The following is a 57671-nucleotide window of genomic DNA, read 5'->3' as shown; positions in this document are numbered from 1 at the left end:
CGTTGGGGCGCTCCTGGTCCAGCAGCGCGGCGCCGTGGCCGGCGGTGATGGCGTCGTCGTACGTGCGGAAGGCCTCCTCGCGCTCCTTCACCACGCCCTGCACCTTGCGGCCGTTGCACTCCATGGAGAAGGCGGTGAGCGTCCCATCCGAGGGCAGCGGGAAGATGTAGACGGCCTCCACCGGGCGGCGCTCGGCGTTGAGGTAGCGCTGGCGGACGCGCACCCGCGCGTGCCCGCCGAGAAGCTCACCCGTCACCTCCACGCCCTGAAGGGGAACCTGCGCGCCCTCGCGCGTGAACAGCCCGCACTTCTCGTGGCCTGCATGCTCGGTCTTCATTTGGCTCTACCTTTCTTCCGACTGCTCGATGAGGGCGCGCACGCGGTCCGCGAGCGCGCGGGTCTTTTCGTCCGCCGAGTCCGCCAGGTGCAGCTCCAGCCCCGGCGCCAGCTCCCACCGGCGATAGCCTGCCACCGCCGTCTGCCTGCTCGCCGGCATGGGGCCCGGCGTGGACAACTGGGAGGTCTTGATCGGTTCCGGCGCCGCGGGAGGCGGGGGCAGGGAGGCGGGGGGCAGCGCGGCCTCCGCCAGCTTGCGCAGCTCCTCGGGGCTCAGGCGCTCCAGCTCCCCCTGGATGGCGTCCAGCGGCAGGAAGCGGGCCTGAAGCACACGGATGGCCTTGAGGCGCAGCAGGTGCTCCTCGCCATACACCGTGTCCGGTCCTTTGAAGGGTGGGGCGGAGAGCAGCCCCCGCTGGACGTAGTAGCGCACCGTGCGCGGCGACACGCCCACCGCGGCGGCGAGCTCCGCCAGCTTCCACTCGGTCTGTGTCTTGGTCGGGCTCACGAACATGACAATAAGACTCGACACTTTAACTGTCAAGAAGACAGTTGGTGGGAATTTGCCACTGGCGGGTTGGCTTGCGGTGGAGGTCGAGGTGGGAGAGAAGGAGCCATGGACTCGAGCACGGTTGGGCTGGACCTCTCCTCCATCCGGGTCATCGGCGCGGCGGTGACGCCGGCGGTGATGGTGTCCGGGTGCGGCATTCTGGCGACGGGGTTGGACAACCAGGTGGCGCGGATGACGGCGCGCATGCGGGACATGATGCGCGAGTGGCGCTCGCTGCCGGAGGGCCACCCGTGGCGGAGCATGCTGCGGGAGGAGGTGGCCATCCTCGACCGACGGCATGGGCTGCTGGCGATGGCGCTGATGCTGGACTACGCGGCGATGCTGTCGTTCGTGCTGACGTCGCTGCTGTACCTGGTGCAGCGGCGCTTCTCGGTCCCCGAGGTGGCGCCGGTGCTGACTTTCCTCTTGGGGGTGGTGCTGCTCGGCTGCGTCTCCGTCTATGCGATGGCCTCGCTGCGCTGGGGCCGGCGGGCCATCGCGCTGGAGAAGCGGGAGCTCTTCGAGGTGCGCCCGGCTCCTCCCGGCGGCGGGCTGGGGTGAGGGGGCCTGATCCCCGAGTCGCTCACCGTCCCACGCCGAGCGACCGCAAGAGCTCCAGGGGAATGGGGATGATGGTCTGGTTGCCGCTGCTGGTCATCTCCACCAGGGTCTGCAGGTAGCGCAGCTGGAGGGTGGAGGGGTTGCGGCTGAGCACGTCGGCGGCCTGGGCGAGCTTCTCGGCGGCCTGGTGCTCGCCCTCGGCGGCGATGACCTTGGCGCGGCGCTCGCGCTCGGCCTCGGCCTGGCGGGCGATGGCGCGCTGCATCTCCGTCGGCAGGTCGACGTTCTTCACCTCCACGTTGGAGACCTTGATGCCCCAGGGGTCGGTGTGGGCGTCGAGCACCTTCTGGATGTCGCGGTTGACGCGGTCGCGCTGGGAGAGCAGCTCGTCGAGCTCCACCTGACCGAGGATGGCGCGCAGGGTGGTCTGCGCCAGCTGGCTGGTGGCGTAGAGGTAGTCCTCCACCTGGAGCACGGCCTTGTCGGCTTGGATGACGCGGAAGTAGACGACGGCGCTCACCTTCACGCTGACGTTGTCCCGGGTGATGACGTCCTGCGCGGGCACGTCCCGGGCGACGGTGCGCATATCGATGATGACCATGCGCTCGACGAAGGGGATGAGCCAGCGGAAGCCGGCGCGCTTGAGGCCCACGTAGCGGCCGAGCCGGAAGACGACGCCGGCCTGGTACTCGTTGACGATGCGCACCCCCGAGATGAAGAGGATGAAGAGCAGGCCCAGGGGGATGAGCAGGCCGAAGGCTCCCAGCAAGTCACTCATGGCTTCACCTCGTCGACGTACAGGGTCAGACCCTCCACGCGGCGCACCACCACGGAGGCGCCTCGGGGGATGGGCTGGGGGGAGACGGCCTTCCAGCGCTCGCCATGGACGAACACCTCGCCGCCTTCGGTGGTGAGGGGGCCGAGCGCGGTGCCCTGCTCGCCCAGGAGCCCCACGTCTCCGGCGCGCTGGGGCAGGGTGCGCGCCTGGGCGCCGCGGAAGGCGATGAACACGGCGAAGCCGGCGACCACCAGGGAGGTGGGGAGCACGAGCCGCAGCGGCACCTCGACGCGGGCGGAGGGGTCGATGAACCAGTCCGGATCGAACCGGTCCACGAGCAGCACGCCGCCCAGGACGAGCAGCAGGGCTCCTGCGGCGCCGAGCAGGCCGCTGGTGACGAACAGCTCGGCGATGAGCAGCGCGGCGCCGAGGAAGAGCAGGACGATGGCGCCCGCGCGCACGGGCAGCGCGGAGGAGGCCAGCAGCGCGAGGACGAGGGCCACCAGTCCCACGAGGCCGGGGGCGAAGAGGCCCGGGTGCGTCAGCTCCACCACGAGGCCCAGGGTGGCCAGCAGGAAGAGCAGGTAGACGACGGCGGGGTGGGCGAGCGCGTGGAGCACCCGCTGGGAGGTGCTCGGCGCCAGCTCCACCACCTGGGCGTCACGGGTGGTGAGCTTCTCGGGGCCATCCACGGTCTCGACGCTCCGACCGTCGGCCCAGGCGAGGAACGCCTCTTCGGTGGCGGCCACATGCTCTACGACGCGCAGCTCCACGGCGCGGTCGGCGGGTACGCTGGCGCTCTCGCGCACGGCGGTGGCGGCCCATTCGGCGTTGCGGCCGCGCTGACGGGCGATGCTCTCGGCGAAGGCGATGGTGTCGTTCTCCACCTTGCGGGCCATCTCCTTGCCGCCGGCCTGCTCGGGGTCCTCCCCGCCGGGACCGACGACAGGGTGGGCCGCGCCGATGTTGGTGCCAGGGGCCATGGCGGCCACGTGGGAGGCGAGGGTGAGGAAGACGCCCGCGCTCCCGGCCCGAGCCCCCGAGGGACCCACCCACACCAGTACGGGCACGCGCGAGGCGAGGAAGGCGCGGACGATGGCGCGGGTGGACTCCAGCGAGCCCCCGGGCGTGTCCAGCCGGACGAGGAGCGCGGCGTGTCCGGCCTCCTCCGCGCGGCGCACGCACTCGGCCAGGTAGGCGCCAGAGCCGGCATCCACTACTCCTTCGAGCGTGCAGCGGGACACGACAGGAGAGGCGGGGGGAGCCGCGGCAAGCCCTCCGGTGCCCAGCAGCACCAGGGTCAGCAGGAGCACGAAGACCCTTCGACAGAGGGCCAGGGAGGGAGGGCCGCGCCCAGGGAGCCGAAGCCCTGTGGCCCGGGCGCTCATGGGGCGGCGCTCGGCTGGGAGGTCAGGGCCAGGCTTCGGGGCTCGAGGGGCTTCTCGTGGGCCAGCGCGTCCAGCAACCGCAGGTGGTCGCGCAGCATGCGGGTCACGAGGAAGTGCTGGCGCACGTGTTCCCGGCCCCGCTCTCCGAGGTGGTGGGCTTCATCTGGACGCTGCAGCAGGTGCAGCACTGCCTTGGCGCACTCCTCCACGCCGTCCACGAGGAGGCCGCCAGTGCCCTCGGGCATCTGCAGGGGAATGCCGCCCGCGCGCCCGGCGACGACGGGGGTGCCCTTCCACAGCGCCTCGGAGACGACGAGGCCAAAGCCCTCACGGATGGACTTCTGGATGACGACGTTGGACAGGGACTGGAAGGCGTTGACCTCGATGTTCCCCACGCCCACGAGGTTGGTGAAGATGTGGATGAGGTTGTCACCGGCGGTGGCGTCGCGGATCTCCCGGTAGATGTCCCAGCCCTCGGGGTCATCCAGCGCGAGCGAGCCCACCAGGGCCAGTTGCAATTCCGGGACATGCGCCCGCACGCGGCGGTAGGCGGCGATGACGCCGAGCGGGTCCTTCCAGGGGTCGAAGCGGCTGATCTGGGTGACGAGGGGGCGGCTCAGGCGCACGCCGGTCCACTCCAGGACGTGGCGCGCGAGGTCCTCGGGGAGCGGGAGGTTCTTGGGGCTGAGCGGATCGATGGCCGGCGGATGGATGCTGACCCGGCTCAGGGGGAAGTGGGGCGGGATGAACTCCGCCATGGTGAAGATGGCGGCGTCATAGGCGGGCAGGAAGGGGCGGATGAACTCCCAGGCCTCGGGGTTGGGGTGCGAGGTGTCGATGTGGCAGCGCCAGAGCCACCGTGCGCCCCGGCGGCCCCGGAGCATGGGCAGGGCGGCGGGCTGCGGGTCATGCACGGTGATGAAGTCGTAGTCGTCCGAGAGGTGGGAGGCGTTGAGCTGGGAGTGGGCGAGGTAGGTGGCCTTGTCCGACTCGGAGAACCCGCCCGGCGCGCCCTGGAGGGCATTGTGGAGGCGCTTGGTGATTTGAAAGAAGGCATCGTCGCCGCGGATGATCTGCCACTCGGCCACCAGCCCCAGGTCGTTGAGCAGGGGGACGCCCGAGCGGAGGATCTCCGAGACGCCGCCGCCGTAGGGGGTGGCATTGAGGTGGAGGCAGCGCGCGCCGCGCAGGCGCTCGGCGAGATGGAGGATCTCATCGAGCTGCTCATCGGGAGCGATACCGCGGTAGGCGGAGAGCGAGCGCTTGCCAATATCGACGAGGTCCAGCATGGGTCCCTCCAAGGAGGCGGCCAGGAAGAAGGTGTCCATGGAGCGGCGCGGCTTCACCTGGGGTGGAGCGCAAGCCGGGAGGGGAGCCCGAGGGGCGGAGGCCTGGTGGGGCGGGCGCTCATCCAATGGAGAACGGAAGCTCCCCTGGCGCGTTGCCATGCTGGGGGGCGCTCCCTAGGGTCGACGGGAACCCAGTGGGAGGAGCTATGCGCCGCGTTGTACTTGCAGCAGCCGTGCTGGCCGCCGTCGCCTTTGCTTGTCGGACGACGCAGCCGGAGGGGACGGAGAACCAGATGCCCATCGACAGCGTGGGCACGGAGCCCGTGCAGACGGTGCCCGCCGAGCCGCCGGGGCCCGCGGGGCCGCTCACCGCGCCGATGGACGCGGGGACGGGAGGGTAGGAATCTCCCGAGGGTGAAGACGACCCTCTATGTAGCGAAGCGCATCCGGACCTTGGATGCGGCACGGCCGGTGGCCCAGGCCCTGGCGGTGCGAGGCGACACGGTGCTGGCGGTGGGCTCCCGCGAGGAGGTACGCGCGGTGGCCGGCCCCGGGGTTCGCGAGGTGGACCTGGGCGCCGCCACCGTGGTGCCGGGGTTGGTGGACGCCCACGCCCATATCAGCGGGCTGGGGCGTACGCTGACGACGGCGCGGCTGGAGGGCGCTGCCTCGCTGGAGGAGGCGGTGCATCGGCTGGCGGAAGCGCCGCGCACCAGCTTCCAGGGCGACTGGCTCCTGGGCAAGGGGTGGGACCAGAACGCGTGGCCGACGCGGGCGTTCCCCGGCCGGAAGGAGCTGGACGCGCGTTTCCCCACCACGCCGGTGTGCCTCATGCGGGTGGACCACCACGCGTATTGGGTGAACGGCGAGGCGCTGCGGCGCGCGGGGATTGGCCGGGACACGCCAGACCCGGCGGGCGGGCGCATCGTCCGGGACGCGGCGGGGGAAGCCACGGGCGTGCTCATCGACAACGCGATGGACCTGGTGACGGCGGCGGTGCCCGAGCCCACACAGGCACAGCTCGAGGCGCGGCTGCGGGCGGCGCTGGAGCGCTGTGCCCAGGTGGGGCTGACGGGGGTCCACGACGCGGGAATGGAACTGGCGGCCTTCCGGAAGTTGCGGGAGTGGGAGGAGGCAGGGCACCTGCCGCTGCGCGTGTACGCGATGGCGGCGGGCCAGGGCGAGGAGCGGCACGCGTACCTGGAGCAGGGCCCCTACGAGGGGCGGATGCTGGGGATGAAGTCGGTGAAGCTGCTGGCGGACGGGGCCTTGGGCTCCCGTGGGGCGGCGCTGCACGAGCCCTACAGCGACGAGGCCGGGCAGTACGGGCTGTTGCTGCTGTCGCCCGAGGAGCTGGAGGCGCGGGCGCGGGCCTTCATGCGGAGAGGGTTCCAGGTGTGCATCCACGCCATCGGGGATCGGGCGAACACGCTGGTGCTGGACGTACTGCTCCAGTGCGCGGAGGAGACGGGGACGCGCCACCTGCGCCACCGGGTGGAGCACGCGCAGATCCTCCGGAAGGAGGACATCCGCCGGCTGGGGGCGGCGGGGCTGGTAGCGAGCGTGCAGCCCACGCACGCGACGAGCGACATGGGCTGGGCGGAGGCGCGGCTGGGCCGGGAGCGACTGGAGGGCGCCTATGCGTGGCGCAGCCTGAAGGAGGCGGGAGCACAGCTGGCGCTGGGCAGCGACTTCCCCATCGAGAACCCGGACGTGCTGGCGGGGCTGTACGCGGCGCGCACGCGGCAGGACGCGGCGGGCCGGCCCGAGGGAGGCTGGATGCCCCACGAGCGGCTCACGGCCGAGGAGGCGCTGGAGGGCTTCACGGTGGGGCCGGCGTGGGCTTCCTTTAAAGAGGACCGGCGCGGCCGGCTGGCGCCGGGCATGGACGCGGACTTCGTGGCGCTGTCGGTGGATCCGGTGGAGGGCCCGGCGGCGGAGCTGGTGGACGCGCGGGTGGTGGCCACGGTGGTGGCGGGCGCCGAGGTCTTCCGGTCCTGAGGTGCGCCGGACTCAGCGTGTGAAGAGGCTGGAGCGAGCAGCCTCGGCGATGGCGACGACGGCGGGGTGGCGCAGGCGGCGCTCGACGGTGATGGCGTAGAAGCAGGATTCGATCTCCTCGGTGCGACCGAGGAGGGAGACCTCGAACTGGCGGACGACCTCGTCCTCGATGACGGAGGGCATGGCGAAGACGCCGAGCCCGCGCTGGCCGAAGGCCTTGATGAGGGCGCTGTCGTCGAAGTCCCCGACGACGTTGGGGCGGATCTCCTGGGCCTCGAACCAGAGGTCGAGCGCGTGCCGGACGGAGCTGGACTCGGAAGGAAGGAGCATGGGGGCTCCATCCAGGGAGCGGGGGAAGTCCTTCTTGAGGTGCTGGAAGGAGGAGGAGGCGAAGAAGGACACGCCACACTTGCCGAGCAGGTGGTTGAAGGCGCGCACGCTGACGGGCTCGGAGCCGGGGGCATCGGCGAGGACGACGTCGAGCTCATGGAGGGCGAGCGAGGCCAGGAGCTGGGGCAGGGGGCCCTCGCGACACACCAGGCGCAGGGGACCGACATCGAGGGCGGGTTGGAGCAGGCGTTCGGCGACGATTTTGGGGACGACGTCGGCGATGCCGACCTGGAGTCGGAGCTGCTGGCCGGGGGGGAGGCCGCCGACGACGTTCTTGAGCTCATTGCCGAGGCGGAAGATCTCATCGGCGTAGCGCATGACGGTGCGGCCGACGTCGGTGAGGACGAGCTTGCGGCCCTGACGCTCGAAGAGCTTGTGGCCGAGCGACTCCTCGAGGAGCTTGATCTGACTGCTGATGGTGGGCTGGGCGAGGTGGAGCTCTTCGCCGGCCTTGGCGATGGTGCCCGCGCGGGCAACGGTCCAGAAATAGAGGAGATGGTGGTAGTTGAGCCAGCTCACGCGGACCTCAGGTAAGGGCAGGTAGCCTCTTCGATTCACAAAAAAACAAAGGATTTTCCGTACAATTGGATGACCCAGTAGGAGCGCCATCGGTCACGGGATGGAGGCGTAAATGGCCTGGAGGGAAGGTCGGCTGGTGGGCGGGCGTGAGCAGGTGGGGCTCAGAACGCGCTTGACGGGAGGGGGGAGTCCCCGTAAATCGGCGCTGTCTCGCAGCGGCAACGCCCAGGTAGCTCAGTCGGTAGAGCAGGGGACTGAAAATCCCCGTGTCGGTGGTTCGATTCCGCCCCTGGGCACAGAAAACTGTAGAGATTTCAGGGCGTTGGACTTCGGTCTGACGCCCTTCTTTTTTGCCCGCAGTGCGCCACGGGCAAAATACGGGCAACCTCCCGCACGTTTCCCCATGAGGGAGGTCGCGAGCTGATGGGCGAGTCCAAGGGCAAGAGCCAGGACTACGTGGAGACGTGGGAAGGCGGCTTCGTCCGCACGGATGCGAAGGGCCGGAAGGTCTACGTCATCCGGCGGATGATCAACGGGAAGAGCTACAAGGTCAGCACCCGGGCCGGGAACGCGCGGGCCGCGATGGAGCAGCTCAAGCGGTTCGAGGCCGATCCCGAGGGGTACAACCCGGCTGGGGCTCCGCATGAAGCGCCCATCTACCTCGACGCGCCCCTGGCCGAAGAGTTCCTGATCTGGAACCGGGATGTGAAGAAGAACTCCCGCGAGTGGCTGGAGAAGCAGCAGCGGTACCTCGCGTGGTGGGCGGACCAGCTCAAGGGGCTCGACCTGCGGAAGGTCAGCCTCGTGGATCACATCAAGCCAGCGCTGAAGGGCGCCGGGAACGGTCCCCACCGGATTGCGGTCCTCAAGAGCGTCTACTCCTGGCTGCGGAAGGAGAAGCACCTGCTCACCGTGAACGAGGATCCGACGTTCCAGACGCTGGTGGTGCCCCAGGCGAGGCCCGAGCAGTGGAAGCGCGTGAAGGTGATCCCCCGGGAGCACTACCTCTTGGCCCGCGAGCATCTCGCGCCCCACTGGCGCGATGGGATGGACGTGCAGGCCGGGACCGGATGGCACGTCACCGAGCTGATCCGCTTCGCCAAGGAGGGGAGCGTGGAGCCGTACCGGGGCGATGCCGAGGGAGTCTCGGGCGTGCTGGTGTGTCCTCAGACGAAGAGCGGCGAGCCGCTGCGCACCGCCGTGTCCGCCGAAGTCCTCGAGGCCGGGAAGCGGCTACTGGAGCGGGGCACCTTCGGCCGCGAGAAGTACGGTATGGCGGTCATCTCGGCCTGTAAGGCTGCGGGCATCCCGTCGTTCACCCCCGGGAGGTTCCGCCATTCGGTTGCTACCTGGGCAATCGAGAAGGGAGCCGATCCAGCTTCGGTTGCAGCCTTCCTCAACCACAAGAGCCCGAGCACAACGAGGCGCTTCTACGCGACGCACGCCGTCCCAGCGAAGATCCCCACCCTACGCTGAGGAGTCGTTCCCAAGCGGGCATCGCTCTAGGCGAGCCCTTCACGGGACTGCCTCTTTGCGTACGTCACTTTACGCCGACTACCTTCGGAATCTTGGTCTTCGGGGCCTTGGCCTTCGGGGCCTTGGCCTTCCTCTGCGTAGTCCTGCTCTGGCAAGGCAGGCACGTGCAGGTCAGGTGATCCTTCGTGAGATGTACGAGACCGTGCATCTTGCCCCCAGTAGCGTCAAATCGAGGGAGCATAGGCTCCAGGTACGTACCGTCAGCTGCCTGGTACTTCCGGTAAACGGCATGGGCTACGAAGTCGGCGAGCTGGATCAACCTCGTGGCGCGACTGTCGACGAACAGGGGCACCTCGACCAACTTGGTGAGGGGCGCAAAGCGGGTGCCACTTTCGCGCCACCGCCTTACGACAGGCTGAAGGATCGACTCGTACTTGGCCTTGTCCGCCACGACGATTCCGAATTCCTCGGGGCCCTTGGGGCGCACGAGCATCTCGTGGAACCTGAGGAGAAGCTCCTCGAAGGTCCGTTCCAGCGGGTCCGCGTGGGCAACAGCCGCGGGCGCCTTGATGACGGAGAAAAGGCCGTACCGGTGACCCGAAGGCGGTTTAAAGGTGCCCAGTAGCTGCGACAAGGACTCAAGCAGCTTTGTCCGCACCTCCTTGGGGATGCTGCGCCACTCTCCCTTTCCTGAGCGCATCGGTTGAGCGTGGAGCTCGACCTTCTGCAGATGGGGATCGAGGTGCTTCTGGACGATCCGCTCGACCTCCAGGCGCATGGCTTCGACGTCCGACTCGTGAACGGCCATTCCGCCGACCGCGAAGTGGTCAGCTGGGTTGTCGAGACTCCCGCTTTCGTCGATGTAGAGGAGGATCACGGCAAAAAAAAAGGCGGCCGGGATTATGGACCGCGAAAGAAGGCAGCCCTCCCAACCGCAAACTGCGTACGTAAGGTAATCAGATGCGTTACGGATGTCAACGCGTCGGGCGGTGCCGTCAACGTACGTACTCTCCTGCTTACCCTACAAGCTTCAGTTCCCCTCCTAACGACGATTGATCCAGAGGGAGCAGCCAAAAGGGCACTTGACTACAGGTAAGCAACTGTCCCGCCCACTTCGCCTCAAGTGTAGTGCCGGACAGCATCTTCCGTACGCGATTCACCGCTTACCTCGTTCGCATCTGCCTCACTACGGACCCTGTGGAAATTCTCCGTCTGCTGGCGGCATAAGGACTGCGGAGGGGGCTTCGTCCCCGCACCTGCGATGGTGCGGGCGAGGCGTGATCAGTCGGGCGGGAAGGGGGTGAGCGCCATGCTGAGCGCCGTGAGGAAGCTGTTGGCCTCGACACTCCTCCGAAAGATGGTGGCGGCCGTCGTCTTCGCGCTGGCCGAGCATCTTCGGGAGCGGGTGAGGCACGGGCCGTAGTGCCCGGGGACGAGTCTCGTTGCGGATGAGGCGGGGCTCCTCTCTCCATTGGAGAAGGCCGCATTGTCGAGGTGCGGCCACCACTCACCCCAGGAGGAGCTGCACGATGCACAAGGCCATCAGCTTGAGTGCGGAGATGGCGGAGATCAGGAACGCCGTCGAGGGGGCTCGCTTCCTCGCGGATGAGTTGGCGACAGGCGGCCTGGAGGATCGGAAGCGCGAGCTTCAAGCCCCGCTCACCATTTCGGCCATCCTGGTCCTGGTGGAACTGCGGCTCCATCAAGTCGAACGCGTGCTGAGTGGGGAGGAGGATCCGCTGCTGTTGTGGGCTCTGCACAACGACGTGTCCCCCATCCAGGCCGAGGATGAGGAGCACGACCTGGTGCTCCGTTCGTGGAGCGAGCCAGGAGAGGAAGAGGAGCCCTCGACGCGGAGGAAAGCTTCGCCGTTCCCCGTGCAGGGCACGACCAGGAGGGCTGACCCGCCGCCAGAGGCTTCACCCGATCAACCCGGGGAAGGTGACGATCAGCCGCCTACCACGGAGCCGAAGAGCTGAGCCATCCCCCACCGGGAACGTTCACTGGGCATGGAGGGAGGCAGGACGCGATCAGCGGATCTGGGCTCCGCGTCCTGTTTATTATCTCTCATGGCGGAACCTCGGGCGTGCAGTCCGGAGCACAAGGTCTGTTGCGGAAGTGGTCGTGGAGCTCCGCAGGTGGGCCCCGAGAGGAAGAAGTCCCCGGAGGCCGTGACCCCTCGTGCGCGAGGAGCGAGAGGGCGAACACAGGGTAAAGTCATCAGGATGGCATGTCCGTAGGTCGTCCAGGGCCGAAGATGTCTCCCCTCCAAGTGGGCCCCAAAATTTCGAGTCCACCCCCAACATCCGGGATCCATGAAGGGGGCCAGGCCCCTGAAAAAGGGACCTGCGGCGAGGAAACCCCTGTACCTCTGTGGGTGGGGGCAGCGTCCAGATCCGATAGCCCTAGCAATGGGCGAGGACCGTGAGCTGGCCCGAAAGGGCTGCCAGAACGAACCCGGGAGGATCCGTGGGGGGAGCTACTTCACCAGTCGGAGCTTCACTCGCAGCTCCTTGGCCTCGGCCTGAATCTCGGGGCTGGCGGTGACGACCCGGGCGCGTACCTGAGAGAGCAAGTCCAGTTGCCGCTGCATGGAGGTCTCCAGCAGTCGGCGATGACGCTCCAGCTTCTTGAGGTCCCCGTCTTCCAGCAGCAGCACCTCGGCAGCCAGCCGTTCACGTACAGGCTCCAAGGCGGCCTCCTCGCGGGCCAGCTTCTCGGTGAGCGATCCTCGGACCAGCTTGGCCATGTTCCCCAGGTGCTCGTAGGCGATCCGGTCCAAGCGACCGTCCTTGCGAGTGTCCCGAACCTGATCGAGCGCAGTGGCCAGGGACTGGATGATGGCCTCAGGCAGCTCTGGTACCTCGCGCAGCATGGCCAGGGTGCCCTCCACGCCGCGCAGGAATGCTTCCGTCATCTCCGGCTCTGTCCAGGGCACGCGGATCGCGTCCACGGTCTCTGCAAGGCTGGATATCGCCTCCAGGGCACGCCGCGTGTGGACTACGAGCTGGAAGTTCTCGGTCTTCTCCAGCTCCTCTTCCAGGCGAGCACACAGGCGGTTGTTCTCCAGCCTGGATAGGCGCTCCAACTTCCAGCTCTGGTCCCCGAGTTGCGCGACGATCGCGGCCTCAGGCATCGTCGTGGGCGTGAGCGTGACGAACCACGAATCCATGAGTGCCTCGTATCCGACGGCATCTTCACCGGGCAACAGCAGGTGACGGGCACTCAGCCCGTGACGCAGGGCATTCATCGCGCTGCGGCTCTTGCCCTCGGTGATTCTCGGGCCTCCCCTCTTCCTGGCTGCGTCAAGGGCTTCAGTGGCGTTATTGAGAGCGGCATGCACGGAGGGATCCATGAGGAGATTCTCCGGCTCCCCGCACTCTGTGGGAAGGATCAAGGTAACTGGGGCGGCCAGGTAGCCGCATGCACTTGGTTGAGGATCTTGAGCCATTCGTCTTCACGGTCATCAGCCCGGGCGGGCCTTGGCGGCACACCGGGGGTGCCCCAGAATCCCTTTCCCGGGGGGCCGTAATTCGAGGCTGCGCTCGGCTCATAGGTGATCACCGCTGAGAGCGCGGGCAGTCGAGCCGCGTGCGTTCTCGTATTGATCTGGAGAAGGGGTACATCCCATGACCCGTGGGGTGGGTGATAGACACGGAACCGTTTGTTGTATTCCGCCGAGAGATCCGAGTAGCTCCAGATGTCCTGCTTCGAGGCAATGTCGCGAAGGATTTCGTAGAGGTAATCGAGGTTGACTGGCGGCATTCAATCCTCCTTCTTCTTTCGGAAACCGGGTGGAGGGAGACGCTGATAGCAGCGCCAACGAGTGATGGCCAAATCCACAGAAGGCCGCATCTTCATCTTCTTCACTACGCCGAGAGGTAGATCCAACTCGGCGGCGACGGCCTCGTCAGGGCTCTCGGCCCGCTCGTGCTTCACCAGCGCACGTACCAGGGCGGCCTCGGCTGGTGTGCAGCCCCGACGCTCGGCTTTCTTGCCTAGCCCCAGTTTGATGTCGTTGCCCCTGCGCCGTGTGGTGACTCGGGGGATGGGCTGCCCACTGTCGAGGTGATCGACCTCTTCCATGAGATCGTGCAGGGCGGCTTTGAGCTTCTTCTCGGCCTCACGGAATTCTTCCTCTTCAACAGGCGGGCGAGACGACGGAGACGGTGGGCGCGACAACTTCCCTCGGCGCAGCAACCGCATCATCTCGGAGAGCGTCAGCTCGCGTACCGGCTCAGGGGCATGGGGCCGGTAGAGGCCCCCGTAGTCCTCGCGCTTTCGAGGCGAGAACTTCTGCCGCTCCTCGCGGTGGCGCTTGGCGTGGTCACTGCGGTGGATCGCCTCCAGGTTCGAGAGTTGGGCGTTGAGCTTGTTGTGATCCCGGTGGTGGATGACGTGGCCTGGAAGCAGAGGGCCATGGTTCCTGAGCCACACGTAGACATGGAGCGGGTAGACGGGACGGTGATCCTTCACGGTGAAGACCCACGGGTAGTCCTCATCGTGCTCAGGCCACAGATCGAAGTAGCAGCCCTCGGAGATGATGGCGAGGGCCATCCTCTCGTCCAGCTTGATGCCCTCGAAGACGAGGGGCTTCTTTCTCGGAGGTCTCATGCGGGGCACCTGAGCGGGTACGGGGCTCGCGTCGTGCGGGTGACGTGGAAGAAGGCCGCGAAGCGGCCGGAGTCCCGTCACTTGGATACACGCGCAGCGAGCCCCGTCTTATAGAAGGAGCTTCGCATCGCGAACCCATCGGCTCACGATGAGGATCTCTTCAGGGCGCGAAACTGGTCTGGACCCAAACCCGCTCCACCTACGGTGACCTTGTCCACTTGAACCTTGGCGGTTTTCTCAGGACCGCCCCACGCCTACGACCAGCAAGGTCCCCCTGCCGACCAGGATTCGGCAACGGCCGAAGAGTCTTGCGCATCCCCCACAAGGGGGAACCAGGGACGCACCCTCCGTGACGTGGAGGCGACGTTGTCCTTGCTCTCCTTCAACCTTCACGAGCGAGAGCTGCCCGGCCTTGTTCACGCGGAGGGTTCACCGCATCAGTGTGCTCCTGACTTCAGGTGGCCCGCGCCCATTGCCCCATCGTGGAGCGCACCAGCTCGGGTTTCATCCCACCCCCCGCCGCGTCCGCACCCATTGACCAACGGTTGGTCGCACCGGCGTTGCTCGGAGAAGGCGGAAGGAGGTGTTTCCATCAGAGCACGGCCTCAGGGTAACTCCACGTGGATCGGTGTGCCAAGGTCCGTGGTGTGGCTTGGAGGTAGACCTCGTCTGCCATCAGCGCGGGCAGGCGTGTGAGCGGCTCCTGAATCCTTCAAGTGGAGGGTCCTCACCTGTTAGAGGAGAAGGACCCTATGGACGAGAAGGACCCCAGACCGCCCCGTGCCCCAGCAATGACGGATGCCCCGAGCGCCGAGTCGAAGGCGGCAGGTGAGCGGCTCAAGCATCGTCCTACCTGGGCGCCTCCTCCTCTGCCCCCTCCGGGCTGGAAGTCCCTTTCGGTTCCGGATGTCCGGATGATTGGTACGACCAGCCCAAGGCTTGGGCGTGCCGGAAGTGCTGCCGGAACTTCGACTGGACGTACCGTCCCCCGAGGGAGGAGGAACTGGACCTGCCCTGTGTCCGATGCCGTGAGGTCATGGATGCCGACGAGCGCGCGGTGGAGGTGAACAGGCTCCTACTGGCGCGGCTCAGAGAAGGAGCGAGTTCCCTGGTCATTCCGACCCTCACCGTGGCTACGGTCCCAACTCGGCGGCAGCGCAAGGCAGGCGCCGAGTTGCTGTCGAAGAAGGCGGCTGCCCATCTCTTGGGGGTGGACAGAGCGACGACCTTGGAGAAGTTCATCGCCACCGGCCAGATCAAGACCGTCGAGATCGATGGGCGCGTGCGGATCCCCCGGGAGGAAGTCGAGCGCGTCATCAATGAGGGCCTTCCCACCGCCGGGCCGCAGCGCTCCAAAACCCGCAGGGCTTCGAAGGCGTCCACGTTCAGCCACTCGGAGTCGCCCGGGGCAGAGATCCGCAAGTTGAAGTTCTGACCAGTGCCCTCATGGCACTCAAGTTCCACGACGGAGGTCCACATGGCCGATATTCCTGCTGAACTTCGTGATGCTGCGCAGAAGTACCTTGAGACCCAAGCGAAGAAGAACCTGCTCGATCCCTCGTACAATAAGCGAGAGGAAGCAAAGGTGGACTTCGAGTCGGCGAAGGAGGAGTTGCTGCGGAGGCTCTGCAACTGGCTCCTCGTCCAGAAGCCGTAAGGAGCACCTACGGCCGTGGGCAAATTACGGGCAACCACATCGCCCCTTTTCGACCGTTCCAACCCCCTCTCCAGAGGAGGAATGGAGGGCAGCCAGGCGCTTGGGCGGACTGAAAATCCCCGTGTCGGTGGTTCGATTCCGCCCCTGGGCACAAAAGTTGAGAGAATTCAGGGCGTTGGACTCCGGTCCAGCGCCCTTTCTCTTTTGCCCGCCGAGGACACATGCCCTTCCTGGACTGGGTGAACAAGGCGCAAGCCGTGGAGGCCGCCTCGCGGGTGCCACACCACCTGCTCGAGTTCCAGTCCGCTCACGGTGAAGGGGGGGCAGAGAACCTCCTCATCCAGGGCGACAACCTCGCCGCGCTGAAGGCGCTGGTGCCGTCCCACCGGGGCCAGGTGCGGTGCATCTGCATCGACCCGCCGTACAACACGCAGTCCGGCTTCGAACTCTACGATGACAAGCTCGAGCATGCGCAGTGGCTGTCGATGATGTACCCGCGCTTGGTGCTCTTGAGGGAGTTGCTCCGCGAGGACGGGAGCCTCTGGGTGACGCTGGATGACAACGAGGCGCACTACGCCAAGGTGCTGATGGACGAGGTGTTCGGGCGGGAGAACTTCGTGACGTCCATCTGCTGGGAGAAGGTGTACACGCTCAAGAACACGGCGAAGAACTTCTCGGAGATGCACGACTTCGTCCTGGTCTACGCGCGCTCCCAGGCTTCATGGGCCGCCAACCTGCTGCCTCGCGGAGAGAAGCAGAACCGAGCCTTCAAGAACCCGGACGCTGATCCGCGGGGGCCCTGGATCGATAGCGCGGTGCATGCGCGCAATTTCTACAGCAAGGGGAGCTATTCGGTGGTGGGGCCCACGGGGAAGAGTTTCTCACCGCCGCCGGGCAGATACTGGACCGTGTCCGAGGAGAACTTCCGGGCGCTCGACGCGGAGAAGCGGATCTGGTGGGGGGCGGATGGGAAGAATGCGCCGCGCAAGAAGACCTTCCTCACCGAGGTGAAGGCGGGCGTGGTGCCGGGGACGATCTGGAGCCACGAGGAGGCGGGGCACAACGCCGAGGCGAAGGCGGAGATCAAAGCGCTCTTCGGTCGGGATGAGGAGATCTTCATCACGCCGAAGCCTGAACGGTTGATCGAGCGAATCCTCCACATCGCCACCGAGCCGGGAGATCTGGTCCTCGACTCCTTTCTCGGCTCGGGGACGACAGCCGCGGTGGCGCACAAGATGGGCCGCCGTTGGATTGGCGTCGAACTGGGCGAGCACGCGCGGACGCACTGTCTCCCGCGTCTGGAGAAAGTGGTGGCCGGTGAGCAGGGCGGTATCTCGGAGTCAGTAGGCTGGAAGGGGGGAGGGGGCTTCCGCTTCTACACGCTGGGTGAGCGCGTGACCGCCCCGGACAGGAGTTCGGCGTCCGACGTGAGCAGCGCCAGGGGTTCGAAGCCCAGGTAGCGCGCCCTCGCTGGAAGCCCCTCCGATGCATGTGTCCAGGGCCCCCGCCTGCCTGGTCTGCATACAAGTGCTAGCCGAGGGCGACCCGAGGTATTAGGTTGGATGGCAGAGACCCGACCTATTGGGGCAGGTCATGGACCCGAACGTCATCGCAGCGCTGGAGAAAGCAGGCATGGATCCCAGGCATCCGGAACTGCTCCGAGTGCCCACCGTGCTCGGAGAGCAACGCAAGGTGGTGCCGCTGGAAGGCGAGCTTCCCGTGCCGGTGCGGGACGAGGAGGAGCAGGTGGTGTGGGTCCCGCTCCAGTCCATCTCCCAGCTCTGGAAGGGCTCGGCGCTCCCGCCGGACCTCTCGGTGGCACCGCCGCCGGAGTACGAGCCCTTCTTCCTCCTATTGGAGGCCACCGCCGCCGAGTACTGCGATGCGACGGGCCGCCCCGAGCGTGACAAGGAGTTCGAGCGGCTCTATCGGCTCCTGACCCGGCGGCCCGACAGCGTCGATCCCAACCCGCTCTTCTCCTACCTCCAGGCCGCCGCGCGGCTCTACCTCTCCTTGCGCGAGGTGAGCCGCGCGGAGTTCGAGGCCGTGGCCGACCGGTTGCGCCACTCGGCGAAGACCTTTGCCTCCCGCCTCGACAGCACGAACTACCACCGTCTCGTGCTCGGGGAGTTCTTCCACCCATGAGCTGCCGTGCTGCGAGGGGTGTCCCGAATCATGACGTCCCGACAGATCCGATCTTCTTCCCAGGGGGCCTCCGTGGAGGCCCTGGTCCCATTGCGACGATGGCTCACCCGCGAGGCGCTGCGAGAAGCAGCCGGGCCTCAGATGTTCAAGGTGGGGCAGGCGTGCCTGGAGCAACACCGCGTCACCTCCTTCGATGCGTTGCCCGATACGCTGCAGGGCCAGGTGCTCAACCGCCATGGCCGTCCCTACACCGTCGTCATCTCGGCCGACGCGGAGGGCTTCTCCTGCGATTGCCAGTGTCCGACCTTCCACGAGCGCGGCATCTGCAAGCACGCCGTCGCGCTCGGGCTCGCGTTCCTCGAAAGCGGCGGGGCTGTCTCGGACCGCTCCATTCCCCCACCGCCCACCGAGCGGCCCCGGACGCCGCAGGCGCTCCAGGCGTGGTTGGAGGCGCACCACCTGACCCATGCTCGGCGCATGCCCCTGTCCGTGGTCGGACCGTTCCTGTCCGAGGGAGTCCCCGGGCTCATGGGGCTCTACGCGCTGGCGCACCTGCCCGTCACGGCGCCGCTGGATGGAACGTTGAACCTGCGCCGCCAGGCCCGCGGTGCCGCGACGCAGACCCAGTTGGAGGAGGCCGCGTGGGCGTGGCTGGGCGCGGAGGCCGAACGGGTGCGCCGGGGACTCGAGCTCGAGCAGGAGCGGGTCTCCGCGCCTCGCTCACCTCCCGCGGACGCGCGCCTGGGGCTTTGGAAGGAAGCCCTGGAGCGTGCCCGCCTCCGCGTGCGGGAGCATGCCGTGCCGCGGCTCCTGCCCGGCAGACCGGTCATCACCCTCCACGAGCGGCCGGTGCGCCTCTTCGTCGAAGAGCCCGGCAGCTCAGACGCCTTCGCTGCGGGGGATGGCTGGGGCGGCTCGCTGAAGGTGCGCGTGGTGGTGGACGCGTTCGCGCTGCTCGATGAGCAGGAGGGGCTCTCCTGCTGGTGTACCCCGAAAGGGCCCGCGCGCTGTGTGCATGCCCTGGCCGCGCTCGATGCGCTGCTCGACATGCTGGCGGACCCGCGGGAGGCACCTCGCAACGCACGGCTCGCCGAGCTGCTCTTCGTGGTCCCCAGCCGGGAGATCCTCGCTGCCTTTGACAAGGCCGCCACGCAGGCCCATGCGCAGGAGCGGCCCGCGAGCGCCTGTCGCCTCACTTTTCGACTGGAGGGGCTCGAGGGCCGACAGCCCCGGTTGCGCCCCTACCTCCACCGGGTGCTGAAGCGGGGAGGGCTCTCCAGCAAGGGAAGCCCGGTGAGCTGGAGGGACCGCGAGGAGGCCCGCGCCGCGCTCTCGGAGCCCCGCGAGTTGGAAGCCCTCGAGCTGTGTGAACTCATCTCCCGACTGCCCCTCTCCAGCGATGGGTATGCGCTGTTGCTACGAGCATTGCGCCTGCTCATGCACAGCCCGCGGCTCTTCGGGGCGTCTCGGCCGGATGTCCCGCTGCAAGTGCGCGAGGCTCCGCTGGGCTTCGCGTTCGGCGAGAGCGAGCAGGGGCTCACGGTCCACCCGGCCATCGAGGGCGTGCCCTTCCGGCCCGGGGAGCTGCTGCCTCCGTCGGGAGGGAGCGAGGCGCCCCTTCCCTGGCTCCTGTTCGAGCCGGAGCTGCCGCGCCTGACCTTGGTCTCCATTCTTCCCGGGGCGCGCCCCGTGCTCACCACGCTGCAGGAGTACGGGAGCCGGTTGCCGGGCAACGTGCGCCCGGCACTGCTGGGCACGCTGGCGAGCCTGGAGACCGCCTACCCCGTGTCCCTTCCCGAGTCGCTGGAGGCGCGCGCCCTGCCCGCCGAGCCGGGCTTGCTGCTGCGCCTTCGGGCAGTAGGGGAGGAGGGGCTGGAAGGGACGCTCCTCGTCCGTCCCCTGCCAGAGGCTCCGCCGCTGCCCGTGGGCGAGGGAAGCGCGGAGGTACGGGGAACGCGCGCCGGCGAGCGGGTGGTGGTGCGGCGTGACGTGGAGGCCGAGCGCGCCGAGGCCCAGACGTTGCGGGAGCGCCTCGGCGTGCCGGCGAGCGACTCGCTGTCGCACTTCACGCTGGAGGCCGCGGAGGCGGCGCTGGACATGTTGGAGCGCCTGGAGCCGCTGCGAGGGCCGCTCCTGCGAGTGGAGTGGGAGGAGCAGCCCTGGAAGGTCTCCAGCGCCGTGGATGCGCGCGGACTACGGGTGGAGGTGCGACGCCAGCGGGACTGGTTTGGCGTGGAAGGCGGCGTGGAGGTGGACGGGGAGAAGGTGGACCTGGCGGTGGTGTTGGAGGCCCTGCGCCGCCGTCGCCGCTACGTGCCGTTGGGGCATGGCCGTTGGCTGCGGCTCACCGAGGCGCTGCGCGAGCGGCTCACGCCCCTGGCGGACCTGGCGCACCCGACGCGAGAAGGGCTGGAGGTGTGTACCGCGGCGGCGCCCGTGTTGGACGCGTTGAGCGAGGCGGGCGTGGAGGTGCATGCCCCACCCGACTGGCGCCGGCTCGCCACGCGGATCCGCAAAGCCCAGGCGCGCGAGTTTCCCCTACCCGAGGGGCTGAAGGCGGAGCTGCGCGACTACCAGCGCGAGGGCTTCCAGTGGATGGCGCGGCTCGCCGAATGGGGAGGAGGCGGGTGCCTGGCTGATGACATGGGGCTGGGCAAGACGCTGCAGACGCTGGCCCTGTTGCTGCAGCGCGCGAAGAAGGGCCCGGCGCTGGTGGTGGCTCCCACCTCCGTGTGCTCCAACTGGGCGCGCGAGGCGGCGCGCTTCGCCCCCGAGCTGCGGGTGAAGTCCTATCGCGAGGCCGATCGGGAGCAGCTGCTCGCCCGGCTGAAGGCGGGGGACGTGCTGCTCGTCAGCTACGGGCTGCTGGTGCGCGACATCGAGCGCTTCTCCGCCGTTAGCTTCGCCACCCTCGTGGTGGACGAGGCCCAGGCCGCGAAGAACCCGGACACGGTGCGGGCGCGCGCGCTGCGCGAGGTTCAGGCCGAGGCGCGGGTGGCCCTCACTGGCACGCCGGTGGAGAACCGTCTCTCGGAGCTGTGGAGCCTCTTCCGCATCGTCTTCCCGGGGCTGCTCGGCAGTCGCGAGGCTTTCCGCACACGCTTCGCCACGCCCATCGAGCGCCAGAAGGACCCCGCCGCCCGCGCCGCGCTCTCGCGGGTGCTTCGCCCCTTCCTCCTGCGGCGCACCAAGGCCGAGGTGGCGCGAGAGCTGCCCCCGCGCATCGAGACGATCGTCCCCATCACCCTCTCGGAAGGCGAGCGCCGGTTGTACGAGAGCGTGCGGCTCGCAGTGCTGGCGCGCGTGGGTGCGGGGGTGAGCGAGGGCCAGCGCTTCGAGCTGTTGGCGGCCCTCACCCGGCTGCGGCAGCTGGCCTGCCACCCCCAGCTGGGAGCTCCGGACTCGGGGCTGCCCTCCTCGAAGCTGGAGCGCCTGCTGGAGCTGGTGGAGGAGTTGCGCGCCGAGGGGAGCCGGGCGCTCATCTTCAGTCAGTTCGTCCAACTGCTGGGTCTGGCGCGCCAGGCGCTGGAGGCGCGGGGCGTGACGCTGCAGTACCTCGACGGGAAGACGCCTCCCGATGAGCGCCAGGCGCGGGTGGAGGCGTTCCAGCGTGGCGAGGGAGAGGTATTCCTCATCTCGCTCAAGGCGGGCGGCACGGGCCTGAACCTCACCGCGGCCGACCACGTCATCCACCTGGACCCGTGGTGGAACCCGGCCGTGGAGGACCAGGCCACGGATCGGGCGCACCGCATCGGTCAGACGCGGCCCGTCACGGTGTCGCGGCTGGTGGCCGAGGGCACCGTGGAGGAGGCCATCATCGCGCTGCACGCCGAGAAGCGAGAGCTGGCCGCGAGCCTGCTGTCGGAGGCCCAGGGGGCCGCCGCGCTCAGCCCCGAGCAGCTCCTGGACCTGCTGCGCTTCACCGCCGAGGCCCCGGCTTCCCAGGAGGAGTAGCCGCGCCTGCCTGGAAGCCCTCCAGAAGAGACCTTCACCCACCGCACACCAGCCCTGGATCCCTATCGCCTTCCGATACACTCTTCAGGTAGTCCATATGACGGGCTCTTCTCCGGGAAAGCCGAGATGTCCTCTGAAGCCGTCGATGTCATCGTGGTGGGTTGCGGCCCGGTGGGCGCGATGGCGGCCAACTACCTGGGGCTGCAAGGAGTTCGCACCCTGGTCATCGAACAGGACATCTCCCTGTTCAGCCAGCCGCGAGCGTTCTCGTGTGATGACGAAGCGCAGCGCAACTTCCAGGCCGCGGGCCTCGTCGGGGAGTACGCGGTGGAGCTGTGGCCCTGCCAGGCCATGGACTATGTGGACGGCTCCAAGCGGGTGCTTGGCTCGGTGCCCATCGGGGAGCTCGACTTCGGAGTAGGCCACCCGCCGCTGGCCTTCTTCAGCCAGCCCCAGTTGGAGACGGTGCTGCGCCAGGGGTTGCGGCGCTTCCCGCACGTAGAGCTGAGAATGGGCCACGAGCTGGTGGCCTTCACCCAGGGGCCGGACTTCGTCACCGTCCAGCTCAAGGACCGGCGCACGGGGAGGGTGCGCGAGGTGCGCTCCCGCTACCTGCTGGGCTGCGACGGCTCGCACAGCACCGTGCGGCGACAGATGCAGGTGGAGATGAAGGGCACCTCCTACGGCGAGCCGTGGATCGCCATCTCCGGCACGACGCCGACCTCCGAGCCGAACTTCACCTACTACGTCTGTGACCCGGTGAGGCCTGGCTTCGTCACCCGAGGGGTGAACAACGAGGTGCGCATGGACTTCCTGGTCAAGGAGACCGAGCGCGCCGAGACGGTGGAGCAGATGGAGGTCGTCCAGCAGCTCATCGCCCACTACATCGATCCGCGGCAACTGACGCTCCAGCGCGCCTCCGTCTTCACCTTTCAAAGCAAGGTGGCCGAGCGCTGGCGCGACCGGCGCGTGTTCCTGCTCGGGGATGCAGCCCACCTGATGCCGCCCTTCATGGGCCAGGGGCTGTGCTCCGGCATCCGGGATGCGATCAACCTCAGCTGGAAGCTGGCCCTGGCCCTGCGGGGCGTGGCGGGAGACGCGCTGCTGGACACCTACGAGCGCGAGCGCCGCCCCCACGCGGAGAACATGATCAAGGCGACCGTGTTGATGGGGCGGGTGTTCTTGTCCCGCAACCGGTTCCTGGCCGCGCTGCGCAACGGGCTGCTCCAGCTGCTGTTCCGCATCCCGCGCACCCGGCGGATGCTGCGCAGCTACGAGTTCAAGCCCAAGATGGTGCTGGACCAGGGCTTCGTGGCCGGCGGCCGGCGGCGCAAGGACTCCTCCGCCGAGGGCTCATACCTCCCTCAGCCGTGGGTGGGGCTGGCGGGAGGAAGCCGGGTGCGACTGGACGAGGTGCTCGGCAGTCGCTTCGCGGTGCTGGTGCGGGACGAGGTGGCCGAGCCGGTGCGGCAGTCGGCCGAGGCGCTGGCCCAGGAGCTCGAGGGGGTGTGCCTGCGCGTGCTCCCCTCCGAGCGGGCTCGCGAGGCGCGGCAGGGGGACGTGGTGGACGTGGAGGGCAAGCTCGGGGAGTGGTTCTCCCGGCACCAGGCCGATGCCGTGGTGGTGCGGCCCGACCGCTACATCTATGGCGCTGCGCGGGGGCCGGGCCTCGAGGTGCTCCGGGAGGAGCTGCGCGGCTTCATCCAGCGGCCCGAGTCCCGGCGGTCGGACACGACACCCTCCCAGGTTCTGCTCTCCTCCGGGACATGAGTCCGGGACAGCCGGCCCGTTCCCATGGAATATGCGGGCGCCGAGCGGGTTGAGCGCGCTCGCGAACGAAGGAGGAGGGGCGGATGCGTGGTCGGTATTGGCGCCTGGTGGCCTTGGGGCTCGTGGTGGGTTCGGTCGCTGGAGCGCAGGGCCGGACAGGCTCGGGGGACGCGTCTCGGCTCAGCGCGGGCATCGAGGCGCGCACGCTGAAGAACGGCCTGAAGATCATCGTCTGGCCGGACCACGACATCCCCAACGTGGCCCTCTTCAACTGGTTCCGGGTGGGTAGTCGCAATGAGCGCCCGGGCATCACCGGCCTGTCGCACTTCTTCGAGCACATGATGTTCAACGGCGCGAAGAAGTACGGCCCGGGGCAGTTCGATGCCGTCATGGAGGCCGCCGGAGGCAGCAACAACGCCTACACCTCCGAGGACGTCACCGTGTACATGGACTGGTTTCCGCGCTCGGCGCTGGAGACCATCTTCGACCTGGAGGCGGACCGGCTGGCGAACCTCGCCTTCGACCCGAAGGTCATCGAGAGCGAGCGCGGCGTGGTGTACTCGGAGCGCCGCTCGGCGGTGGACAACGACAACTCGGGGGCGTTGATGGAGCAGATGCAGGCCACCGCCTTCGTGGCGCACCCGTACCAGTTTCCCGTCATCGGCTGGCCCTCGGACATCGAGTCCTGGCGGATGGAGGACCTGCAGCGCTTCTTCAAGACGTACTACGCGCCCAACAACGCCACGCTGGTGGTGGTGGGCGCGGTGACGCCCGCGGAGATATTCGCGCTGGCGGAGAAGCACCTGGGACCCATCCCTTCGCAGCCCGCGCCCGAGCCGGTGCGAACCCAGGAGCCCGAGCAGCAGGGAGAGCGGCGCATCGTGGTGCGGCGGCTGGCCCAGTCTCCGCTGCTGCAGATGGCCTGGCAGGGCATGAACGCGAAGGATCCGGACATGCCGGCGTTGGAGCTGCTGCTGCGTGTGCTGGCGGAGGGAGAGTCCTCGCGGCTCCACCGGCGGTTGGTGGAGGAGGAGCAGGTCGCCATCGGGGTGAACAGCCACTTTGGCCAGGGCTTCGATCCGTCCCTGGTCTGGCTGCTCGCGGACCTTCCGCCGGGAGGAGAGCTGGCCAAGGTGGAGAAGCTCTTCGAGGAGGAGCTGGCCAAGGTGCGCGCCCAGGGCGTCACCGACGCGGAGCTGCGCAAGGCGAAGAACATCACCGTGGCCGAGTTTTGGCGGGGCCTGGAGACCAACAGTCAGCGGGCCCAGCTCCTGGGCAGCTACGAGGTGTTCCAGGGAGACTGGCGCAAGCTCTTCGATGCCCCCGCTCGGTATGAGCATGTGACGCGGGAGCAGGTGCGAAAGGTCGCCACGCGCATCTTCAACGCGAACCGGCGCACGGTGGGGATGTTGATTCCCACGGACGAAGAGCAGGCCCCGGAGGGGCAGCGGAAGGAGGCGGGGCAATGAGCGCGGGGAGGCGACAGGGGGTGTTGGCGCTGCTGCTGGTGGCGAGCGTGGCGGGGGCACAGGCCCCCAAGCCCGCGGAGCCGGCGAAGGGCGCGGCCTCGCGGGGAGTGCATCTGCCGAAGGCGAAGGTGCTCGAGCTGAAGAACGGGGTGCGGCTCATCCTGGTGGAGAAGCGCGAGGTGCCACTCATCTCCTTCAGCGCCTGGGTGCGCGGCGGGGGCGGGGGAGATCCCCAGGGCAAGGAGGGCCTGTCCGCGCTGACCGGGGAGCTGTTGATGAAGGGCGCCGGCGTGCGCAATGCCCAGCAGTTCGCCGAGGCAGTGGACAGCGTGGGCGGCCTGCTCAGCATCACCCCCACGCGCGAGGCGCTGCTGGTGGACGGGCAGTTCATGGCCCGGGACACCGCGCTGATGGTGGAGCTCCTGTCGGACATGCTGATGCGGCCACGCTTCGAGCGTGACGAGTTCACCAAGCTGCGCGACCGGATGGTGGCCGTGATTGCCGCCGCGAAGGATGGAGATCCGCGCAGCTTGATTGGCACGTACTTCCACGCCTTCCACTTCGCGGGCCACCCGTACGGGCGGCCGGTGAGCGGCAGCGAGGCCTCCCTGCCCACCCTCACGCGGGAGGACGTGCAGGCGTACGCGAAGGCGCAGCTGGGTGGGGATCGGCTCATCCTCGCGGTGGTGGGAGACTTCGACACGAAGCAGCTCGCCAGTCGGCTGGAGGCGGCGCTGGGCGGCTGGGCCAAGGCGGGAGCTCCCGCGCCCGTGGCGCCTCCCACGCCTCGGGCGAAGGGCCGGCGGGTGCTGCTGGTGGACAAGCCGGACGCCACCCAGACGTACTTCTGGATCGGCAACACGGGCATCGCGCGCAATGACCCGAGCCGCGTGGACGTGGCGCTGGCCAACACGGTGCTGGGCGGGCGCTTCACCTCGCTGCTCAACACGGAGCTGCGGATCAAATCCGGCCTGAGCTACGGCGCCAACTCGGTGGTGATGAGGGACACGCAGCCGGGCGCGGTGGTGTTCTCCTCGTATACGAAGACGGAGTCCACCGGGAAGGCCATCGACCTGACGCTGGAGGTGCTCACCCGCTACCGTGACGAGGGCATGGATGAGCAGATGCTGGCCTCGGCCAAGGCCTACGTCCTGGGCCAGTTCCCGCCCACGCTGGAGACGAGCGGACAGCTCGCCTCGAAGCTGGCGGAGCTGGCCTTCTACGGGCTGGATGCCAGCGACGTGGACGGCTTCGCCGACGCGGTGACGGGCGCCACCCGTGAGCGCGTGCGAGGCGTCATCCAGCGCACGCTGCCGGCGCCCGAGGACCTGACCTTCGTCCTCATCGGCAAGGCCTCCGCCATCCGCGAGGCCGCGCGCCGCTACGGTCCCGTGACGGAGATGAAGCTCTCCGACAAGAGCTTCGCTCCGGCCCCGGCGGCGAAGCGCTGACCTGGGCTACTTCGCCGGCGCGCGGTGCTGACCCAGGCACCGCTGGAAGCGCCGGTCCACGGAGCGCGCGAACCACGCGGTGGTGCGGTCCTGGCTCATCTTCGGGCTGCGGATGGCCACCTCCGGCAGCCGTGAGTACTCGGGAGTCTTGCCCGTGGAGCGCTCATAGGCCTGCTTGATGGCGCGCCACGTCTCCGTCTCCTCGAAGTCGCCCTGCTTCTCCTTGCGCGCGTCGCGGCGCACCTGGCGCTCGCTCACCTTCGGGGCGTGGCGGGTGCGGAAGGCCAGCAGCGCCTTCAAGGTGCGGCTGTCCTCGTCCCGGGGCTCTCCCTCATCATTATAAAGGAGCAGGTCCCCATCCAGCGCCAGGGGCAGGCCGGTGAGGTGGCTCACCTGCGCCTGCAGCGCCGCGTTGCGCGAGGCATAGAAGCCCGCGTTGTAGTCCGCGAAGCGATGGAGGGGCTGTGCGTAGTGGGCCGTGTAGCCCAGCAGTCGCGACGTGCCGTGGCGCACTCCGCCCGCGCGCGTGTACAGCTCCTCGCGCACCTCCGCCTCGGGGCGGTCCTCGTCCGACTGCTCCACCGCATAGCGCACGCTCACCTGCATGGAGCCCGCGGTGGTGATGGGGTTGAGGTCCGCGAGCCCCTTCGAGCGGGCCAGCTCGCTGGCGAGATCCGCCGCCGTGTACACCGCGGGGTACTGCTCCTCGTAGGCCTTCAAAATCTCCCGGAAGAGCCGATCCAGGTCCCGCTCCGTGCGCACCGCCTTGAGGCGGGCCCCGAAGGAGCGCGACTCGCCCGGAGCGCGGTGCTCCAGCAGCGCCTGCAGTGCTTTGCGGCCCACCACGCCCAGCTTCTCGGCATAGGTGTCCAGGCGCTTGCGCACGATGCGCGGCAAGTCCTTCACCACCGGGTTGGCCTGGAAGCCGGACTCCTGCTCGATGACGGCGAGCACCTGGCACACCGGCTCCACGGACGGGTACACGCGCTGCTCCTCCAGCGCCGCCAGCACGTCCTTCGCCCAGCCCTGCCGGTCCTCCACATGGGAGGGAATGAGCCGCGCCACCTCCGCCGGGGTGAGGCGAGGCGGCGGAGGAGTCTGGGTATCCGGGCCTCGGACCCCGCGCGAACACGTCGTCAGCGCCAGCAGGGCCCCGGCCAGGAACAACCCACGCTTCAGTTTGGATGGAAACGTCATGTGAGACACCGGACAGGGGTGGACGGTTCCGCGCGGCCAGATCGTCCCGTCCCCTAACAGCCCGTCAGCGTTCGGGAATTCCGGAGAACACAACCCGTCTTATCAGCGATAACCGATAAATACGTCTTTTATCCAATTCTTGGTCAAAGTGAGATAAATCACTTAATACAAAAATCAGTTGCTCTCATGAATACACCCGTGTCACGTATCTCCCGTCAATCCCCCGGGGGGTGCATGTTGAGCAACAAGATCCTGAAGACGTTCTGCGCGGCGTGGCTCGGTCTGACCTTCGCTGCGTGTGGCACCACGGACCCAACTGGCGCCGAGGACACCCTGGCCGTCACCGGGGAGAAGAACGGTGCGGACATCCAGACGGCGCTGAGCGCGCTGAGCAGCGCCAGCGTGCTGGCCACGCAGGCGGATCAGGTCACTCCGGCCTTCATCAAGGGCAACCTGGGCCGCGTGTCGGCGGGGCGGGTGGCGGCGGACGCGGACGCGGCGCTGCGCGACATCGCCCCGGTGTTCCGCCTGCGCGCCGAGGACCTGGTCTTCAAGCGGGCCTCCAAGGATGAGCGGGGCCACACGTACCTGCGCTATGGCCAGACGCGCAACGGCCTGCAGGTGATCGGCTCCGAGCTGCTCCTCATGGTGAACCCCGAGGGCGTCGTCTACGCGGCCAACAGCTCCGCGTATGACGTGGCGCTGGGCGCGCAGGTGGCCTCACAGGCCTCCATCGCCCTCGAGACGGCCGAGGTGGCCGCCAAGGGCGCGGACACACAGGTTCGATCCGAGCGCACCGGCCGCCGGGTCTACGTGCGCGGCTCCAACGGTGGGCTCGTGTTGGCGCACGAGGTGCGCGTGACGGGGATGCGTGACGGCCAGGACGTCGAGGACCTGGTCTACGTGAACGCCACCAACGGCTCGATCGCCCTGCGCGCTCCGAAGATCAAGCATGTCATCAACCGCGCGGTGTACAGCGCCAACAACGGCTCCAGCCTGCCGGGCGCGCTCAAGCGCTCCGAGGGCGGCGCGGCCACCGGTGACACCCACGTGGACGACAACTACGGCCACCTGGGCACCACCTACCAGTGCTACTTCCAGAACTTCGGCCGTGACTCGTACAACAACGCGGGCGCGCAGCTGAAGAGCACGGTCCACTACAGCACCAGCTACACCAACGCCTACTGGAACGGCAGCCAGATGGTGTACGGCGACAGCGACGGGGTGGACTCGGCTCCGCTCGGCAAGTCGCTGGACGTGACGGTGCATGAGCTGACCCACGCGGTGACGGAGTACGAGTCCAACCTCATCTACTCCTACGAGTCGGGCGCGCTCAACGAGGGCATGAGCGACATCTTCGCCGCCTACTGCGAGTCATGGACGCTGAACTGGGCGACCCCGGCCTCGGTGTGGATGATCGGCGATGACGTGTGGACGCCGGGCACCGAGGGCGACGCCCTGCGCTACATGGGCAACCCCACGCAGGACGGCTCCTCGAAGGACTACTACCCCGAGCGCTACATGGGCTCCTCGGACAACGGCGGCGTGCATTGGAACTCGGGCATCGCCAACCTGGCCTTCAAGCTGCTGTCCACGGGCGGCACGCACCCGCGCGGCAAGACGAACGTCAACGTGACGGGCATCACCATCCAGAAGGCGGGGAAGATCTTCTACGAGGCCAACGCCAACTGCATGACCACGAGCAGCAACTTCGCCGCGGCCAGGACGTGTACGGAGCAGAAGGCCGAGCAGCACTACGGCGCCGCGGAGAAGGCCTCCACGGCGGCGGCCTGGGAGGCCGTGGGCGTGGGTGGCGGCACGACGCCTCCGCCTTCCTGCTCCACGGACATCGTCCTCTCCAACGGCGTGGCGGTGACGGGTGTGCAGGGGAACGCCGGCGAGTGGTCCTGCACCTACACGCTGACGGTCCCCGCGGGCCAGAGCAGCCTGGTGTTCGCGCTGAGCGGTGGCACGGGTGATGGCGATATGTTCGTGAGGTATGGCTCGGCGCCGACCGCCACCAGCTACGACTGCCGTCCGTACGACTCGGGCAACAACGAGACCTGCACGCACAGCAACCCGGCCGCGGGCACCTGGTACGTGAAGGTGAATGCCTACTCGACCTTCTCGGGCGCCAGCCTGAAGGGTACCTACACCGGCAGCACCGGCAATCAGCTGACCAACGGCGTGGCCACGGCCGCTTACAACGGCGCCGCTTCCGCGATGACCTGCTGGACGCTCCAGGTCCCGGCCGGAAAGAGCTCCGTGGTCTTCAACCAGGCCGGTGGCACGGGTGATGCGGACCTCTATGTCCGGTACAACGCCCCCCCGACGACCACCAGCTACAACTGCCGGCCGTACCTCGATGGCAACAACGAGACGTGTACCCTCAGCGCCCCGTTCGCGGGGACCTGGTACGCCTGCACGCGCGGTTACTCCGCATACACGGGCGTGACGATGAAGGGCACGTACTAGCCCTTCGCTCGATACGCTGAGTGGAAGTGAGACGCCCGGGGGCCTTGTTCTCCCGGGCGTCGCCTTTTGTGGGCGTTAGCGGCGGACCTCGATGTCGCGCGCGTAGCTGTCTTCGCCGACGAGATCAAAGGAGGCGCGCACCGGGGTGCCCTCCTCGAGCTGCCGCAGCGGCAGTGCCTGTCCCTGGCGCAGGCTCCGGCTCTTCTTGTCGATGCGCAGCTGGTACACGTTGCCCTCGCCGTCCCGCACGTGGACCGTGCCCTTGTCCACGCGGCTCACCCGGCCATCCACCGTGCCGGTGGCGATGACCACCTTCTCCAGGGGCACCGAGTCGTTCTGCTGCGCCGCGCGGGCCGCCTTCGCCGCGCCCTCGTGCCAGGCCTCGTCCTCGCGCGCCTGCACCGCCTCGAAGCCGATCATCACCCGGCCCTCGGGCGCTTGCTCAGGCGCTCCCATCTCGGTCACCACCATGGGAGCGTTCGGTGCTCCGGGGGCCGTGCCCGGGCTCGTAGTGCTGCCCGTGCCGCGCGGGGCGGCCGCCGGCGTCTGGGCCATCGGCTGCGCGGGAGTCATCTGCGGCTGTGCCGGGGTACCCGCCGGAGGCGCCGCGGTCGTCCGCTCGGGTGCGGTGCCCACGTTCGGTCGTGCCGGTGCCGGTGCCCGCGCGGCGACGGGCGCGGCCGGTTGCTCCTGTTGCTCGCGCTCCTTGCAGCCCGACAGCAGCGCGCACACCCCCACCATTCCCATCCACGCCCAACGACGCCCCATCTGCAGCCTCCCCATGTGGGAAAATTGGTTCCTGCCCGCTGCTCTGTGCAATCCGCGCGCCCGGGCAGGTAGGGGGAAGAGGGAGGGGAACTCCTTCCAGAAGCGGACACGGAGCGGCTTTGGGGACGAGTCGGGTGTCGGCTACTGAAGCGAAGGGCTCAGCGGTTCTCGGCGGGTGGCGAGAAAGGTGCCGGCTCTGGGGTGCGCCAGCGCCGTAGCAAGTCCCCGGCGCTTCCACCCCGATCGAGGCGAGCGTCGCGAAGTGTACCCTCTGGGTTCAGCACCAGGACGAACTGGAGGGTTGGCTCCCCCCGCAGGTGGTAGCGCAGGTCACCGATGCGGATCTCGGTGCTTCCCTCGGGCCGTGGGGCAGTGGACACCAGGGGGAAGCGCGCCCAGGCAAGCGCCTCGCGCACGGTGGAGAGTCCCCGCGCTGACTCGGGCAGTGCGTTCGCCGTGGGCTGGGGCCAGCGGCGCTCCTCGCGTGGCGCTTCGCCCAGGGACACGGTGCCCACCCCATACTCGCCGGGGAGGATGGCCACGTAGCGCCAGGTGGTGAGCGACAGCAGGGCGGGGAACACCTGCACCCGCTCCACCGCGGGCCAGGCCTCGCGCACCCGCTGGCTCAGGGTCGCCTGGAGCGCCACGCGCAGGCCCAGGTAGGCCGCGGAGAGGGCCAGCCCCGTGAGCAGCGCGCGCCGCCACACCGTCCGCCGGCGCCAGGCCCAGAGCGCGCCCGCGAGCAGCGGCAGGGTGACCCAGGGGTCCACCACCATCGTCCAGTCCAGCGTCCAGCGCCGGTCCGAGAAGGGCAGCAGCACGCGCGTGCCCCAGCCCGTCCACAGGTCGGCGAGCAGGTGCGCCAGGTTCACCGAGAGCAGGCTGTAGAGCAGCACGGGTCCGGTGCGGGCCGAGCGGAAGACGAGCCGCGCCACGGCGGTGGCGGCCAGGGCGATGACGGGGGTGAACACCAGGGCGTGCGAGAGGCCCCGGTGGGCCTGGAGCGCATGCACGACGGAGTTCTCGGCGGGCAGCAGGTTGTCCAGGTCGGGCAGCTCGGCGGCCAGGGCACACCCGAGCAGCACGGCCTTGTCGGTGGCGGACAGCGGCGCGCCCGGTGTGTCAGGCCGGCGCAGCGCGCCCACGGCGAGGCCCAGCAACCCATGGGTGAGGTTGTCCACGGCTCAGTCCATGAGTGCGCGCGTCACGGCGCGGACATGGAGGCGCACCCGCTCGCGGGCCGCGATGAGCCGGTTGGCGTCATCCGAGACGTAGCCGAGGCACAGCACCACGTCGTCCTCGGGCGCCGAGCGCACGCCCAGCCGCGCGTAGTTGATGGTGCGGGAGACGGGCTCGCCCTCGGTGTCGGGGGTGAAGCGGCCGAACACGGCGGCGTAGGGGCTCCGGTCCGCCGCCGTCTCCTTCAGGGCGAAGAGGCGCCGCACGGCATCCAGCACCGCCGGCCGAGCCACCATCGCCTCCGGCCGCGCCGGGCCGCCCAGCTCCCGCTCGATGAGGCGCAGACAGCCGCGCACGAACTCCACGTCGGTGATGACGAGGCCGTAGAGGTACCAGTCGGGGCAGGCGGCCTGGACGAGCCGGGCCTGGGCATCATCGAGCCATCCAAAGGAAGGGCAGGTGAACGTCTCGCAGATGGAGGCCCGGTAGACGCCGCAGTCGCGCAGATCGACTCCGCCGGTCACCTTCGGGTGGCCCAGGCACCCTACCTGCCGCTGCTCCGCGTCGATGAACCCGAGCAGGGGGCACACTCGCACTGCGGGGAAGAGCGGAGCTTCACGGCGAGACTCGGTCAGCTCGCGGGCGGCGGCACGGTAGGCCCCCGCTTCCTTGGGGACTGCGCGCAGTCGAGCGGTCTGCTCGGCCAACCGCTCGGTCAGCGCGGCGCGAGAGTGGTCTCGAAAATTGTAGAGCCCGCAGCAGGCACCACAGGAGGCACCCCGCCCGGGCTGGCAGAGGTGGAAGGAAACGGGCACGGAGCCTCCATCATACCCAGCGTTCCGGGGGAGAACACGGGGTCATTCAGAACCAATCCGCACGCATGCGGGTGTAGGAGTCCTCTCCCGAGCGGCACAGCTCCACCAGGTGCGGCACGCGCGGCACCTCGGTGGCGAACCAGTACTGCGCCGCGCACAGCTTGCCCTCGTAGAAGTCGCGCCCCTCGCCTCCCCGGGAGAGCCCCTCTCGGGCCGCCGCTGCCTGGGCCAGCCAGCGCCACGCCACCGCGACGATGGAGAACAGCTCCATGTAGTCGGCGCTGTGGCGCAGCATTTGTTCCACCTCACCCGCCATTCCCATGGCGCCCAGGGCCATCGTCAGCTCGCCCACCGCCCCCACGGCACCCTCCATCGCCTCGCACCAGTCCGCCTCCACGCCCGCGTGCCGCGCTCGGGTCACCGTGGCGGCCACCTCCTCCGAGAAGGCGCGCAGGGCCTCGCCTCCGGCCGCCACCACCTTGCGCCCCAGCAGGTCCAGCCCCTGAATGCCCGTGGTGCCCTCGTGGAGGCTGTTGAGCTTCTGGTCTCGCAGCCAGGCCTCGGGCAGGTACTCGCTCGAGTACCCATACCCTCCGTGTATCTGCAGCGCGAGCGCGTTGGCCTCGTAGCCCTTCTCGGCGGGGAACGTCTTGGCCACCGGCGTGAGCAGGTCCAACAGCAGCCCCGCGCGCTTTCGTGTCTCCTCCTGGGGCGCGTGCGAGGCGAGGTCCGCCTGCCACGAGGCGGCCGCCAGCAGCGACAGGCCTCCCTCCACGATGGCCTTCTGGCGCAGCAGCATCCGCCGCACGTCCGCGTGTTCGATGATGGGGGCCTGCGGCTGGGTGGCGTCCTTGGCGCCGGCGGGGCGGCCCTGGGGACGGCCGCGCGCGTAGGCGAGCGCCTCGTGGTACGCGACCGAGGCGGTCGACACGCCGTTGAGGCCCACCATGATGCGCGCCTCGTTCATCATCTGGAACATGCAGGCGAGCCCCCGGTGCTCCTGCCCCACGAGCCAGCCCCGGCAGTCGCCCGACTCGCCGTAGTTGAGGATGAGGCTGGGCAGGCCCCGCCAGCCGATCTTGTGGATGACGCCCGCCACCTGGACGTCGTTGTCCACCAGCCGGCCGCCCTCGGGCCGGCGCGAGGGCACCGCGAACAGGGAGATGCCGCGAGTGCCGGGAGGCGCCCCGTCGATGCGGGCCAGGGTGAGGTGGACCACGTTCTCGGTGAAGTCCTGGTCCGCGCCGCTGATGAAGATCTTCGAGCCCGAGAGCCGGTAGGAGCCATCGGGCGCGGGCGTGGCGCGCGTCTTCACGTCCGCGAGGCTGCTGCCCGCCTGCGGCTCGGTGAGGGCCATGGTGCCCGTCCACTCGCCCCGGTACAGGCGCTCCATGAACTGCTCGCGCAGCCAGGGGGTGCCGAACACCTCCAGCAGGTGTGCCGCGCCAATCGTCAGCCCCACGTAGCCGTAGGCGCTGAGGTTGGCCGCCATGAGGTAGGCGTTGGCCAGCGAGGCCACGGTGAGGGGCAGCCGCTGTCCGCCGACCTCTGGGGGCCGGGTGGCCGTCAGCAGTCCCAGCTCCACCATTTGTGGGTAGAGCGTTCGCATGAGCGGGTGGACGTGGACGCGGCCGTCCCGGAAGCTCGGGGGCTCGGCGTCCATCATCCGGTAGGTGGGAAAGAGCACCTCGCGGGAGAAGCGGCGGACGTTGCCCAGCACCAGCTCGAACGTCTCGCGCGAGTGCTCGGCGAAGGCGGGTAGGGTGCAGAGGCGCGCCGCGTCCAGCACCTCGTAGAGCTGGAAGTCGACGTCGCGGTCGGACAGGAGCGGGTTGGCGCTGGAAGTCATTCAGCCAGTATGCCGCTCCAGGAGGCCGCTGCCAGGGGCTCGCTTACCCCCTCCCCCCACGGGCCTGGAGGCATCCGGGGGACTGTCGGCTGGAGGAAAGGCCACTCAGGGCTGAAAGGGCGGGCGTGGGCTGCGCTGTTACCGTCGAGCCCTCCCGCATGCACACCTACGAGTCGCGACCGCCAGAGACGGATGCTGCCCCGAGCCCGCGAGGCGAGGCCCTGCCCGGCAGCCCCATGAGTGACGCCTTCCGAGAGGTCGCGGAGGCCATTCCCCAGCTCGTGTGGACCACACGTCCGGACGGCTACCACGACTACTACAACCAGCGCTGGTACGAGTACACGGGCACCTCGCGCGACCAGTCCCAGGGCGAGGGCTGGCAGAACCCCTTCCACCCGGATGACATGCCGGAGACGCTGCGGCGCTGGCACCACTCGCTGCGCACGGGCGAACTGTACGAGACGGAGTACCGCTGCCGCAGGCATGACGGCGTCTACCGCTGGTTCCTGGGACGCGCTCACCCGGTGCGCGATGCCAGCGGGCGCATCGTCAGGTGGTTCGGTACCTGCACGGACATCGATGACCAGAAGCGCGCGGCGGAATCCACGCGCTTCCTGGCCGAGGCCGGCTCGCTGCTGGCCTCCGCGTCGCTGGACTACGAAGCCACGCTGGCGGCGCTCACGCGGCTGGTGGTGCCGCGCCTGGCGGACTGGTGCTCCATCGAGATGGCCAACGAGGATGGCACCACGCGCCAGGTGGAAGTTGCCCATGTGGACCCGGCGAAGGTGCGCTACGCCCGTGAGTTGCGCCAGCGTTACCCGCCTCGCCAGGAGGAGCCCCAGGGCTTGCTCCAAGTCATCCGCACCGGTACCCCGGTGTACATCCCGGATGTCCCGGACGAGCTGCTGGTGGCGAGCGTCCAGGATGAGGAGCACCTGCGCATCTCCCGCGAACTCGGGCTGCGCTCGGCGATGGTGCTGCCACTCAACGCGCGGGGGCGCACGCTGGGCGCGCTGACGCTCGTCAACGCCGAGTCCCACCGGCGCTTCACCCAGGAGGACTTCACCCTGGCCGAGCAGCTGGCCACCCGCGCGGCCCTGGCGGCGGACCATGCCCGGCTCTACCGCGAGGCGGTGCATGCCGAGGAGCGCTTCCGCTCGCTCGTCACCGCTACCTCCCTGGCCGTCTGGGTGACTCGCCCGGAGGGGACCATTGTCGAGGACTCGCCCTCGTGGCGCTCCTTCACCGGACAGAGCGTCGAGGAGTGGCAAGGTGCCGGTTGGCTCGAGGCCATCCACCCGGAGGACCGGGAGCGTGCGGCGCGCGCGTGGCGGGAGGCCGTGGCGAAGCAGGGCATTTACGAGGTGGAGTACCGCCTGCGCCGGCCGGACGGGCGCTACAGCATCACCGTGGCGCGGGGAGTGCCCGTGCTCAACGCCGATGGCAGCGTGCGCGAGTGGGTGGGTCTCAACACCGACATCACCGCGCAGCGCCAGGCCGAGGTCACGGCCCGGCACCTTCAGGCCGAGCAGAGTGCCCGGCGCCATGCGGCCCTTCGCGCGGATGTGAGCGCGGCGCTCGCGCAGCAGGGAACGCAGGAGCAGATGCTCCAGACGGCGTGCGAGGCGGTGGTGCGGCACCTGGGCGTGGAGCTGTCGCGGGTGTGGACGGTGGACCGGGAGACCGCGAAGCTGCACCTGCGGGCGAGCGCTGGACGGGACACACGGGTGGATGGGGAACATGCCCGCTTCTCCGTGGGCCAGTCGGTGATTGGCCAGATTGCCCAGAAGCGCCAGTCGCTCCTCAACCCCGAGGGGCTCCAGGAGCCGTGGGGTGATGAGGCGGCGTGGGCCCGCCGGGAGGGGCTGGTGTCCTTCGCTGGCTATCCGCTGGTGCTGGGCGAGCAGCTGGTGGGGGTCTTTGCCATCGCTGGCACCCGCCCACTCGAGCAGGAGACGCTGGATGCGCTCGCCGCGGTGGCGGAGATCATCACTCAGGGCCTCGAGCGTCGCCGTGCCGAGGAGTCCCTTCGGCGGCATGCCCAGGAGCTGGCGCGTTCCAACGAGGAGCTGCAGCAGTTCGCCTACGTGGCCTCGCATGACTTGCAGGAGCCGCTGCGCATGGTGGCCAGCTACACCCAACTGCTGGGGCGGCGCTACCGGGGCAAGCTGGACACGGATGCGGATGAGTTCATCGGCTATGCGGTGGACGGGGTGAACCGGATGCAGCGGCTCATCCAGGATCTGCTGACCTACTCACGTGTGGGGACGCGGGGCCGCGAGCCCAGCCCCTGTGATTCGGCCCAGGCGCTGACGCGCGCGGTGGAGAATCTGCGGACGATGCTCGAGGAGACGCGGGGCGAGGTCCAGGCCGGGCCGCTGCCTCGGGTGCGCGCGGACGAGACGCAGCTGGCCCAGCTGTTCCAGAACCTGCTGGGAAACGCGCTGAAGTTCCATGGGGAGGCGGCCCCACGGGTGGAGGTGTCGGCCGAGCCCCAGGGGCCGGAGTGGTGGCGCTTCACGGTGCGGGACAACGGACTGGGCATCGATCCACAGTACTTCGACCGCATCTTCATCATCTTCCAGCGCTTGCATGGCCGTGAGGAGTACCCGGGCACGGGCATCGGGCTGGCCATCTGCAAGAAGATCGTCGAGCGCCATGGAGGACGTATTGGCGTGGAGTCGCGGCCTGGAGGAGGCTCTACGTTCTGGTTCACCTTGCCGGCCGTCCCCGCCGCGGCGGCCCCGTCTCAGGACATCCATTCATGACGAGCGCAGAGTTTGGTCGGCCGATCGAGATCCTCCTGGTGGAGGACAACCCGGGCGACGTGCGGTTGACCATCGAGGCCCTCAAGGAGGGCAAGGTGCGCAACAACCTGTCCGTGGCGAAGGACGGGGTGGAGGCGCTGGCCTTCCTGCGAAAAGAGGGGAGCTTCGCCCACTCGACGCGCCCGGATCTCATCTTGCTGGACCTGAACCTGCCTCGGAAGGACGGGCGCGAGGTGCTGGCGGAGATCAAAGAGGATGCGGTGCTGCGGCGCATCCCCGTGGTAGTCCTGACGACGTCGAAGGCGGAGGAGGACATCCTCCGCACGTACGACTTGCACGCCAACTGCTACATCACCAAGCCGGTGGACCTGGAGCAGTTCATTTCCGTGGTCCGCTCGATTGACGACTTCTGGCTCTCGGTGGTGCGACTGCCGCCGGCGCCATGACCGCGATGACCTTCCAAGAACGCCCGATGCGGCTGCTGCTGGTGGAGGACAACCCCGGCGATGCCCGCCTCATCCAGGAGGAATTGAAGGAGGTGTCCTCCGCGCGCTTCGAGGTGCTGCACGTGGCGCGCATGGCGGAGGCGGAGCGGGCGGTGCGCGAGGCGCCACCGGACGCGGTGTTGTTGGACCTGTCGCTGCCGGACGGGCATGGGCTGAGCAACATCTCCCGGCTCTTGCAAGCGGTACCGGTGGTGCCGCTGGTGGTGCTGACGGGAACGGACGACGAGCGGCTGGCGGTGCAGGCGGTGCATCAGGGGGCTCAGGACTACCTGGTGAAGGGACAGGTGACGGGGCCGCTGCTGGTGCGCGCGCTGCGCTACGCCATCGAGCGCAAGCGGGTGGAAGAGGGGCTCAAGCGCGAGGAGTCCCAACGGCAGACAGCGGTCTTCCGCGAGCAGTTCGTGGGCATCCTCGGGCATGACCTGCGCAATCCCTTGCAGGCCATCGCGGGCAACGCGGGGTTGTTGTTGCGTTATGGAGGGCTGACCGAGCCTCAGCGCAAGGCGGTCAACCGCATCTCCATCTCCGCGGACCGGATGGCGCGGATGATCAACGACCTGCTGGACTTCACCCGGGCGCGGCTGGGCGGGGGCTACCCGGTGAGCCGGGCACGGATGAACGTGCATGACGTGCTGCGACAGGTGGTGGAGGAGCTGGAGGTGGCGCACCCGCAACGGAGCTTCGAGTTGAGCTTGTCCGGCAACGGGTGGGGGGACTGGGACGCGGACCGGATTGCGCAGGCGGCGTCCAACCTGGTGGGCAACGCGGTGCAGTACTCGCCGGAGAACAGCCCGGTGCAGGTGGTGGCGCGGGATGAAGGGGAGGGGATCAGCGTGCAGGTCCACAACCTCGGCTCGCCCATCCCGGTGGAGCGGCTGCCGCACATCTTCGATCCGTTCGTACGGGGTCGGGAGGGCGTCCGGGGCCAGGAGCGAGCGGGACTGGGACTGGGGCTCTACATCACCCACGAGATCGTCCGCGCCCACAGCGGCACGCTGCGAGTCACCTCCACCGATTCGGACGGCACGCGCTTCTGGATGAACCTGCCGCGCTACGCTTCGATGCCTGCTTCCACTCGAGAGGGTGGTGGAAGGACCTCAGCCGCCCAGGACGGGTGAGAGCCGCACATAGCGTCGGCTCCGGAGCTGCTCGAGCATGAACGTGGCCACGTCCGCACGGGAAATTCCCTCGGGCACCTCGGCCCAGCCGACAGACACTTGGTAAGCCCCACGCGCGGGCTCATCCGTGAGCTGGGTGGGTCGGACCAGCACCCACTCGAGCGGGCTTCCACGAAGGGAGTCCAACTGCCGCTCCCAGTCTGGAGGAGCATTCTTCTGCAGGAAGGGAGCGAGGAGCTTTCCGAGGAGCCCTCGTCGCGCCCAGCCCTCCTTGGTGGGAGGAGGAGCCAGACAGATGAGTCGGTGGACGCGATACTTTTGCATAGCTGCCACGATGTTCTCCGTGGCCTTCGCTAAGGCCTCACCTGCTCTTCGTCCCGAAAATCCCAGTGCAGACAGCACCGTCCGCTGGCCCAGCATTGCCTTGTCCACTGTTTCCGGACTCAGGGCATCACCCTGCAGGATGTGGAGCCGGGGGTGACGGATGTCCAGGGAATGCGGGTCGCGCACCAAAGCTGTGACGGTGTGGCCTGCCGAGAGCGCCTGCTCAACCAGATAGCGCCCGGTTCGTCCCGTCGCGCCGAGGATGAGCAGCGGTACGGTGTGCTCCTCCGGCTTTTGTTCACGCGTCGGTCCGTAGGCAACCGCATTTCCACGGCCCATGACCGAGATGCTGAGCATGTCGTCGGAGTCGTCCATGGGAGAGCCTCCTGGCTATGGCGTGTCCTGGGCGGTTTTCGGCGCTTGGGGGGCCAGCTCCACGGTGTGGGTTTGGGGAGGTGCCAGCACCTTGGCGCCTGCTAGCAGCTCCGGCTCCATCAACCTGACCCACAGTGAGGGGCTCGTCCCCACCAGCCGGGCGTCCTTGACCGCGAGGACACGCTGGGCCTGCGCTCGGCGATACAGCAGGGGAGGCATGGAGGCCTGATTGGGATCCAGCTCGTGCATCACCACCTGCTCGTCGAGCACGATGCCCTCTGGTTTCACAGCCAGCGTCGAGGTGAACTCGACCTTGCGCTGCAGTCCGCCTGGAAGCAGCAGGACCTGCTCTCGGCTCAGCGGGAACCACGCCGGGCCCAGGCAGGCCCCTTCGCTACTCACCACTGCCTCCGAGAAGAAACGTCCCTGCCGAAGGGGAAGGACACGCGCCATCCGCCGGCAGACAGCGGGGGCTTCGTCCGTGCAGACCTCTCCCTCGGCCACGAGAACCGTGGTGCTCCCGGCCTGCTCCAGGCGAAGTCGGGACTGGCGGGGGTAGGCCCGCAGGCTCCCCAACGCCCGGACGACGAAGCCCTGCGGGGTCCGTTCCACGAGCCCGACAGGTCCCAGCCCTTCTCCATTGTCGAAGCGCCGCGCGACCACCCAGACGAGCCGTGTGTCCGCGCGCACCGTCTCCAGCACCAGGTCTTCCTCGGTCAACTTCTCCGGGGGAAGGGGCTTGGGCTCGGGGCCGGCCTCACGGCACTCCTCGCCCTGCGGCTCCTGCCACACCACGGGCGAGCCCGAGCAGTCCAGGGAGGGGCGTGGTGCCAGGCCCTGCTCACGATCGAAGCCGTGCAGCAGCAAGGCGAACCAGTCCTCCGGAGTGGGGACGACACGGGCGTCCATGGTTGCCTCCGCGGTGCAGAGTGGGGAGGGCTGGGGGGAGGTAGCGCAGGCGACGAGCAGGAGGCAAAGGCCCGCGAGGGCGGGAAGTGACAAGCGACTCATGGGATCCTCGACGGGAAAGAAACGAGAGCGTGGACTCATGCGGCTCCCTGGATGGTCAGACGGTTCTGGCGATTCGTGCCGAGCCACGTGTCCCTCCCGAGTTGAGACGGCCAACCACTGGAGAGCTTGAAGGTGTGGGTGACACTCTCGGAGAGGAACAGCTCGAACGTGTACTCGAGCGGATCCCGGGCGAAGAGGGAGACGACCTCACGGGCCAGTGGGTACAAGTCCCCGTCCGCCATGAGGCGCCGGTAGGCCTGGGGTGCGAGGGGACCGATCTCAACCTGGAACCGCCCCATCCGATCGAAAGCCCTGCTGCCCAGCAGCATGTTGCGGCCCAGTTGGTGGTGGGCGCGCCCCAGTTGTGTGCGGGCATCGATATCCACCCATCGGCCCACGAACTGCCTGACGTTGACGCGCGCTCCCCCCAACTCCTCTGCCAGCACATCCTGCAATGCCATCTCCAGCCGCTCGGCTGTGCGGACGCGGCTGATCAACAGGGGCGCGATGCGCAGCAGGCGCCAGGGAGGCAGGATGCCCGGCCATGCCCGCTCGTAGGTATCGAAGCCCGCGAGGGCGAGGATTCGCCGAGACCACTGATCGGTGCAGGTCGACGTCAGCTCTCGCGTGACGCGGTAGCGGCAGTCGATGCGGTACAGCAGCGACAGGAGGCGGTGGTGGAACAAGTCCAGGAACTCGCGCAGGGGCGCGTTGTACGGATCTTCCTGAGCCACCTCCTCCGCCATGTAGAGCGGCAGTGGAGACGCCGAGCCGGTGAGTCCCAGGAAGGTGGTGGTGACCTCGAACAGCGGTCGCCGGGCATCAGGATCGTCGGGGCGGAAGGCCACCTCTCGAAGCATGAGCGAGCTGACATCGCTCGAGGAGAAGCCCATATCGGGGTCATGCCGGAAGCGGATCCGCTCCTCGCTCACGGGCCCCAGCTCACCCACGCGCACCGCATCCGCCGTGAGCCGTTCGAGGAAGGCCACGAGTGGGAAGAACCCAGGCCGCTGGGAGGCGGAGCGGATGACCTTCGTCACTTCTACAAGGTCAACTGGGAACCGTTCCGCGGCAGCCACGAGTACTCCATCTGAGAGGGCTGGAGGCGAATGCCCAGCTCGTTGAAGGAATTGAGGGTCACGTTCGAAGCGAACAACTCATCGAGGATGCAGCCGAAGAGGAACGCGTCGCCGCCGCCCAGGAAGTTCGTCTCGTCGAGCGCCACGGTGATGCGGTTGCCACGCAGCGGAGTCCCATCGAGAAAGCGGATCCCTGCCTGCACCTCCACGGAGCGGATGGAGTTGATGCGCAGCCGGGTAGCGCGTGCGGCCAGGTCATCCGTGAGCGCCTTGAAGTTGTAGAGCTCCAAGAGGCGTCGCAGCACTTCTCCCCCGCCCAGCGACTGCTGGTTGATGGCCAGGTGCGAGAGCAGCCGCCAATGCAGCTCGGTCCCCAGGGGCGCACGAGCGGGCCGGCTCACCGGAGAGATGTTCCGGAAGCGGGCGTTGGTGGGAGAGGTGACGGTGGGCAGGTGGACATCACCCACCTGCAGCCGCGTTGGCAATGAGCGGTTGGTGCATGTGAGCTGGATGGAGAGCGTCTCGTCGGCGATCGAAGGCGTCACATCCCGGGGCGTCTCCAGGGAGAGGTGCGTGTCGATGCCGTCGTCGATGGGCGAGGCTGCCCGTCGCAGGCGATAGAAGGTGGGCTCGGCGGTGTCGCCCGCTGCGTGAGCGAACTCGAAGAAGGGACGGTAGGTGCGCCGCTCGTTCACCCCCATGCGAAGGCCCGTCACCGAGTCCACCGAGAAGACCTCCATGTGCCTTGCATCGATGCCATCGGCGCGAAGGATGTGGTCCTGGGACATCACGGAGTGGCGGAGCGGGTGAGCAGGCGTGGAGAACAGGTTGATGGCCGGCGCGCAGTGGAGGCGGAACATCTCCTGGCCGACGCGGGCCTCCAACGGGGGGGGGCGCTCGAAGTGGAAGGCCAGCTCGAAGCGGCTCTCCGCGATGGCCTTGGCTGCATCCAGCCCTCGCACCTCGAAGAAGAAGAACTTCTCGGGCAGGGTGAAGTACTCCTGGAGCTGACGGTACCCCTCGGAGGCGCGGGGCCAGGGCAGGAGCCGGAAGTTGCGGTCGAACCCGAGGGAATGGACGGCGCTGGCCGGAAGCTGCACGGACCGGCCATTCTCGTTGCGGACCTCGACGCCGCGGCAGTAGCGCAGCAGCCACAAGAGCATGAGGGCGCTGGTGGCCATCTCGGCATGGATGAACAGCCGCAGGCCCGCGGGCCGGAAGATCTCCGAGTAGATCTGCTCGTGAGCCTGGAAGAAGAGCCGCAGCACGGGCGCGGTGGCGGAGGACTTGTCGAGCAGGGCCTCATCCAGGGTGAGCGGCAGCAGCTCCACGTCCGAGGTGGTGCGGAAGACACACGAGGTGCCATCCAGCGGGCGCGCGGCGATCTCCACCCCCGCGGGGATGGTGGAACGGCCGCGCAGCGCGCGGACCTGAGGAGTGAACTCGATGACGGTGCTGGCGGGGACTGGCCGCAGGTAGTGCGGCAGCAGCAGCTCGGTCAGGACGTGAATCATCTCCGGGACGTCGTCATCCACCCGCTCACGGATGCGCGCCGTCAGGAAGGCGAAGCCCTCGAGCAACCGCTCGACGTCGGGGTCCGCGCCGCGCTCCACCAGCATGCCCGCGACGCCGGGGTTGGCCAGGCCGAATGCCCTGCCCATCTCGCGGAGGTAGGCCAGTTCGCTCAAGAAGTACTTGCTGAACATGAAATGTCCTTGGCTGGCCGGCTCACCACAGCTCGACCTGGTTGTTTCTGCCCAACCGGGTGTGGAAGCGGATGGGGCGCCGCGTGCCGCGCGCCAACAAGTTCGCGGAGATCTCGAAGCGCAGGCTGGTGGGGTCCGTTTCGTCGGGAACGTGGACGACGGCGACGTTCTTCAGGCGTGGCTCGTAGTCCTGGATGGCATGCCGCAGCGACTGCTGCATGCGATCGATCGCGGCGGGAAAGGTGTGGATGATGTCGTTGAAGTCCATGATCCCAAAGTCGGGCGCGGCCGCGGACTCTCCCTTCCGGGTGTTGAACAGCACGCGCAGGTGCTGGGTGACCTCCTCGACGGGATCAACCCGGCGTGAGGCATGCACATCGCCACTTTGGAGCCGTGAGAAGAGGCCGCGGTTCGCCATGATGAATGAACCTCCAGGGGGGCGCCCTTTGCCGGATCGGGCGCCCCCCTGAATGCGAGCTGTTACTTCTGCTCGGACCAGCTGTCCGCGTGCTGCACGCCACCGTTGGTGTAGGTCCAGTCGATGGTGTGGAACACGATGGCGACCTCCTCGAGCGGCGGCTCGAAGGCGGAGGCCGGGACGATGGTGTTGGGCACGAGCTGCTTGATGCTGTTGATGCGGCCCTGCTTGATGTTGACGGTGTAGAACTGCTCGGTCGTCCCATCGCCGGTGGGGTTGGGGCGGAAGAACTTGAAGGTGGCGTCGATGACCTGGTTCTCGGTGAGCGCCTTCATCAGCAGCGGCGTGGACTTGTCGATGCGCTTGCGGATGAGCAGCGGCTCGTACTGGCGCCGGCCCGTCGCCAGGCCCGAGCCCCGCTCGCGCGCGGTGATGACGCCCTGCTCGTAGTAGACGCACTCGATGGAGCCTTCGCGACCCAGGCTCACCTGGGTGCTATCGCCCTTGATCTCCGTGCCATTCGCCTTCAGATAGAGGTGTACTGTCTCGGCCATGTCTGCCTCGTGGGGACTGCGGGGTGTTGGGGTGAACCGGCTCCGTTGCCGGGGCCGGGGTTGAGGAGGACTTCACCGGCCGCCCGGTGCCTGCGACGGCCAGTCCTCTCCCGCTCCTTGCGGAGCGAGGCTCACTGCTTGTCGAGCTTGCCGACGAGCGACAGGGTGAAGGAGGCACCCATGTACTTGAAGTGGGGGCGGACCTGGATGCTGCACCGGTACCAGCCGGGCTGGCCTTCCACGTCCTCGACCGAGACACGCGCCTTGCGCAGCGGCCGGCGCGAGCGCACGGCGGGAGCCGGATCATCCATGTCGGCCACGTACTGGCTCAGCCAGTTGTTCAGCTCGCGCTCGAGGTCCGAACGCTCCTTCCAGCTGCCGATCTGCTCGCGCTGCAGCACCTTGATGTAGTGCGCCAGCCGGGTGGTGATGAACATGTACGGCAGCTGGGTGCCCAGCCGGTAGTTGACCTCGGCCGCCTTGCCCTCGGGGGTGTTGCCGAAGAGCTTGGGGCGCTGCGTGGAGTTGGCCGAGAAGAAGGCCGCGTTGTCGGCGGACTTGCGGAACACCAGACCGATGAAGCCCTCCTCGCTCAGCTCGTACTCGCGCCGCTCGGTGAGGAGGATCTCCGTGGGGGTCTTGGTCTGGATCTCGCCCATGGCTTCGTACTGGTGCAGGGGCATGTTCTCCACCGCGCCGCCGGACTGGGGACCGATGATGTTGGGACTCCAGCGGAACTTGGCGAACGAGGAGGCCACGCGGGTAGCCAGGGCCGTGGAGGCGTAGCCCCACAGATAGCGGTCGTGGTGGCCGACCACCTCCTCGGTGAAGTTGAAAGCCTTCACCGGCACGGTCCCCTCGCCGTACGGCAGGCGCAGCAGGAAGCGCGGCACGCACAGGCCCACGTAGCGTGCGTCCTCGCTGTCGCGGAACGACTGCCAGCGGGCGTACTGCGGCCCCTCGAACAGCGACTTGAGGTCCTTGAGGTTCGGCAGGTTGAGGAAGCTCTTCTCTCCGAAGAACTCAGGGCCGGCGTTGGAGATGAAGGGCGCGTGGGCCATGGAGGCCACCGCGGCGCACTTGGTCAGCAGCTCCATGTCCTGGGGGCCGGGGCCGAAGTCGTAGTCGCCGCAGATCATCCCGTAGGGCTTGCCGCCGAAGACGCCGTACTCGTTGGAGTAGATGACCTTGTAGAGGCCCGACTTGACCGTCTCCGGCGCGTCCTCGAAGTCCTTGAGCAGGTCCTCCTTGGAGACGTTGAGCATCTCCACGCGGATGTTCTCGCGGAAGTCCACCTTGTCGATGAGGAACTTCAGGCCGCGCCAGCGCGACTCCATGGACTGGAAGGTGGGGTGGTGGAGGATCTCGTTGACCTGGTCGCTCATGCGCCGGTCGAGCTCGGAGATCATCGCATCCACGAGCGCCTGGTCGATGCGCTCCTGGGCGCGGTTGGGCGCCAGCATCTCGGTGATGAAGGCCTGCACGCCGCGCCGAGCGACGTCATAGCCCTCATCGCGAGGCTTGAGCTTGGCCTCGGCCAGGATGGTGTCGAGCAGCGAGGCATCGGCCTCGACCTTCGCCGCGGAATCGTTCTTCAGCAGGTTCGTGTCGGTGTTCATGGTGGGTGGACTCCTCGGAGGGTTACTGCTTCGGGGCGGCGACCTCGTCGGGCTTCATGCCCAGCTCCTTCATCAACTTCTCGCGGCTGTCGGCGCTGTTGAGCAGGTCCTGGAGCCGGCGGCGGAAGGCGGGGATGTTGCCCAGGGGGCCCTTGAGGGCGTTGAGGGCGCCGCGCAGCTTCAGCAGCGTGTCGAGCTCCGGCACCTGGTTGACGATGTTCTCGGGGGTGAAGTCGGCGAGGCTGCGGAACTGCAGCGTCACGGGCAGCGAGCTGCCCTGCTCCTGGGAGAGCTTGTCGGACACGGACAGCGTCACCTGCAGGTTCTGCTGGGCCATCACGTCGTTGAAGTTGTCCTTGTCGACGTTGATGGGGGCGCGATCCTCGACCGGCCGCTCATCCTTCTGGCCCGTGAAGTCCCCGAGCATGAGGAGCTTCAGGGGGAGTTCGACCTGCTCCTGAGCGTTGCCCGTGGCGGATTGGTAGACGATGTTGACGCGCTCCTTGGGTGCAACAGAACTTTCCTTGCTCATCTGCGACCGGTCCTTTGTGGGTGTTGCGGTGGGCACTGCGAACGACAGCGGTTGGAAAAGGCAGACACGTGTCCTGTCAGGCGCGGCGGACGTGCCTGTTCTGAGACTTCGGGCTCTGAGAGAAAGCCTTTAGGGCTGGGCTTTCGCGGAGAGGACGGCGGGGGAGCAGTCCTTGGCGACCTGGGCAATCCCCGCGGGCGGTTTCAACTGCGGGTCGCGGAAGATCTGGAACAGCCTCGAGGTGTTGTTGCCTGAAGTGCCGAAGAAGGGGTTGGCGAGGCGCTCGGGACGGATGTCGATGGCGATCTGCGCGTTATTCAGGTCGGGGATCTCCCAGGTCGCCGTGAAGAAGCGCCCATCCGCACTGGGCTCGATCTTCTTGGCACGCTCCAGCAACCGGAAGAGGCCCCACTCACCAGGAGCATCAAGGTCGGCGATGTTCCCGGAGGTGCTGACGACGCGCAGGTGAGCACCGAGCTTGCCTGCGGGACCTGGCCAGCTCAGAGGCCGCCAGCGGTCATCCGGCCCGTTCCGGTAGAGCTCCTCGGACCCATCCACGGTCAGGGTGATGGAGGCGATGTCCGAGGGGCCGGAGTCTTCCGACGCTCCCGGCCTCAGGCGCACGGTGAAGCGCACGAGTGGGTCCTGCGTATCGCCCGGGAAGAGCGTCGTGGCCAGGGCATTGACGCGCTCCAGGTAGGTGAGCAGCTCTTCCTTGTACATACCGCTGAGCGAGGGCGCGCTGAACTGCCAGCGCCTCCCATTGGGGATGACCTCCTCGGAGAGCTGCGCCTGGATGAACTTCTTCACGACACCATTCGAAGGATGGAGAAACTGTGAAAGTTCCGGAAGCGGCGTGTCCAGCAACGAGCTCTTGTCGAACGGATAGCGGTTGGCCATCAGCGTCATGAAAGGGCTGAACACGTCGTCGCACCACTGCTGGCTCTTCTTGGCCGACACATCCCGGAAGATGACCGTGCGCACCTGCTTGAGGGGAGGCAGGAGAAGTTGCTCGAAGAGCGCCTGTCCACCCTCCTGGCTCTTGATCAGGAGTTCGACGTTCTTTCTGCTGGAGGCGATCTTCTCGATGAGCAGGCCCGCCTCATTGGGCTTGTCGCGGACCTCCAGCAAGGTGTTCAGCACCAGCATGAGCTGGTCCTGATAGGAGTCGAGCTGCGTCAGCTCCTCGTCTCCATCAGGGGTGGGGAACTTCTGCGTGCTGAAGAGGAGGAGAGGGGCAAAGTGTCGCCTTACATCTTGAGGTGTCAGCTCGAGCTCGCCTGTTGCGGACGCGCGGTCGATGAGCTTGCTGGGTTGAGGCGCTGCTGTGCCCTTGTCCAAGGCGCGAGAGATCAGATTGGACAGTGTCCCTTCGTTCTTGGGCTTGCTCTCCTCGAAATTGACATTGTGTCCCAGCGCGCGGAAGAGTTTGCCCAGAGGGGTCGGCTTGCCTCGGACAAGGCTCTCGAGCAGACGCTCGGTCTGATCCATGTCAACGGGCTCTTCGACCCGAATGGAGTGGAGGAAGTCCGTCCATTCCTGGATGTACTGTCGGTAATATTGAGTACGCAGCTCGGCGCGGTTGCTCTCTTCGTTCTCCTGGGAATCACGGTTGAGGACCCAGGACTCGGAGCCTTGAAAGGCTGAGTCCATGCGAGCTCGGATCCATCCGGTCCAAGCCGGCTCCGTGTAGGCCCCGCGCACCTTCTTGGTCGCCCTCATCGCGGGGACCGCGCCGACGATGTCGCTCAGCGTCTTGTCTGCGTAGTCGCGATTGGCCTGTTCGACGATGCGCTCGAGTTCCAGGGTGGCGAGCGGAACCCTGTTGAGGGCACGGCGTGCGGAGATCGCCACCCGCTCATCCCGAGGAAAGGCGAGCTGCTCGGGCTCCGCTGCAAGCATGGCGATATAGGTCTGCGCGTGGCGGGTGATGAGCTGCTCGAGATGTGCATCATTGCCCTGCCCTCGGATGTCCTCCCAATGCTTGACCATCTGCTTGACGAGCCAGGCCTGGTGAAGTTCGTCGAGGGCAGGTTCCCGCGGGGAGCGTGGATGGGTGACGAGCAGGTACATCTTCAGATTTTCGAAATGCTTGCCGTAGGACTCGTTGCTGGGCTTCCAGTCCGGTCGGTCCTGGTGCTGGGAGAACAGCTCCAGGTTCTGCTTGATGCGCTCGTGCTGGCGACCGAGGAGAATGCCCTTGAGCTGACCGTTGTAGAACGTCTGAGCCAGCGGGAAGAGCCGATCCCCCTTGTAGAGGCCCATGCGCAGCCACAACGGGACGCCATCCACCCGGTGCCAGTGGAGCGTCGCGAGGTGCTGTTGCAGCGGCTCCAGCTCCTGGATGCGGCTGATGTCATCATTGGCATCCAGCTTCACCGAGACGATGGTGTCGCGCACCTGGCGGAGCAGTTCCCGGTTCTTGAAGAAGGACACGGTGGGGAGCACCAGCAGCGAGGCCGTGATGGCCATGCAGGCTCCCACCAGGACATAGCGCCGCTTCCGCTGGCGGATCTCCTCCATGGAGGAGCGGACAGCGAGCTTCTGGTCCTGGAACATGATCTTGGTGAGCACGTCCCAGATAAAGAAGCTCCGGCCCTCGGCTGCGGTCTCGGCAGGGGAGGGGCGTGCCTGGCTAAGGAGCGACTCAGCAGAGGAGAGTGTCGGACGCTCCGAGGATCGCAGCTCCTGGGTGCCGCTGGTGAAGTAGACGCCACGCATCACGGGCGTGTCCTGGAAGACGTTCTCCAGGAACAGCGGCTGGATGAACTCGGCGAGGTTCTTGCGGATTCCATCGAAGCGCTGGGGGAACTGGTAGATGCGCTCGCGCGTCTCGAGCCGGCGCTCCTGGCCAAGCCGGCGGGTGGAGCGTTGCTCTAGGATGGACGTCATCTCATCGAAGCGCTTGAGCAGCAGCTCTGTGGGCGCCTCGGGCTGTGCGGTCAGTGGCACGGTGAAGCCCCAGATCTGCCCGCGCTCGGATCGGGGCAGGTCGGAGAACATCTCCACGAATCCGTGGAGCAGGTCACACTTGGTGACCATCACATAGATGGGCACCACGACACGCAGGCGAGCCGTCATCTCATCGATGCGCTCACGAAGGCGCTGCCCCAGCTCGCCGGCCGCTTGGGGATCGACTCCCATCAACTCCGACACGCTCACCGCGACGACCAGACCGTTGAGGGGCCGTTGGGGTCGGTGCTTGCTCAGGGTATCCAGGAAGGCGAGCCACTCCTCCCGATCCTCGTCGCTCGAGATGTAGCGGCCCGCGGCATCCAGGAAGACAGCCTCGTTGCTCAGCCACCAGTCGCAGTGGCGTGTTCCCCCCACGCTCCGGCCGGCTCCGCCGCGGTTGGACAGGTAGGGGAACTTCAGCCCGGAGTTACGAAGGGCGGTGCTCTTGCCTGAGTCCGGCGGGCCAATAACGAGGTACCAGGGCAGCGCTCCGACGGCATCCCGTCCTCCGCGAGACAGCTTGGAGGACTTGAGCGCGGAAACGGCTCGGGAGAACTCGGCCTGCATGGCCTGGACCTCCGGGAGCAGGGCGGGCCTGAGGGCCTTGGATGGTTCCGAGGCAGGAGGCTTCTCCGCGGACGGCTCTGGCTTCTTCTTGGCTTTGGCCCGTCGCCTGCGGATGAGTGTCACCAGCACGGTCAGGAGCACCATGACCCCTGTGGCTGCCAGTCCCATCGACAGGGGGAGCTGGAACTTGAAGGTGCCAGCCCAGATCAACCCAATCATCAGTGCTGCAAGGACATAGAGCAGCATCACGGTCCCTCCTTCGTGATGGTGGCCAGGTGGAGTTCGATGTCGTGGACCATGGTGGAGGTGGTGCGATCGAGGCCGAGGACGAGGCCTCCGTAGAAGAGGAGCGCTAGGACGACCGCCGCCAGTGCGGCGGAGGTGAGTGACAGGCGGCGCTTTGCCAGCGCGAGGTTCTCCGAGGGCCGCTCGCCATGCGGCGCGAGCATGTCGAAATCAAAGGGCTGGGCGCGCTCCAGGTCCTTCTGGACGGCATCGACGAGGGTCATCAGCTCCAGCTCGCCGCCACGGATCCGATAGCGGCCTTGGAAGCCGAACAGCATGCAGAGGTAGTAGACGCGGAGCACCTCGGCGCGGTGTGGATCCTTGCGAACCGTGCTGAGGCGGTTGAAGAAGCTGTCGCCGGCTGCGGTCTCGTTGAAGTAGTGGAGCTGCAACAGGTTGCTCATCCAGAACTGCCGGTAGTGCTCGGGCTTGCTGAGCACCAGCTCATCCAGGAGCGAGACGAGGGCGTAGCCGATGTCCTGCGCATCCTGGTGGCTGAAGCCGAGGACGGCGGCTCTCCGGAGCACCTCATCAATGACTCCCCGGAGGCGGTGGTTCAGCACCTCGGGGGGAGGAATGGAGGACGCTTCCGCCTGGCGGAGTTGGATGACTGCATCGAAGCAGTCCTTGGTGGCCTCGTTGACTCGGTCCATGGGCTCTTGAGGGGGCGTTGCGAGAGAGGGGGTCAGCGGCCAACCGTGGGCACGGCGAGCAGCTCGATGGAGGTGTGTTGGGAGTTGAAGATGTGGGGCAGGAAGAGCGCGACGGAGCGCTCGCGCATCACCGTTCGCCAGCCGCCGTCCTGGACCGAGAGCGAGAAGTAGGAAGCGCCAGGGCGCACGGGCACCTCGGGCGGCGGCCGGTAGGTGACCTGCAGCGGCACTCCTGGCGCGGCGGCCTGGACAAGGCCCTGGATCTCCGAGCCACTCCCAAGCTTCGAAAGCTTGGGGAGCTGATCGGCGACGAGTTGTTCGGGGAGCTCGCTTCGCACCATGAGGAGGAACTGGCCGCAGCGCTCGAAGCGCTCGTCCTCCAGCTTCGCGCGGTAGAGCCCGTCCTGCCCCCGTTCCATCGGCACGGTGAGGCACTGCTCCAGCGCGACGGAATGCATCAGCTCGATCAGGCGCCGGAACATCTCCTCGAAGGTGGCCCGCAGGTTGGTGAACTGGAAGGGCGGCAGTAGCGCCGGGTCAGCGTCCGCGGAGAAGGTGCAGAGCTGCCCCGCGAAGCGGCTCAGCATCAGGTAGAGGTCATGAGGGCGCATATTGCCCGCCTCGATGACATGAGAGAGGAACGGGACGATGCCATTGAGGGCATGCAGCTCCAGGAACAGCGTGACGTCCGAGGCGGTGTACTCGAGCGAGGAGGCATCGCGGTGTCGCCGGCGCGAGGCGAGCTGCCGCTGCTTGGAGACGATCAACCGCAGCAGCGAGCGCAGCTCGGTCATGATGAACGGAGAGGCGCTGACGCGCAGGCACGGAGGGATGTAGCCCTCGACCAACACCAGGCTGCCGGACTTGTCGCGCGCGAGCTCGGCGATCTTGATCGCCTCGAAGTCGTCCCGGGGCTCGTGGCCGAACAGGAGCTTCATGTTGCGCTGCGCGAAGGCGATCTGGACGATGGAGGTGGAGGCATGCAGGTCCCCCACGGAGCGGCTCCGAGGTGAGAAGCGAGGGCTGCTGCCGACCTTGCCTGCCGCGCCGTAGCTCTCTACATCGCTGCGTTCCTTGGGAATGCCCAGGTACAGCTCGAGGACTTGTTGCGTGGGCCGGAAGTGCCCTTCCACGGGTCGAGCCGCGGGCGATTCCTCCTGGCCGGCATCGAAGGCCACCGCCAGCCCGTCCGGAAGGATGCCGAAGAACTCCAGCAAGTGAACCTGCCCGGCGCGCAGGGCCTCCATGTCGAACTGCATGGACACCACGCCCCAGGGGTGAAGCGACACGGAGCCCAAACGGGTTTCCAGCAGGGACTCGTGATACAGGTCCAGCTGCTGCATGTGATGGGGACTCATGAACATCCCCTCGGACCAGATGATGCGCTGCGGAGCCTTCACTGCGTCCTCCTCGAACGGCGCAAGAGATCGATCTGGTAGCCCTGCAGCTTGAAGCGCAGCTGCACGTCACTGCTGTCGGGAGGGCCACGACTGCCAAGGGGTTCCTCCGCGCACTGGTTCTCGGGCACGGGAGGCAGCTCGGCGACGGTGCGCCACGCGTAGCCGAGGGGCTGGCGGAAGAGGCCAATGGCCACTACGTACCGTGCCTTGGGAGCTCGCTGGACCCAGTGCTCGAGGGTCTGCCCCGGAGCGACGATGAACTCCGCCGACTCCAGCAGATCCTCGCCAAGGATGGACTTGGGCTCGGCCCAGAGCTTCTGGAAGCCGGCGCGCTCCAGCTTGATGCTGTCCTTGAGCTGGAGGAACTGCACCACCGTGGGAAGAGGGCGGCCCAGGGCGTCTGGGTTGACACGCTCCGCGGCTTCGAGGTGGGCGTGAAAGGGGGGCGGCTTGTCGCAGGCCGCTGCGGTCTTCATCGCGCAGGCTGGCAGGGTGAGCAGCGAGCAGGCAGAGATCCACCAACGCAGCCCAGTCCCTTTTCGGACTGGATGCGGTGTGACTCGCGTGGAATAAAAGAGAGTTGAACCCATGCGCCCCGGACGACAGGAAATGGAAGAACCATGCGAAGCACGGGAGTGATTCGTGTTCGTCTGGTTTCTGACGAGGTTCAATGCGTCAGAAAAGCGGGGGCGTATATGCTACCAAAGTGGTACGGTTTTCCGGCTCCGGTCTGTCGTATGGATGGCATTGATCGTTCAGATCATCCCGGTTCAGCCTGACGCTCGCGAGGAATCGCGCCTGGCACGGGGGATCCAGACTCGGAAGGCTGGGCAGATGCATGAGGCGAAGCAGGCTTGCGAATAGCGCATGTGGAATTGCGCTGACGCTCATTTCGTTCGTGGCCGCGGCGCAGGAGCCCTCGAAGATTCCCGGCTTTGAATTGGAGCGGTTGGATCTGAATCCTGGTGCCGCGGGCTCCTTGGTGCTGGGGACGGGAGAGCTGATGCCCGCGGGAGACTTTCGGTTCTCCGTGGTGGGGCACTATCAGCATGATCCACTGGTGTTCTCCCGCGCAGGCCAGGTGCAAGCCATTGTGGGTAGCCGAGCGACGATGCACGTGGCGGCTGCGTATGCTCCGTTCTCCTGGCTCGAGCTGGGGGCGCAGGTGCCCATGGTTGCATTCCAGAAAGGCACGGATCTGAGTGGGGAAGGGATCGCGCGGCCCGCCTCCTATGGCCTGGCGACCCCCCTTGCAAGCGCTCGATTGAGATTGCTGTCCCAGCAGCGGGGCTCCTGGGGAGATATGGCGCTAGAGCTGGGAGTCGGGCCGCCGATTGGCAGCGCTCCGGGGTTCGCTCGGGATGAGGGGCTCCGCTATGCGCCGCGCCTGATGGCGGGGCGGAGGTTTGGCTGGTTCCGGTTGGCGCTGGATACGCGGGTGTTGGTCCGCCCCTCGATCGATTCGTACACGGATCGGGATCTCACTCGGGAGGAGATTGGCAACGAACTCCACGTCGGGCTCGGGCTGGCGATGGTGGGCCAGCGGCTGCGTTGGGAGCTCGATGTTCGCGGGGTTGTTCCTTTGGTGAAGCAGGCGGGCTCCGCGGAACTGCTGTTCGGGCCCCGCTATCTGGTGAACCCTTCCATGGAGGTATTCGCGCTGGGAGGAGTGGGGGGAGGTTCGGGGCCGGGAACGCCGCTGTTCCGCGTCCTGGTGGGGGCCGCGTTCGGCAGGGTGATTCCTCCGAGGTTGGCGGGAGAGTCAGCGGTGAACTGCGCTCCGGAACTCGAGCACACGGTGGAGGAGTGCCCGGATCTGGATGAAGACGGTGATGAAGTCCTCAACGGGGTGGATGCCTGTGTGGATGAGGTAGGAACCCCCGAACGGCAGGGCTGCCCGGTAAAGGACTCCGACGGCGATGGCATCGAGGACAAGCTGGATGCATGCCCGAGCGAGATGGGCGTGGGAGCCTGGCAGGGTTGCCCGATGCCGGATCAAGACAAGGACGGTATCGAGGATGCGCGGGACGTCTGCCCCTCTGATCCAGGCCCGGAGCTGTCGCGCGGTTGTCCGCTCAAGGACCGTGACAAGGATGAAGTCGAGGACGACGTAGACCAGTGCCCGGATTTGTTTGGGCCTCCCGAGCGTCAGGGGTGTCCAGAGTCGGACCAGGATCGGGACAACATTCCTAACGTAGCGGACACCTGCGCCAAGGAGCCGGGACCTGCCGACAACCGCGGTTGTCCCGCGCACGAAGTGCCGCTCGTGTCGCTCACGCGCAAGAAGGTCGAGCTATCGAGCAAGGTCTACTTCTTCCCAGGCCAGGCTCGAATCGATGAGCGCTCATTCGCCGTGCTGAACTGGGTGGCGAAGGTGATCGTCGAGCACCCGGAACTCACCCTCATCGTCGTGGGAGCCCACACCGACGATCGAGGCAACCCGCTCGACAACTTGCGCACGTCACAAGCCAGAGCGGAGTCCGTTCGCCAGTACCTCCTCCAGCGAGGCGTCGAGCCCGAGCGACTCCAAGCCAAGGGCTACGGTCAAGAGAGGCCCATCGACAGCAACGCCACGTCCATCGGCCGTGAGAACAACCGTCGTATCGAATTCACCATCGTCTCGTCCCAGTGAGGGCGGACAACACAAGCCTCAGGGGAGTATGTCCATGAGAACGAGATGGAAGATGTTGTTGGCGCTGGTGCTCGGCGCGACCACAGCCTTTGCCGGCCCCGATACGTTCGGCTTGGGGACAGGACGTGACGGAGCGCTCACTGTCAAGTCACCACGAACAATCGTCAATCGCTATGTGTTGGTGACGGGGCCGATCGCTCCAGGTGACACCGTTCTGCAGGTCTCGTCGACGGAGGGATTCGCGGCGGGAGATCTGGTGATGGTGCTGCAGACGACAGGCATCGTGCCAGAGCCGCGGAGAGGAACCTCGGAGCCGATCGACTTGAGTCGTGATCCCGTAGGCCGTTGGGAGTTGGCCCGGGTGAACTCCACCGATAGCCAGGGAATGAGCCTCGTGGAGCCTCTACTCCACCCCTATGCGGCCTCTGTAACTCAGGTCATCCGGGTGCCGGAGTATACCGATGTGACCGTGCGCCCTGGGAACAGCCTCGTTGCTGCTTCGTGGGACGGCAGCAAGGGAGGAGTGCTTGCGTTCCTGGCCAGCGGCACCATTCGAAACGAAGGAGATATCAGCGCGAGTGGAGCTGGATTCAGAGGAGGCATCGCCGGAGGAAGCCAGTCCGCCTTCATGGGCTGCGCCAGCGTGCCTTTGGCGATGAGACCTGCGGGGACGCGAGGTGAGGGCATCGCCGTCCTGAGCTACGGACCCCTGGAAGCTGGCTGGGAGAACGCCTCCAATGGTGGAGGCGGGGGCGTGTGCCCGATGGCGGGAGGCGGTGGAGGAGGAAATGGCGAGCCAGGACAGCGGGGAGGGGATTCCTCCGCTGCGTGGGGTGGAACGAGCGACGGCGGCGGGCTGGGAGGCGCACGGCTTCTTCACTCGATGATCAACCGCTTGACCCTGGGCGGCGGAGGCGGAATCGGCCATGGAGAAGGTGGCGGCACGAGCTTGGTGGCGGGAGCTGGCGGTGGGGTGGTCTTCATTCGCGGGAGCCGTATCGAGGGGGAGGGCTCCGTGACGGCGGATGGCGAGGCTGGAGAGACCAGCATCTTGGGAGGAGGTGGTGGAGGCGGCGCGGGTGGGAGCATCTACCTGCGGGTAGTGGGAGCAGCTGAGTGCGGCGGTGTCTCCGCAAGGGGAGGTCAGGGAGGAGGCGCTGCGTCCGCCTGGGGAATGCAGGCGGGAGAGGGTGGGGCGGGGGGAGGAGGGCAGGTGCTATTCCAGGCCAGCTTCATGAGCCAGTGTCCAAGCACCGCAGGCACCTTCACGCGACTGGCCGGTGGATTCTCCGTGCCGTCGCCTCCTGCCGAGGCGCTCCTGGTGCGGGATTCAGATAGCCAGAGGTTCTTCGTTCAAGGAACAGCTCCCTTGAATGTCGATGTGGTTGTTTACAGAGAGGGCCTGGAACTTGGCAGGGTGGGGGTCAACGCTTCCGGGGCTTATGCGTTCGAACTCGATAGAGGGTTTGAAGGGCTGCCGCAGCTTTGGGTGGCCGCGGAGTTTCAAGGGGTGCAAAGCAATAGGTTCCATGTCTCATCTGCGGGGCCTTCCAATAATGAGCCTGAGCCTGAGCCTCCGACGAGCCCCACGATCAGCATGCCTGCCGAGGGCCAGTTCGTCAGTGGGAGACGTCCAGAGGTGAGAGGTACGGTCGAGCAACGAGCTGCTGTCAGTATCGTGGTTACCGTCAAAAATGCTCAAGGCCAGGTATCGCCTGGAACTACCGTGAAGCAGGGAGGTGACTGGACCCATACTCTTACAAGTGACCTGGCCGACGGCAGTTACAGCATTCTGGCCGAAGCCGTCGAAAACCGGTATCGCGTTCCTGCTCCCGTGGTGACGTTCACTGTGGATGGGACGCCGCCGACCACTACCGTGACAGGGCCTGTGGGGCACGTTTCCTCGACCAGCGCCACGTTCGTGTTCAGCTCGAACGAGGCGCCGAATGTGAGCTACGAGTGCCAGCTGGACGATGAGACAGCGTTCACGGCTTGCCCGGCTTCTTCGTTCAGCGGGCTGAGCCAGGGGCTGCATGTGCTGAAGGTTCGCGCCAAGGACCGGGCGAACAACGTGGATGCCTCTCCGGCTGAACACTCTTGGACCGTGGACACGCTGTTGCCAACCACCACCGTGACAGGGCCGGTGGGGCACGTTTCCTCCGACAGCGCCACGTTCGTGTTCAGCTCGAACGAGGCGCCGAATGTGAGTTACGAGTGCCAACTGGACGATGAGACAGCGTTCACGGCATGCCCGGCGCCTCCTGTATTCAACGAGCTGGGCGAGGGGCTGCATGTGCTGAAGGTGCGTGCCAAGGACCGGGCGAACAACGTGGATGCCTCTCCGGCTGAACACTCTTGGACCGTGGACACGCTGTTGCCAACCACGACCGTGACAGGGCCGGTGGGGCACATTTCCTCCGACAGCGCCACGTTCGTGTTCAGCTCGAACGAGGCGCCGAATGTGAGTTACGAGTGCCAACTGGACGATGAGACAGCGTTCACGGCATGCCCGGCGCCTCCTGTATTCAACGAGCTGGG

Annotated in this window: 46 protein-coding genes, 1 tRNA gene and 1 pseudogene (1 of these 48 running past the window's edge); 21 read left to right on the top strand and 27 right to left on the bottom strand. The window is 67.4% G+C overall.

Going from position 1 to position 57671, the window contains the following annotated elements; genetic code table 11:
• On the bottom strand, nt 1–337 hold the start of the coding sequence (locus SYV04_RS05345; RefSeq protein ID WP_321544522.1) for a VIT domain-containing protein. 2285 nt of this gene lie to the left of the window's left edge; the window shows 337 of its 2622 coding nt (coding positions 1–337); the start codon lies at nt 335–337; the stop codon falls past the left edge of the window.
• Between the two features lie 6 nt (nt 338–343).
• Entirely contained in the window at nt 344–844 is a 501-nt protein-coding gene (locus SYV04_RS05340) for a helix-turn-helix domain-containing protein (protein WP_321545224.1), read from the bottom strand.
• A gap of 108 nt (nt 845–952) precedes the next feature.
• Between SYV04_RS05340 and SYV04_RS05335 the strand changes: the two genes are divergently transcribed.
• On the top strand, nt 953–1447 hold the full coding sequence (locus SYV04_RS05335) for a DUF2721 domain-containing protein (RefSeq protein ID WP_321544521.1): 495 nt from the start codon (nt 953–955) through the stop codon (nt 1445–1447).
• A 22-nt stretch (nt 1448–1469) separates the two neighbouring features.
• On the opposite strand, the gene SYV04_RS05330 is transcribed toward SYV04_RS05335, so the two are convergent.
• The 3 genes from SYV04_RS05330 to SYV04_RS05320 form a co-directional block, all read right to left on the bottom strand.
• The gene (locus SYV04_RS05330) at nt 1470–2225 is read right to left on the bottom strand and encodes a slipin family protein (RefSeq protein ID WP_321544520.1); all 756 of its coding nucleotides are present in this window, start codon (nt 2223–2225) and stop codon (nt 1470–1472) included.
• Nucleotides 2222–3538, bottom strand: coding sequence for an NfeD family protein (locus tag SYV04_RS05325; RefSeq protein WP_321544519.1), 1317 nt, complete (start codon nt 3536–3538; stop codon nt 2222–2224). Before SYV04_RS05325 ends, SYV04_RS05330 begins: the two co-directional genes overlap by 4 nt.
• A 71-nt stretch (nt 3539–3609) precedes the next feature.
• Nucleotides 3610–4941, bottom strand: a complete 1332-nt coding sequence (locus SYV04_RS05320; RefSeq protein ID WP_321544518.1) for a glycosyltransferase — start codon at nt 4939–4941, stop codon at nt 3610–3612.
• Between the two features lie 167 nt (nt 4942–5108).
• Here SYV04_RS05320 and SYV04_RS05315 point away from each other — a divergent pair, with 167 nt between their 5' ends.
• Together SYV04_RS05315 and SYV04_RS05310 are read left to right on the top strand one after the other, a co-directional pair.
• Nucleotides 5109–5303, top strand: a complete 195-nt coding sequence (locus SYV04_RS05315; protein ID WP_321544517.1) for a hypothetical protein — start codon at nt 5109–5111, stop codon at nt 5301–5303.
• Between the two features lie 13 nt (nt 5304–5316).
• Nucleotides 5317–6903, top strand: coding sequence for an amidohydrolase (locus SYV04_RS05310; RefSeq protein ID WP_321544516.1), 1587 nt, complete (start codon nt 5317–5319; stop codon nt 6901–6903).
• A 12-nt stretch (nt 6904–6915) separates the two neighbouring features.
• Here the strand turns inward: SYV04_RS05310 and nhaR are convergent, their stop codons facing one another.
• Entirely contained in the window at nt 6916–7812 is an 897-nt protein-coding gene (gene nhaR, locus SYV04_RS05305; RefSeq protein ID WP_321544515.1) for a transcriptional activator NhaR, read from the bottom strand.
• A 223-nt stretch (nt 7813–8035) separates the two neighbouring features.
• Here nhaR and SYV04_RS05300 point away from each other — a divergent pair.
• Together SYV04_RS05300 and SYV04_RS05295 are read left to right on the top strand one after the other, a co-directional pair.
• A tRNA-Phe gene (locus SYV04_RS05300) sits at nt 8036–8108 on the top strand.
• 127 nt (nt 8109–8235) lie between these two features.
• The gene (locus tag SYV04_RS05295; protein WP_321544514.1) at nt 8236–9288 is read left to right on the top strand and encodes a tyrosine-type recombinase/integrase; all 1053 of its coding nucleotides are present in this window, start codon (nt 8236–8238) and stop codon (nt 9286–9288) included.
• Between the two features lie 64 nt (nt 9289–9352).
• On the opposite strand, the gene SYV04_RS05290 is transcribed toward SYV04_RS05295, so the two are convergent.
• The gene (locus SYV04_RS05290) at nt 9353–10165 is read right to left on the bottom strand and encodes a DUF3800 domain-containing protein (protein WP_321544513.1); all 813 of its coding nucleotides are present in this window, start codon (nt 10163–10165) and stop codon (nt 9353–9355) included.
• Between the two features lie 652 nt (nt 10166–10817).
• On the opposite strand from SYV04_RS05290, the gene SYV04_RS05285 reads away from it, so the two are divergent.
• Complete coding sequence (locus SYV04_RS05285) at nt 10818–11267, top strand: hypothetical protein (protein ID WP_321544512.1); 450 nt, start codon at nt 10818–10820, stop codon at nt 11265–11267.
• A gap of 500 nt (nt 11268–11767) precedes the next feature.
• Here the strand turns inward: SYV04_RS05285 and SYV04_RS05280 are convergent, their stop codons facing one another.
• The 3 genes from SYV04_RS05280 to SYV04_RS05270 form a co-directional block, all read right to left on the bottom strand.
• The gene (locus SYV04_RS05280; protein WP_321544511.1) at nt 11768–12460 is read right to left on the bottom strand and encodes a hypothetical protein; all 693 of its coding nucleotides are present in this window, start codon (nt 12458–12460) and stop codon (nt 11768–11770) included.
• Nucleotides 12461–12681: 221 nt separating this feature from the next.
• Nucleotides 12682–13053 carry a hypothetical protein gene (locus tag SYV04_RS05275; RefSeq protein WP_321544510.1) on the bottom strand — a complete coding sequence of 124 codons (372 nt, stop codon included), beginning with the start codon at nt 13051–13053 and terminating at the stop codon, nt 12682–12684.
• Complete coding sequence (locus SYV04_RS05270; RefSeq protein ID WP_321544509.1) at nt 13054–13902, bottom strand: HNH endonuclease signature motif containing protein; 849 nt, start codon at nt 13900–13902, stop codon at nt 13054–13056.
• A gap of 1036 nt (nt 13903–14938) precedes the next feature.
• Here SYV04_RS05270 and SYV04_RS05265 point away from each other — a divergent pair.
• The 8 genes from SYV04_RS05265 to SYV04_RS05230 all read left to right on the top strand — a co-directional run bounded on the left by SYV04_RS05265 (nt 14939) and on the right by SYV04_RS05230 (nt 26348).
• Nucleotides 14939–15337 (top strand): helix-turn-helix domain-containing protein, encoded by a 399-nt coding sequence (locus tag SYV04_RS05265; protein ID WP_321544508.1) that lies wholly within the window; start codon nt 14939–14941, stop codon nt 15335–15337.
• Between the two features lie 42 nt (nt 15338–15379).
• Nucleotides 15380–15559 carry a hypothetical protein gene (locus SYV04_RS05260; RefSeq protein ID WP_321544507.1) on the top strand — a complete coding sequence of 60 codons (180 nt, stop codon included), beginning with the start codon at nt 15380–15382 and terminating at the stop codon, nt 15557–15559.
• Nucleotides 15560–15780: 221 nt separating this feature from the next.
• A complete protein-coding gene (locus SYV04_RS05255; RefSeq protein ID WP_321544506.1) occupies nt 15781–17019 on the top strand; it encodes a site-specific DNA-methyltransferase in 1239 nt (412 codons plus the stop codon).
• Nucleotides 17020–17191: 172 nt separating this feature from the next.
• The gene (locus tag SYV04_RS05250) at nt 17192–17704 is read left to right on the top strand and encodes a hypothetical protein (protein ID WP_321544505.1); all 513 of its coding nucleotides are present in this window, start codon (nt 17192–17194) and stop codon (nt 17702–17704) included.
• Nucleotides 17705–17794: 90 nt separating this feature from the next.
• Nucleotides 17795–21658 (top strand): DEAD/DEAH box helicase, encoded by a 3864-nt coding sequence (locus SYV04_RS05245; RefSeq protein ID WP_321544504.1) that lies wholly within the window; start codon nt 17795–17797, stop codon nt 21656–21658.
• 126 nt (nt 21659–21784) lie between these two features.
• Entirely contained in the window at nt 21785–23428 is a 1644-nt protein-coding gene (gene mhpA, locus SYV04_RS05240; protein WP_321544503.1) for a bifunctional 3-(3-hydroxy-phenyl)propionate/3-hydroxycinnamic acid hydroxylase MhpA, read from the top strand.
• A gap of 83 nt (nt 23429–23511) precedes the next feature.
• A complete protein-coding gene (locus SYV04_RS05235) occupies nt 23512–24897 on the top strand; it encodes a M16 family metallopeptidase (protein WP_321544502.1) in 1386 nt (461 codons plus the stop codon).
• Complete coding sequence (locus tag SYV04_RS05230; protein ID WP_321544501.1) at nt 24894–26348, top strand: M16 family metallopeptidase; 1455 nt, start codon at nt 24894–24896, stop codon at nt 26346–26348. Before SYV04_RS05235 ends, SYV04_RS05230 begins: the two co-directional genes overlap by 4 nt.
• A 6-nt stretch (nt 26349–26354) precedes the next feature.
• On the opposite strand, the gene SYV04_RS05225 is transcribed toward SYV04_RS05230, so the two are convergent.
• A complete protein-coding gene (locus tag SYV04_RS05225) occupies nt 26355–27545 on the bottom strand; it encodes a DUF1615 family protein (protein ID WP_321544500.1) in 1191 nt (396 codons plus the stop codon).
• A gap of 234 nt (nt 27546–27779) precedes the next feature.
• On the opposite strand from SYV04_RS05225, the gene SYV04_RS05220 reads away from it, so the two are divergent.
• Nucleotides 27780–30020 carry a M4 family metallopeptidase gene (locus tag SYV04_RS05220; protein ID WP_321544499.1) on the top strand — a complete coding sequence of 747 codons (2241 nt, stop codon included), beginning with the start codon at nt 27780–27782 and terminating at the stop codon, nt 30018–30020.
• Between the two features lie 75 nt (nt 30021–30095).
• Here SYV04_RS05220 and SYV04_RS05215 read toward each other — a convergent pair whose 3' ends face one another.
• From SYV04_RS05215 to SYV04_RS05200, 4 genes are all read right to left on the bottom strand, one after another.
• A complete protein-coding gene (locus SYV04_RS05215) occupies nt 30096–30788 on the bottom strand; it encodes a hypothetical protein (RefSeq protein ID WP_321544498.1) in 693 nt (230 codons plus the stop codon).
• A gap of 158 nt (nt 30789–30946) precedes the next feature.
• Nucleotides 30947–31969 carry a metal-dependent hydrolase gene (locus tag SYV04_RS05210; RefSeq protein WP_321544497.1) on the bottom strand — a complete coding sequence of 341 codons (1023 nt, stop codon included), beginning with the start codon at nt 31967–31969 and terminating at the stop codon, nt 30947–30949.
• A 3-nt stretch (nt 31970–31972) separates the two neighbouring features.
• A complete protein-coding gene (locus tag SYV04_RS05205; protein ID WP_321544496.1) occupies nt 31973–32782 on the bottom strand; it encodes a hypothetical protein in 810 nt (269 codons plus the stop codon).
• A gap of 46 nt (nt 32783–32828) precedes the next feature.
• Nucleotides 32829–34631, bottom strand: coding sequence for an acyl-CoA dehydrogenase (locus SYV04_RS05200; RefSeq protein ID WP_321544495.1), 1803 nt, complete (start codon nt 34629–34631; stop codon nt 32829–32831).
• Nucleotides 34632–34789: 158 nt separating this feature from the next.
• Here SYV04_RS05200 and SYV04_RS05195 point away from each other — a divergent pair, with 158 nt between their 5' ends.
• The 3 genes from SYV04_RS05195 to SYV04_RS05185 are packed head-to-tail and all read left to right on the top strand — an operon-like array spanning nt 34790 to nt 39023.
• Nucleotides 34790–37399: a PAS domain-containing protein gene (locus tag SYV04_RS05195; protein ID WP_321544494.1), complete on the top strand. Its 2610-nt coding sequence runs from the start codon at nt 34790–34792 to the stop codon at nt 37397–37399.
• The gene (locus tag SYV04_RS05190) at nt 37396–37845 is read left to right on the top strand and encodes a response regulator (protein WP_321544493.1); all 450 of its coding nucleotides are present in this window, start codon (nt 37396–37398) and stop codon (nt 37843–37845) included. Before SYV04_RS05195 ends, SYV04_RS05190 begins: the two co-directional genes overlap by 4 nt.
• A gap of 5 nt (nt 37846–37850) precedes the next feature.
• On the top strand, nt 37851–39023 hold the full coding sequence (locus SYV04_RS05185; RefSeq protein ID WP_321544492.1) for an ATP-binding response regulator: 1173 nt from the start codon (nt 37851–37853) through the stop codon (nt 39021–39023).
• Here the strand turns inward: SYV04_RS05185 and SYV04_RS05180 are convergent.
• The 12 genes from SYV04_RS05180 to tssJ all read right to left on the bottom strand — a co-directional run bounded on the left by SYV04_RS05180 (nt 39003) and on the right by tssJ (nt 53091).
• A complete protein-coding gene (locus SYV04_RS05180) occupies nt 39003–39722 on the bottom strand; it encodes an NAD(P)-dependent oxidoreductase (protein ID WP_321544491.1) in 720 nt (239 codons plus the stop codon). The genes SYV04_RS05185 and SYV04_RS05180 overlap by 21 nt on opposite strands.
• 15 nt (nt 39723–39737) lie before the next feature.
• Nucleotides 39738–40631 (bottom strand): hypothetical protein, encoded by an 894-nt coding sequence (locus SYV04_RS05175; RefSeq protein WP_321544490.1) that lies wholly within the window; start codon nt 40629–40631, stop codon nt 39738–39740.
• 137 nt (nt 40632–40768) lie between these two features.
• Nucleotides 40769–41773 (bottom strand): type VI secretion system baseplate subunit TssG, encoded by a 1005-nt coding sequence (gene tssG / locus SYV04_RS05170; RefSeq protein ID WP_321544489.1) that lies wholly within the window; start codon nt 41771–41773, stop codon nt 40769–40771.
• A 2-nt stretch (nt 41774–41775) separates the two neighbouring features.
• A complete protein-coding gene (gene tssF, locus SYV04_RS05165) occupies nt 41776–43518 on the bottom strand; it encodes a type VI secretion system baseplate subunit TssF (RefSeq protein ID WP_321544488.1) in 1743 nt (580 codons plus the stop codon).
• Nucleotides 43519–43540: 22 nt separating this feature from the next.
• Nucleotides 43541–43936 (bottom strand): type VI secretion system baseplate subunit TssE, encoded by a 396-nt coding sequence (gene tssE / locus SYV04_RS05160; protein WP_321544487.1) that lies wholly within the window; start codon nt 43934–43936, stop codon nt 43541–43543.
• Nucleotides 43937–43998: 62 nt separating this feature from the next.
• A complete protein-coding gene (tssD, locus tag SYV04_RS05155) occupies nt 43999–44490 on the bottom strand; it encodes a type VI secretion system tube protein TssD (RefSeq protein WP_321544486.1) in 492 nt (163 codons plus the stop codon).
• Between the two features lie 131 nt (nt 44491–44621).
• On the bottom strand, nt 44622–46109 hold the full coding sequence (gene tssC / locus SYV04_RS05150; RefSeq protein ID WP_321544485.1) for a type VI secretion system contractile sheath large subunit: 1488 nt from the start codon (nt 46107–46109) through the stop codon (nt 44622–44624).
• A 22-nt stretch (nt 46110–46131) separates the two neighbouring features.
• Nucleotides 46132–46641: a type VI secretion system contractile sheath small subunit gene (gene tssB, locus SYV04_RS05145; RefSeq protein ID WP_321544484.1), complete on the bottom strand. Its 510-nt coding sequence runs from the start codon at nt 46639–46641 to the stop codon at nt 46132–46134.
• 129 nt (nt 46642–46770) lie between these two features.
• Entirely contained in the window at nt 46771–50409 is a 3639-nt protein-coding gene (gene tssM / locus SYV04_RS05140; protein ID WP_321544483.1) for a type VI secretion system membrane subunit TssM, read from the bottom strand.
• Nucleotides 50409–51101 (bottom strand): DotU family type IV/VI secretion system protein, encoded by a 693-nt coding sequence (locus SYV04_RS05135; RefSeq protein ID WP_321544482.1) that lies wholly within the window; start codon nt 51099–51101, stop codon nt 50409–50411. The genes tssM and SYV04_RS05135 overlap by 1 nt, the downstream gene beginning before the upstream one ends.
• A 32-nt stretch (nt 51102–51133) precedes the next feature.
• A complete protein-coding gene (gene tssK / locus SYV04_RS05130) occupies nt 51134–52501 on the bottom strand; it encodes a type VI secretion system baseplate subunit TssK (RefSeq protein ID WP_321544481.1) in 1368 nt (455 codons plus the stop codon).
• Nucleotides 52498–53091, bottom strand: a complete 594-nt coding sequence (gene tssJ / locus SYV04_RS05125; protein WP_321544480.1) for a type VI secretion system lipoprotein TssJ — start codon at nt 53089–53091, stop codon at nt 52498–52500. Before tssJ ends, tssK begins: the two co-directional genes overlap by 4 nt.
• Before the next feature lie 713 nt (nt 53092–53804).
• Here tssJ and SYV04_RS05120 point away from each other — a divergent pair.
• The 3 genes and pseudogenes from SYV04_RS05120 to SYV04_RS05115 form a co-directional block, all read left to right on the top strand.
• Nucleotides 53805–55133 (top strand): OmpA family protein, encoded by a 1329-nt coding sequence (locus SYV04_RS05120; RefSeq protein ID WP_321544479.1) that lies wholly within the window; start codon nt 53805–53807, stop codon nt 55131–55133.
• A gap of 28 nt (nt 55134–55161) precedes the next feature.
• Nucleotides 55162–56379, top strand: a pseudogene (agmC, locus tag SYV04_RS43695) (adventurous gliding motility protein AgmC); the annotation flags it as partial.
• Nucleotides 56380–56502: 123 nt separating this feature from the next.
• Nucleotides 56503–57671, top strand: a 1169-nt coding sequence (locus SYV04_RS05115) for an Ig-like domain-containing protein (protein ID WP_321544478.1), incomplete at its 3' end; no start/stop codon positions are given.

The organism is Hyalangium ruber (assembly GCF_034259325.1).
Taxonomy (GTDB): domain Bacteria; phylum Myxococcota; class Myxococcia; order Myxococcales; family Myxococcaceae; genus Hyalangium_A; species Hyalangium_A rubrum.
Note: the sequence above shows the minus strand (reverse complement) of the source record. Positions and strands in the feature narration are given on the sequence as shown.

Excerpts from the sequence above, each read along its gene's own strand:
- SYV04_RS05335 (WP_321544521.1), top strand. The coding sequence starts at position 953 with ATGGACTCGAGCACGGTTGGGCTGGACCTCTCCTCCATCCGGGTCATC.
- SYV04_RS05330 (WP_321544520.1), bottom strand. The coding sequence starts at position 2,225 with ATGAGTGACTTGCTGGGAGCCTTCGGCCTGCTCATCCCCCTGGGCCTG.
- SYV04_RS05320 (WP_321544518.1), bottom strand. The coding sequence starts at position 4,941 with ATGGACACCTTCTTCCTGGCCGCCTCCTTGGAGGGACCCATGCTGGAC.
- SYV04_RS05315 (WP_321544517.1), top strand. The coding sequence starts at position 5,109 with ATGCGCCGCGTTGTACTTGCAGCAGCCGTGCTGGCCGCCGTCGCCTTT.
- SYV04_RS05295 (WP_321544514.1), top strand. The coding sequence starts at position 8,236 with ATGGGCGAGTCCAAGGGCAAGAGCCAGGACTACGTGGAGACGTGGGAA.
- SYV04_RS05285 (WP_321544512.1), top strand. The coding sequence starts at position 10,818 with ATGCACAAGGCCATCAGCTTGAGTGCGGAGATGGCGGAGATCAGGAAC.
- SYV04_RS05280 (WP_321544511.1), bottom strand. The coding sequence starts at position 12,460 with ATGGATTCGTGGTTCGTCACGCTCACGCCCACGACGATGCCTGAGGCC.
- SYV04_RS05275 (WP_321544510.1), bottom strand. The coding sequence starts at position 13,053 with ATGCCGCCAGTCAACCTCGATTACCTCTACGAAATCCTTCGCGACATT.
- SYV04_RS05270 (WP_321544509.1), bottom strand. The coding sequence starts at position 13,902 with ATGAGACCTCCGAGAAAGAAGCCCCTCGTCTTCGAGGGCATCAAGCTG.
- SYV04_RS05265 (WP_321544508.1), top strand. The coding sequence starts at position 14,939 with ATGGATGCCGACGAGCGCGCGGTGGAGGTGAACAGGCTCCTACTGGCG.
- SYV04_RS05260 (WP_321544507.1), top strand. The coding sequence starts at position 15,380 with ATGGCCGATATTCCTGCTGAACTTCGTGATGCTGCGCAGAAGTACCTT.
- SYV04_RS05255 (WP_321544506.1), top strand. The coding sequence starts at position 15,781 with ATGCCCTTCCTGGACTGGGTGAACAAGGCGCAAGCCGTGGAGGCCGCC.
- SYV04_RS05250 (WP_321544505.1), top strand. The coding sequence starts at position 17,192 with ATGGATCCCAGGCATCCGGAACTGCTCCGAGTGCCCACCGTGCTCGGA.
- mhpA (WP_321544503.1), top strand. The coding sequence starts at position 21,785 with ATGTCCTCTGAAGCCGTCGATGTCATCGTGGTGGGTTGCGGCCCGGTG.
- SYV04_RS05235 (WP_321544502.1), top strand. The coding sequence starts at position 23,512 with ATGCGTGGTCGGTATTGGCGCCTGGTGGCCTTGGGGCTCGTGGTGGGT.
- SYV04_RS05230 (WP_321544501.1), top strand. The coding sequence starts at position 24,894 with ATGAGCGCGGGGAGGCGACAGGGGGTGTTGGCGCTGCTGCTGGTGGCG.
- SYV04_RS05225 (WP_321544500.1), bottom strand. The coding sequence starts at position 27,545 with ATGACGTTTCCATCCAAACTGAAGCGTGGGTTGTTCCTGGCCGGGGCC.
- SYV04_RS05220 (WP_321544499.1), top strand. The coding sequence starts at position 27,780 with ATGTTGAGCAACAAGATCCTGAAGACGTTCTGCGCGGCGTGGCTCGGT.
- SYV04_RS05215 (WP_321544498.1), bottom strand. The coding sequence starts at position 30,788 with ATGGGGCGTCGTTGGGCGTGGATGGGAATGGTGGGGGTGTGCGCGCTG.
- SYV04_RS05200 (WP_321544495.1), bottom strand. The coding sequence starts at position 34,631 with ATGACTTCCAGCGCCAACCCGCTCCTGTCCGACCGCGACGTCGACTTC.
- SYV04_RS05195 (WP_321544494.1), top strand. The coding sequence starts at position 34,790 with ATGCACACCTACGAGTCGCGACCGCCAGAGACGGATGCTGCCCCGAGC.
- SYV04_RS05190 (WP_321544493.1), top strand. The coding sequence starts at position 37,396 with ATGACGAGCGCAGAGTTTGGTCGGCCGATCGAGATCCTCCTGGTGGAG.
- SYV04_RS05185 (WP_321544492.1), top strand. The coding sequence starts at position 37,851 with ATGACCTTCCAAGAACGCCCGATGCGGCTGCTGCTGGTGGAGGACAAC.
- SYV04_RS05180 (WP_321544491.1), bottom strand. The coding sequence starts at position 39,722 with ATGGACGACTCCGACGACATGCTCAGCATCTCGGTCATGGGCCGTGGA.
- SYV04_RS05175 (WP_321544490.1), bottom strand. The coding sequence starts at position 40,631 with ATGGACGCCCGTGTCGTCCCCACTCCGGAGGACTGGTTCGCCTTGCTG.
- tssF (WP_321544488.1), bottom strand. The coding sequence starts at position 43,518 with ATGTTCAGCAAGTACTTCTTGAGCGAACTGGCCTACCTCCGCGAGATG.
- tssE (WP_321544487.1), bottom strand. The coding sequence starts at position 43,936 with ATGGCGAACCGCGGCCTCTTCTCACGGCTCCAAAGTGGCGATGTGCAT.
- tssD (WP_321544486.1), bottom strand. The coding sequence starts at position 44,490 with ATGGCCGAGACAGTACACCTCTATCTGAAGGCGAATGGCACGGAGATC.
- tssC (WP_321544485.1), bottom strand. The coding sequence starts at position 46,109 with ATGAACACCGACACGAACCTGCTGAAGAACGATTCCGCGGCGAAGGTC.
- tssB (WP_321544484.1), bottom strand. The coding sequence starts at position 46,641 with ATGAGCAAGGAAAGTTCTGTTGCACCCAAGGAGCGCGTCAACATCGTC.
- tssM (WP_321544483.1), bottom strand. The coding sequence starts at position 50,409 with ATGCTGCTCTATGTCCTTGCAGCACTGATGATTGGGTTGATCTGGGCT.
- SYV04_RS05135 (WP_321544482.1), bottom strand. The coding sequence starts at position 51,101 with ATGGACCGAGTCAACGAGGCCACCAAGGACTGCTTCGATGCAGTCATC.
- tssJ (WP_321544480.1), bottom strand. The coding sequence starts at position 53,091 with ATGGGTTCAACTCTCTTTTATTCCACGCGAGTCACACCGCATCCAGTC.
- SYV04_RS05120 (WP_321544479.1), top strand. The coding sequence starts at position 53,805 with ATGGCGCTAGAGCTGGGAGTCGGGCCGCCGATTGGCAGCGCTCCGGGG.